48 protein-coding genes and 1 pseudogene (1 of these 49 only partly in view) are annotated in these 57,671 nt (G+C 51.1%); 22 read left to right on the forward strand and 27 right to left on the reverse strand.

Annotation, left to right across the window (positions count from 1 at the left end; genetic code table 11):
- Window positions 1-34 precede the first annotated feature (34 nt).
- The 3 genes from NDA02_RS10220 to patD form a co-directional block, all read right to left on the reverse strand.
- Window positions 35-877 (reverse strand): cobyrinic acid a,c-diamide synthase, encoded by an 843-nt coding sequence (locus NDA02_RS10220; protein WP_348254898.1) that lies wholly within the window; start codon window positions 875-877, stop codon window positions 35-37.
- 119 nt (window positions 878-996) lie between these two features.
- Window positions 997-1,617, reverse strand: a complete 621-nt coding sequence (gene pyrE, locus NDA02_RS10225; protein ID WP_190791156.1) for an orotate phosphoribosyltransferase — start codon at window positions 1,615-1,617, stop codon at window positions 997-999.
- Between the two features lie 202 nt (window positions 1,618-1,819).
- Window positions 1,820-2,185, reverse strand: a complete 366-nt coding sequence (gene patD, locus NDA02_RS10230; RefSeq protein ID WP_190791155.1) for a heterocyst frequency control protein PatD — start codon at window positions 2,183-2,185, stop codon at window positions 1,820-1,822.
- Between the two features lie 519 nt (window positions 2,186-2,704).
- Between patD and NDA02_RS10235 the strand changes: the two genes are divergently transcribed.
- Window positions 2,705-4,975, forward strand: a complete 2,271-nt coding sequence (locus NDA02_RS10235) for a bifunctional (p)ppGpp synthetase/guanosine-3',5'-bis(diphosphate) 3'-pyrophosphohydrolase (protein WP_348254899.1) — start codon at window positions 2,705-2,707, stop codon at window positions 4,973-4,975.
- Window positions 4,976-4,980: 5 nt separating this feature from the next.
- Here the strand turns inward: NDA02_RS10235 and NDA02_RS10240 are convergent, their stop codons facing one another.
- From NDA02_RS10240 to NDA02_RS10255, 4 genes are all read right to left on the reverse strand, one after another.
- Window positions 4,981-5,865, reverse strand: a complete 885-nt coding sequence (locus tag NDA02_RS10240; RefSeq protein WP_348254901.1) for an HpsJ family protein — start codon at window positions 5,863-5,865, stop codon at window positions 4,981-4,983.
- A 78-nt stretch (window positions 5,866-5,943) separates the two neighbouring features.
- Window positions 5,944-7,470: a family 10 glycosylhydrolase gene (locus NDA02_RS10245; RefSeq protein WP_348248903.1), complete on the reverse strand. Its 1,527-nt coding sequence runs from the start codon at window positions 7,468-7,470 to the stop codon at window positions 5,944-5,946.
- A 192-nt stretch (window positions 7,471-7,662) separates the two neighbouring features.
- Window positions 7,663-8,376: a calcium-binding protein gene (locus tag NDA02_RS10250; protein ID WP_190790021.1), complete on the reverse strand. Its 714-nt coding sequence runs from the start codon at window positions 8,374-8,376 to the stop codon at window positions 7,663-7,665.
- Between the two features lie 45 nt (window positions 8,377-8,421).
- Window positions 8,422-8,868, reverse strand: a complete 447-nt coding sequence (locus tag NDA02_RS10255) for a hypothetical protein (RefSeq protein ID WP_348248705.1) — start codon at window positions 8,866-8,868, stop codon at window positions 8,422-8,424.
- 1,187 nt (window positions 8,869-10,055) lie between these two features.
- Between NDA02_RS10255 and NDA02_RS10260 the strand changes: the two genes are divergently transcribed.
- Complete coding sequence (locus NDA02_RS10260; RefSeq protein ID WP_348254923.1) at window positions 10,056-10,703, forward strand: sugar transferase; 648 nt, start codon at window positions 10,056-10,058, stop codon at window positions 10,701-10,703.
- 28 nt (window positions 10,704-10,731) lie between these two features.
- Here NDA02_RS10260 and NDA02_RS10265 read toward each other — a convergent pair whose 3' ends face one another.
- Entirely contained in the window at window positions 10,732-13,566 is a 2,835-nt protein-coding gene (locus NDA02_RS10265) for a GAF domain-containing protein (protein ID WP_348254903.1), read from the reverse strand.
- Window positions 13,567-13,801: 235 nt separating this feature from the next.
- On the opposite strand from NDA02_RS10265, the gene NDA02_RS10270 reads away from it, so the two are divergent.
- On the forward strand, window positions 13,802-15,004 hold the full coding sequence (locus NDA02_RS10270) for a quinone-dependent dihydroorotate dehydrogenase (RefSeq protein WP_348254905.1): 1,203 nt from the start codon (window positions 13,802-13,804) through the stop codon (window positions 15,002-15,004).
- Window positions 15,005-15,330: 326 nt separating this feature from the next.
- Window positions 15,331-15,786: a DUF3531 family protein gene (locus tag NDA02_RS10275; RefSeq protein WP_190790025.1), complete on the forward strand. Its 456-nt coding sequence runs from the start codon at window positions 15,331-15,333 to the stop codon at window positions 15,784-15,786.
- A gap of 29 nt (window positions 15,787-15,815) precedes the next feature.
- Here the strand turns inward: NDA02_RS10275 and NDA02_RS10280 are convergent, their stop codons facing one another.
- On the reverse strand, window positions 15,816-16,181 hold the full coding sequence (locus tag NDA02_RS10280; RefSeq protein ID WP_190790026.1) for a single-stranded DNA-binding protein: 366 nt from the start codon (window positions 16,179-16,181) through the stop codon (window positions 15,816-15,818).
- 747 nt (window positions 16,182-16,928) lie between these two features.
- Between NDA02_RS10280 and NDA02_RS10285 the strand changes: the two genes are divergently transcribed.
- Genes NDA02_RS10285 through mreD form a run of 3 tightly spaced genes read left to right on the forward strand, consistent with a single transcriptional unit; the run spans window position 16,929 to window position 19,390 of the window.
- Window positions 16,929-17,972, forward strand: a complete 1,044-nt coding sequence (locus NDA02_RS10285; RefSeq protein ID WP_347277815.1) for a rod shape-determining protein — start codon at window positions 16,929-16,931, stop codon at window positions 17,970-17,972.
- Window positions 17,973-18,818, forward strand: coding sequence for a rod shape-determining protein MreC (gene mreC / locus NDA02_RS10290; protein ID WP_190790028.1), 846 nt, complete (start codon window positions 17,973-17,975; stop codon window positions 18,816-18,818).
- A complete protein-coding gene (gene mreD / locus NDA02_RS10295) occupies window positions 18,815-19,390 on the forward strand; it encodes a rod shape-determining protein MreD (RefSeq protein WP_190790029.1) in 576 nt (191 codons plus the stop codon). Before mreC ends, mreD begins: the two co-directional genes overlap by 4 nt.
- A 57-nt stretch (window positions 19,391-19,447) precedes the next feature.
- On the opposite strand, the gene NDA02_RS10300 is transcribed toward mreD, so the two are convergent.
- Window positions 19,448-21,646, reverse strand: a complete 2,199-nt coding sequence (locus tag NDA02_RS10300; protein ID WP_190790030.1) for a phosphoketolase — start codon at window positions 21,644-21,646, stop codon at window positions 19,448-19,450.
- Window positions 21,647-21,737: 91 nt separating this feature from the next.
- Between NDA02_RS10300 and NDA02_RS10305 the strand changes: the two genes are divergently transcribed.
- Together NDA02_RS10305 and NDA02_RS10310 are read left to right on the forward strand one after the other, a co-directional pair.
- The gene (locus tag NDA02_RS10305; protein ID WP_348248696.1) at window positions 21,738-22,082 is read left to right on the forward strand and encodes a hypothetical protein; all 345 of its coding nucleotides are present in this window, start codon (window positions 21,738-21,740) and stop codon (window positions 22,080-22,082) included.
- A 62-nt stretch (window positions 22,083-22,144) separates the two neighbouring features.
- Window positions 22,145-22,375 (forward strand): hypothetical protein, encoded by a 231-nt coding sequence (locus NDA02_RS10310; protein ID WP_190790032.1) that lies wholly within the window; start codon window positions 22,145-22,147, stop codon window positions 22,373-22,375.
- Window positions 22,376-23,249: 874 nt separating this feature from the next.
- Here the strand turns inward: NDA02_RS10310 and murI are convergent.
- The 3 genes from murI to NDA02_RS10325 form a co-directional block, all read right to left on the reverse strand.
- Window positions 23,250-24,125, reverse strand: coding sequence for a glutamate racemase (murI, locus tag NDA02_RS10315; protein WP_190790033.1), 876 nt, complete (start codon window positions 24,123-24,125; stop codon window positions 23,250-23,252).
- 238 nt (window positions 24,126-24,363) lie between these two features.
- A complete protein-coding gene (locus NDA02_RS10320) occupies window positions 24,364-25,788 on the reverse strand; it encodes a cation:proton antiporter (RefSeq protein WP_190790044.1) in 1,425 nt (474 codons plus the stop codon).
- 537 nt (window positions 25,789-26,325) lie between these two features.
- On the reverse strand, window positions 26,326-27,138 hold the full coding sequence (locus NDA02_RS10325; RefSeq protein WP_190790034.1) for a carbon-nitrogen hydrolase family protein: 813 nt from the start codon (window positions 27,136-27,138) through the stop codon (window positions 26,326-26,328).
- An 854-nt stretch (window positions 27,139-27,992) separates the two neighbouring features.
- Here NDA02_RS10325 and NDA02_RS10330 point away from each other — a divergent pair.
- Complete coding sequence (locus NDA02_RS10330) at window positions 27,993-28,538, forward strand: FHA domain-containing protein (protein ID WP_190790035.1); 546 nt, start codon at window positions 27,993-27,995, stop codon at window positions 28,536-28,538.
- 201 nt (window positions 28,539-28,739) lie between these two features.
- Here NDA02_RS10330 and rpsU read toward each other — a convergent pair whose 3' ends face one another.
- Window positions 28,740-28,919 carry a 30S ribosomal protein S21 gene (gene rpsU / locus NDA02_RS10335; RefSeq protein ID WP_190504446.1) on the reverse strand — a complete coding sequence of 60 codons (180 nt, stop codon included), beginning with the start codon at window positions 28,917-28,919 and terminating at the stop codon, window positions 28,740-28,742.
- 396 nt (window positions 28,920-29,315) lie between these two features.
- Between rpsU and murF the strand changes: the two genes are divergently transcribed.
- Window positions 29,316-30,722, forward strand: coding sequence for a UDP-N-acetylmuramoyl-tripeptide--D-alanyl-D-alanine ligase (gene murF / locus NDA02_RS10340; protein ID WP_190790036.1), 1,407 nt, complete (start codon window positions 29,316-29,318; stop codon window positions 30,720-30,722).
- Window positions 30,723-30,729: 7 nt separating this feature from the next.
- Here the strand turns inward: murF and NDA02_RS10345 are convergent, their stop codons facing one another.
- A complete protein-coding gene (locus tag NDA02_RS10345) occupies window positions 30,730-31,929 on the reverse strand; it encodes a M23 family metallopeptidase (RefSeq protein ID WP_242067128.1) in 1,200 nt (399 codons plus the stop codon).
- A 215-nt stretch (window positions 31,930-32,144) separates the two neighbouring features.
- Window positions 32,145-32,996: a biotin--[acetyl-CoA-carboxylase] ligase gene (locus tag NDA02_RS10350; RefSeq protein WP_190790038.1), complete on the reverse strand. Its 852-nt coding sequence runs from the start codon at window positions 32,994-32,996 to the stop codon at window positions 32,145-32,147.
- Between the two features lie 82 nt (window positions 32,997-33,078).
- On the opposite strand from NDA02_RS10350, the gene pgeF reads away from it, so the two are divergent.
- Window positions 33,079-33,909 (forward strand): peptidoglycan editing factor PgeF, encoded by an 831-nt coding sequence (gene pgeF, locus NDA02_RS10355; protein ID WP_190790039.1) that lies wholly within the window; start codon window positions 33,079-33,081, stop codon window positions 33,907-33,909.
- On the opposite strand, the pseudogene NDA02_RS10360 reads toward pgeF, so the two are convergent.
- Window positions 33,906-35,246, reverse strand: a pseudogene (locus NDA02_RS10360) (dihydroorotase). The gene pgeF and the pseudogene NDA02_RS10360 overlap by 4 nt on opposite strands.
- A 627-nt stretch (window positions 35,247-35,873) precedes the next feature.
- Here NDA02_RS10360 and lepB point away from each other — a divergent pair.
- From lepB to NDA02_RS10375, 3 genes are all read left to right on the forward strand, one after another.
- A complete protein-coding gene (gene lepB / locus NDA02_RS10365) occupies window positions 35,874-36,524 on the forward strand; it encodes a signal peptidase I (protein ID WP_348254925.1) in 651 nt (216 codons plus the stop codon).
- A gap of 123 nt (window positions 36,525-36,647) precedes the next feature.
- Window positions 36,648-37,106, forward strand: a complete 459-nt coding sequence (gene psbQ / locus NDA02_RS10370; protein WP_199296319.1) for a photosystem II protein PsbQ — start codon at window positions 36,648-36,650, stop codon at window positions 37,104-37,106.
- Window positions 37,107-37,355: 249 nt separating this feature from the next.
- Window positions 37,356-38,498: an FAD-dependent oxidoreductase gene (locus NDA02_RS10375; protein WP_190790041.1), complete on the forward strand. Its 1,143-nt coding sequence runs from the start codon at window positions 37,356-37,358 to the stop codon at window positions 38,496-38,498.
- Here the strand turns inward: NDA02_RS10375 and NDA02_RS10380 are convergent.
- Window positions 38,495-39,067: a peptidoglycan-binding protein gene (locus NDA02_RS10380; RefSeq protein WP_190790042.1), complete on the reverse strand. Its 573-nt coding sequence runs from the start codon at window positions 39,065-39,067 to the stop codon at window positions 38,495-38,497. The genes NDA02_RS10375 and NDA02_RS10380 overlap by 4 nt on opposite strands.
- 953 nt (window positions 39,068-40,020) lie before the next feature.
- Here NDA02_RS10380 and NDA02_RS10385 point away from each other — a divergent pair.
- From NDA02_RS10385 to NDA02_RS10415, 7 genes are all read left to right on the forward strand, one after another.
- Window positions 40,021-40,491 carry a peptidoglycan-binding protein gene (locus NDA02_RS10385; RefSeq protein ID WP_190791065.1) on the forward strand — a complete coding sequence of 157 codons (471 nt, stop codon included), beginning with the start codon at window positions 40,021-40,023 and terminating at the stop codon, window positions 40,489-40,491.
- A gap of 66 nt (window positions 40,492-40,557) precedes the next feature.
- Window positions 40,558-41,070 (forward strand): peptidoglycan-binding protein, encoded by a 513-nt coding sequence (locus tag NDA02_RS10390; RefSeq protein WP_190791064.1) that lies wholly within the window; start codon window positions 40,558-40,560, stop codon window positions 41,068-41,070.
- A gap of 172 nt (window positions 41,071-41,242) precedes the next feature.
- Window positions 41,243-41,911: a hypothetical protein gene (locus NDA02_RS10395; RefSeq protein WP_199296444.1), complete on the forward strand. Its 669-nt coding sequence runs from the start codon at window positions 41,243-41,245 to the stop codon at window positions 41,909-41,911.
- Between the two features lie 615 nt (window positions 41,912-42,526).
- Complete coding sequence (locus NDA02_RS10400) at window positions 42,527-45,898, forward strand: PAS domain S-box protein (RefSeq protein ID WP_348254909.1); 3,372 nt, start codon at window positions 42,527-42,529, stop codon at window positions 45,896-45,898.
- Window positions 45,885-46,904, forward strand: a complete 1,020-nt coding sequence (locus tag NDA02_RS10405; protein ID WP_242067215.1) for a diguanylate cyclase — start codon at window positions 45,885-45,887, stop codon at window positions 46,902-46,904. The genes NDA02_RS10400 and NDA02_RS10405 overlap by 14 nt, the downstream gene beginning before the upstream one ends.
- A gap of 240 nt (window positions 46,905-47,144) precedes the next feature.
- Window positions 47,145-47,951, forward strand: coding sequence for a phytanoyl-CoA dioxygenase family protein (locus NDA02_RS10410; RefSeq protein ID WP_190790934.1), 807 nt, complete (start codon window positions 47,145-47,147; stop codon window positions 47,949-47,951).
- Window positions 47,952-48,938, forward strand: a complete 987-nt coding sequence (locus NDA02_RS10415) for a glycoside hydrolase family 43 protein (RefSeq protein WP_190790935.1) — start codon at window positions 47,952-47,954, stop codon at window positions 48,936-48,938.
- 17 nt (window positions 48,939-48,955) lie between these two features.
- Here NDA02_RS10415 and NDA02_RS10420 read toward each other — a convergent pair whose 3' ends face one another.
- The 9 genes from NDA02_RS10420 to NDA02_RS10460 all read right to left on the reverse strand — a co-directional run.
- The gene (locus NDA02_RS10420; protein WP_348248666.1) at window positions 48,956-49,249 is read right to left on the reverse strand and encodes an MSMEG_0570 family nitrogen starvation response protein; all 294 of its coding nucleotides are present in this window, start codon (window positions 49,247-49,249) and stop codon (window positions 48,956-48,958) included.
- A gap of 90 nt (window positions 49,250-49,339) precedes the next feature.
- On the reverse strand, window positions 49,340-50,533 hold the full coding sequence (locus tag NDA02_RS10425) for an MSMEG_0565 family glycosyltransferase (protein WP_348254912.1): 1,194 nt from the start codon (window positions 50,531-50,533) through the stop codon (window positions 49,340-49,342).
- A 23-nt stretch (window positions 50,534-50,556) separates the two neighbouring features.
- Window positions 50,557-51,528, reverse strand: coding sequence for a sll0787 family AIR synthase-like protein (locus tag NDA02_RS10430; RefSeq protein ID WP_348254913.1), 972 nt, complete (start codon window positions 51,526-51,528; stop codon window positions 50,557-50,559).
- Window positions 51,528-52,073, reverse strand: coding sequence for an MSMEG_0567/Sll0786 family nitrogen starvation N-acetyltransferase (locus tag NDA02_RS10435; RefSeq protein WP_190790161.1), 546 nt, complete (start codon window positions 52,071-52,073; stop codon window positions 51,528-51,530). The genes NDA02_RS10430 and NDA02_RS10435 overlap by 1 nt, the downstream gene beginning before the upstream one ends.
- Window positions 52,074-52,137: 64 nt before the next feature.
- Window positions 52,138-53,250: an MSMEG_0568 family radical SAM protein gene (locus NDA02_RS10440; RefSeq protein ID WP_190790160.1), complete on the reverse strand. Its 1,113-nt coding sequence runs from the start codon at window positions 53,248-53,250 to the stop codon at window positions 52,138-52,140.
- 31 nt (window positions 53,251-53,281) lie between these two features.
- A complete protein-coding gene (locus NDA02_RS10445) occupies window positions 53,282-54,289 on the reverse strand; it encodes a Nit6803 family nitrilase (protein WP_190790159.1) in 1,008 nt (335 codons plus the stop codon).
- 69 nt (window positions 54,290-54,358) lie between these two features.
- Window positions 54,359-54,841: an MSMEG_0572/Sll0783 family nitrogen starvation response protein gene (locus tag NDA02_RS10450; protein WP_190790158.1), complete on the reverse strand. Its 483-nt coding sequence runs from the start codon at window positions 54,839-54,841 to the stop codon at window positions 54,359-54,361.
- Window positions 54,842-55,066: 225 nt separating this feature from the next.
- Window positions 55,067-56,344, reverse strand: a complete 1,278-nt coding sequence (locus NDA02_RS10455) for an MSMEG_0569 family flavin-dependent oxidoreductase (RefSeq protein WP_190790157.1) — start codon at window positions 56,342-56,344, stop codon at window positions 55,067-55,069.
- A gap of 238 nt (window positions 56,345-56,582) precedes the next feature.
- Window positions 56,583-57,671, reverse strand: the 3' portion of a protein-coding gene (locus NDA02_RS10460) for a LuxR C-terminal-related transcriptional regulator (protein WP_348254915.1). 360 nt of this gene lie beyond the right edge of the window; only the last 1,089 of its 1,449 coding nucleotides appear in the window; its start codon lies beyond the right edge, outside the window; its stop codon occupies window positions 56,583-56,585.

The raw sequence follows: 57,671 nt of genomic DNA on the forward strand, positions 1-57,671 counted from the left end.
CTAGGAAGTTTGGGTAACAGCCTCAACCCTCCTCCTACAGCAAAAGACTATCTCCTTCCGGCTCAAAAATCAGCTCATAGTCAAACGCAAGCGAATTGGGATGGCGAATTACCCCAAATCCAAATTGAGAAGTGCGATCGGCAGTAAAAGTCGCAATCACCAGTGCCAGCAGCTTCTTTTCAGGAATGTTGGGCTGCTGCACAAAGTAACTGCGTTTCGCAAAAAATACGCCCTCGTCCTTGGGGACAATAATGCCGTTAATCCGGTGGGCGTGCTGAATCGGCTTGATGAGATTCTGAATAAATTCTTCCTGGTTGCGCTGGAGGCGATAAAGCCGCTCATGCTGACACCAGCTCATTTGAAACATCATCTTCAGCAATTCAAATCCCAGGATGTAGTTAAAGACGTGATTGCCTTCCTCGCTACTGAGGACAAGCTTCAGCGCGGATTGAAGATATAGATCGGGCTGCCTGCGCGTATCCTGTGCTGAATGAACATAGAACTGACGAATGTAGGTGCGTAATACGGCTTCTGACAGGTCAGTCTCAATCCGAAAGTCGCGCAAGTATTGCTTGACGCGCTGCCTCATTTCCTGATCTTCTAACTTTTTAGACACCACGCCATCTGCGGTGTAGTCATCCAAAAATTCTGCCTGTGCTTCGGAAGATGCCGCGCAAATTAAATGACAGAGCGAAAGCACGTAGCGTCGCTGTTGCCAGGGCAAACTCTCCACCCAGTTTCGAGCCGGGGTCGGCAGCTTGCTGAGGATCGCATCATGAAAGCCATTGTTCAGGGTCAGTAAACCTGCCTGGTGAACAAACTTCGGCCCATCTGATTGCGGTAGATCGGGGGTGAATGGGGGGGGGAACGAGTTCATGAACACTCAGTGCGGGCAGGGTTGGTATGCCTGCTAGAATGCCCGATCGAATTTTGAAGTTCCCTCCGCAAATTCACTAGTTTTTGTGGCCTGAAATCTGCCCTGAGAATCAACCTGAATCAGGCTTGTCGCTTTGCCCAGTGCTGCTTGATGTCCTGAATGGAGAAGATGGTTTGAAAGTCGAGCTGCTGCTGCTGATAAAGTTCCGCGCCACCCTGATGCCGATCGACCAACGAAATTACCTGCGTGACCTGATAGCTCGCTTGCCGAAGCCGATCGACTGCTTTCAGTGCCGATTGTCCAGTTGTGACCACATCTTCTAACACCACAACCGGGCTTCCTTCTGGCAGGGGCAATCCTTCAATGTATGCCTGGGTCCCGTGTCCTTTAGCTTCCTTGCGAACAATGAGTGGCGCGATCGATCGTCCGGCATAGGCGGCTGCTACACTCGTTGCCGACACGATCGGATCAGCTCCCAGGGTCAGTCCGGCTACGGCGATCGTTTCCGGCGGCAGCATCGACAGCACGACCCGACCCACTGCCACGCCCCCCAGCGGATGCAGCGTCACCTGCTTGCCGTTGATGTAATACTCGCTGCGTTGCCCGGAAGACAGCACAAAGTCGCCTTCACGATAAGCAAAGTCACAGAACAAATCCAGCAAATATTGCTTGAGTTCGGGCAGGTCTGCTTGCGTGACCAGGGTAATGGCTTCGGAAGAGGCGATCGTCGATTCGCTCATTGATAGATTTAACGTGACTGGTTGAGAGATTGCTTATTTACTGTCCCACACATTTGCCTCGTACAGCATTGCTTAATCCCAGTCTGAACTCGCCCCCAATCTTTCACAGCTTAGAAATTCCCAAATCTCAAAGTTCCCTAGAGAATTGGCCTCCTGAGGGGGCACCAACGCTATCAAACTCATCCCTTCATGTCCGTTCCATTCAACCGTCCGTTCCAGTGGATTGTCCCAGCACGACCTCGCAGTATTGCCTCAAGAGTGTCAACCGATCGCCAATCTGCTTCTGTCGCTGGCTTGCGGTCGAAGGCTGTCGAGCCGCCTTCAGAAACAAAACATCCGTTGAGAGCAGGCGAAACTGCTTGGCAATCTCGGTTTGGATTGACTGAAGCTTAGTGGCGATCGGCGGGTTGAGGGCATCCAGATCCAGGGGCAAGATCTGTTGATGAAAGATTTGCTGTGCAGCTTCGACTTCGGCAGTGGTGAGTTCTCCCTCATTAGTTAGGTCGATCAAGCGATCGATTGATGCCTGTAAAGCGAGAAAAGGTTGACGGTATTGTTCAGTTAACATTCGGTTTTGTCGTTTCGGTGAGGATGCCCTTCTTTGGATAGAAGTAAAATGTGTCGCAGTATGCACCTTAATAGGTTAAAGTAGTGTTAAGCTTCCTGGTCGCTTCTTTATCAATTTCCTCTTATCCTTAAGAGTAAGAGATAGACTCCTTTCCCGTTTCCACCTGCCGTACTGGTTTAGCAATCTGTATCAGCGGCTTGTTGCAGTCCATGATCAAGTCTTTGATCAAGTCATTGCTTTAAGTCATTAGCTGTAGCCCCGATTACAGCGATTTGTAAACTTGGGGTGGGCAGTTTAATATTTTTCCTTAACAATCTTTTGACAGACCTCAAAACAAATTGTCGATCGCTGGTCGTTTCATTAGCGACTTGCCACGATCGGTCAGTTTCTCAGTTTGAGCAAGCACGTTGGAGCAATATTCTGCTTCAGCAACCCACCTTATTTCAAATTGGGTACGATGGCGTAAAATTACGCAATCATCCACCCTTAGCCCCTTTACCCGCACTCAGGGCTTAACCTATGAATGTAGCCATCGCCACGCTTCCCACTGATATTGCTTTACCCAACTGGCTTGAGGATTGTTTGACCGAGCATCAATCGCCCCTTGCCTGTGCTGAACCCACTCCCACGCCCAATGATATTTCGCTTGTTTGTCAGGCATTTGAGTTTGCCTACTGTCTACATCAGGGGCAAAAGCGGGCTTCGGGAGAACCTTACATTGCCCATCCGGTCGCCGTTGCGGGATTACTGCGTGATCTGGGGGGCAGTGCGCCGATGATAGCGGCAGGGTTTCTGCATGACATTATCGAGGATACGGATGTCACGGGCGAAGAGCTAGAGCGGCGATTTGGCGCAGAAGTGCGGCGGCTCGTGGAAGGCGTCACCAAGCTTTCTAAGTTTAATTTCTCCAGTAAGACGGAGCGGCAGGCAGAAAACTTCCGGCGGATGTTCCTGGCGATGGCTCAGGATATTCGCGTGATCGTGGTCAAGCTTGCCGATCGCCTGCACAACATGAGAACGCTAGAACACCTAACTGATGATAAGCGGAGGCGCATTGCCCTGGAAACACGAGAAATTTTTGCGCCGTTAGCGAACCGCTTGGGGATTGGACGGTTTAAGTGGGAATTGGAGGATCTGTCGTTTAAATATCTGGAGCCGGAGGCATACCAGCAGATCAAGCAATTGATTTCTGATAAACGAACTGATCGCGAAGCCCGACTGGAAAAAGTGGCAGAAACCCTGCGGGAGCGGCTTGATCAGCTTGGAATTCACTGCTATGACATCAGCGGTCGCCCAAAGCACCTGTACGGCATTTATCAAAAGATGCAGCGACAGCAAAAAAGCTTTGAGGAAATCTACGATATCGCGGCAGTGCGGGTAATCGTGGGAACCAACGATGAATGCTATCGTGCCTTGGCAGTAGTGCATGATGCCTTTTGTCCGATTCCCGGTCGCTTCAAGGACTATATTGGTTTGCCTAAGCCCAACCGCTACCAGTCGCTGCACACGGTGGTGATCGGCACAACGGGTAGACCGATCGAAGTTCAGATTCGCACGCTGGAAATGCATCACGTTGCCGAGTACGGAATTGCCGCCCACTGGAAATACAAGGAATCTGGCAATAGCCACACGCGCCTTTCAACTGACGACGAGAAATTCACCTGGCTGCGGCAGTTGCTCGACTGGCAAAACGATCTAAAAGATGCCCAGGAATACCTGGAAAGCGTCAAAGATAATTTGTTTGCGGACGATGTTTATGTGTTTACGCCGAGCGGAGACGTGGTCGCGCTGGGGCAGGGCGCAACGCCTGTGGATTTTGCCTACCGAATTCATACCGAAGTGGGCAATCACTGTGCGGGGGCAAAGGTGAACGAGCGAATGGTAACGCTGGATACTGTTCTGAAAAACGGCGACATCGTAGAGATCATCACCCAGAAAAACTCCCACCCCAGCCTCGACTGGCTCAACTTTGTCGTAACGCCGGGGGCACGTAACCGCATTCTTCAGTGGTATAAGCGATCGCACCGCGACGAAAACCTTCAGCGCGGACGTGAAATGCTGGAGAAAGAAATGGGCAAGCGCGGCTTTGAAGCTCTGCTCAAGTCCAGCCCGATGCAGGCGGCGGCAGAACGCTGTAATTATCAATCCGCAGAAGATTTGCTAGCGGCTCTAGGCTACGGAGAAGTCACGCTGAATCTGGTTCTGAACCGTTTGCGTGAGGCAATCAAAGCCACCCAGCCGATCGCCCCCGCTACCCCCACCGAAGAAGTCAAAACCCTGCTGCTGCCGTCCAATTCAACCAGTGCCCCTGCTCAGCCACGCGGCAAAGAATCGCCGATCGCTGGAGTCGAAGGATTGCTGCACTCGCTTGCTAAGTGCTGTAACCCCGTTCCGGGCGAACCCATTATCGGTGTAGTGACACTGGGCAGTCGCGGCATTTCGATTCACCGTCAGGGCTGTAGCAATACCGAATCGGTTCCGGGCGATCGCTTGATTCCGGTAAGCTGGAACCCGATAGACGATCACCATGCCCGTCCGCAAACTTATCCGGTCGAGATTGAGATTGACGTGATCGATCGCGTGGGTGTGCTGAAGGACATTCTTTCCCGCCTCAGCGACTACCGCATCAACGTTCGCAGTGCCCAGGTGAAAACGATTCCCGGGCAAACTGCGAAGATTAATCTGGGAATTGATATTGTGGATCACTCGCAGCTAGAGCGAACCTTCACCCAAATTCGCAAAATGAGCGATGTGATCAAACTGCGCCGAATTAGCGAGGTTGCTGAGTAGGCTGCTCAACTTCCTGGTTTAGGCTTGGGCTGCACTCGCGATCTTGCCTGCCGCTTCTTCTGATTCTTCTGAGGCGCGCCCATACCCGTCCAGGCAATGACCCCATAGCCGCTTGCCAGCGTCAGTGCAGTCAAAATCGTATGAATTCGCAGCTTGCGGGTTTCTGTTGTGATGCGATCGCGCTCCTGCTGCTGCTGGGTTTTGATTTGCTCAATTCCAGTCTGTTTTGCCTTGGCTAGCTCTTGCTCTAGCAATTGGGGCTTGTCCTGCACGCGCTCGGTAAGCTCGAGGAGCTGCTGGAGTTCGGTTTGCTGTCCTGGCAACAACTGGCTCCGCAAGGGGTTATCTGCGTTATCGGTATCCTCAAGCTGTGCCTGAAGTTCCTGCCGTCGAGCAGCGTCAGACAGCAAAAGATTAATCTGCTCTCGTCTTTCGCTCAGGCGATCGCTCAACTCCTGTTCTGCCTGTTCTGCCTGTTCGTTAAGCTGGCGGGTAGTGGCAGCACTGGCAATTCGACTGCTGTTGAAATAGAGGGGAGCCAGTAGCGCGAACAGCACACTATAGCAGCAGGAAAGAAAAACGACCCCAGAGAACCATCGCGGCTTGGCAGGCTTCCTTTTTTTGCCAGCAGGACGATCGGAAGGCATACCGCCCGCCGAAACATCAATCCACGCGCCGAGCAGCAGCAGGGCAAATCCTATAAGTGGAATTGTGCCGCGCAAAACCCAGTCTCGAATCAGCATTGTCAGCCACGCCTGATCGAGAAAACTGGGCGGCACGACCAGGATCAGGCAATCAACGATCGACCCAATTACCATTAGTCCTCCCGCCAGTTTCAAGATCAGCGCAGCATAGGCAGGAGGAGATAAAGGGGATAAAGCAGCTTTCATAGGGGGTTTGGTGGATGGATAAGCATCCTTTAACGTTCCCGGAAGCAGCTTAGAGTCACCAGGCGATTGGGGATTAGATTAGCGCAACTGGCAAAACTTTCGATCGCGATCGTACTGGGGTTCCTGCCAGGAAAAAGCAAAATGGCTGATTTCGTTAATTTGGGGTGTGGCAGCACGGATTGCCTGCATTTGCGCTTCTAAAGAAGGACGACCGTTAATCGACTGTCCCCAGGTTCCCGCCAGTGCAGGCTGAATTCTGGCTTCCGATGGGGCGGATGACAGCACCCGCTGAACTTGCTGCACGATACAGTCCACTGTGCCGCAGGTTGCGTAGGACATGGGGTGCCATTCGATCGAATTGGGAAAGCGATCCCAGGGTTGCAGGCGCGAGTCGTAGCCCTGTGTGCCCACCGTTTGATTGCCGTCCGGGAAGAAAACAGCTCCGGCGGGGATTTGCCGCTGCTGCACAGGCTGAATTGCCGCCGTCAAGAAGTCCAGCACACCCTGCATCGCATGGGCAACACTCAGCCGCCAAAGCTCAGACTGTAGACTGGCGATCGGTGTTGCCTGAGCCGAAGTGCGACCCTGCCAGAGGGGAATCGGTTCCTGGGGATAAAGGGAATTGACTGCATTCAAATCGCCTGTGGTAACAGAACCTTGCGCTAGAAAGCGACGAATCAATTCCTGCCCTTTTCGGTTCTGGGCACGTTGCAGAAGAGCAGTTTGGGCAGCGGGTCCATAAATCCACAAATCCTGAACGCGACTCGCCACCGAGGCAGCACCCGATCCTCTGGGGTAACGAACATAGTCAAACAGCACCCCATCGGGACGACGTTGCAGCACTGCTTGAAGCAAAGCGGCGTATTCTTGCTTTGCCTCTGGACTGTAGGGATCGATAAAGGCTTCGTTGGAGCTGGATGACCCGATCGCATTGGCAGCTCGCTGCATAATGCTCGTTTCACCACGCCCGTTGAGGGCAAGAACCTGCTGTGCCTGAGGACGCTGCGTGTATCGATAGCCGAAATTGAGTGTAAACATCCAGGCATACACTTTTAGCCCGCGCTGCCGCCCTTTGACGATCGCCTCTGCTAGCAAATCTCGATTTTCATAGCCGGGGGTGCGAATCACCGAATTCCAAACTGTACGATTCTGTGCCGCAGGCAGCAGCACCTGACCGTCATAAAACACCTCGACGTAAACCTTGTTGTAGCCGCGAGCGACAATGCGGTCGAGCACTTCCTCCAGAACGCCGTTCATCGCATCACAGGGATAGAGCCGCAGCCAGATTGCCTGAGTTTTGAGCCAGCTTTGACTGCGACAGCGAATGAGCTGCTCCGCGTGCTGCTGAATCCGATTCTGGTAGGCTTGCTCTGCGGCTTTGTCGCCCCGCAGTCCTGCTTGGTGAAGCTGCGTGGTTTCGCCAATCTCCGTCGGGGTGAGCTGACAGTAGGGATCGCTCTGCGCCTGAGCAGCGATTCCACCGAAGGACTGGAGTCCAATTCCGGTAAGGCAGGCGAGCAGGAACAAAGGCAATTGGCGCGAGGCGAAGCGGCTCCCTTTCCGATAGGGGAATCGTAATCGGGTGAAAGCAGGGAAATGGTGCATGGGACAGATACGTTCAACAAGGCGATATCAACAAACAGGCAAAGCTTAACTCAGATCTGCGACGCCTGCTGCTGCCTTGCCCTATTCTCTAAACAAACACAAATCCTCGTTCGAATCCGGTAATGTTGTCCCCCTGCACGATCGCGATAAGCCCAGGCTGGATTTGCCCTGCGGTTAGAAAAATTGCCCTTCCTAAAGCGATTGGGGTGGGGTCGAATAGTCTGCTGCCCTGCCTTTAAGCTGGATGACATCATTTTGGGCGAAGCTGAAGTCTCTAATCAGGGCATAGTCCGCGATTCCGTCACTGTTTGCCTGTCGATCGTTATAAAACACTTGGTTGGAATTGCCTAGAACGAAGCGATCGGCTCTCTGGTTGATCAAAGGACTGAAGTTGGGGCTTTGATCTCCGATCAGTTCATCGACTTCCTCCATTCCTGGAAAAGGACAATCGGGATTGCCTCCCGTCAGCATATCGCTGCTATAAAGCTGGTCGTTTCCGGCGTCGCCTTGAATGCGGTCGTCTCCCGTACCCCCCTGCACAACATCGTTGCCTGCTCCGGCAGTAATTTCATCGTTGCCTGCTTCGACACTGAAGTAAGGAGGCATAATTTCGCGAATGCCGATCCGATCATCACCTGTCCCACCCGAAAGCAAGTCGTCTCCGGGTCCGCCAAAGATTTGATCATTCCCAGCATTACCATACATGCGGCCATTGCCGATCGCCTCAAAGCTCATCCGCAATTGAAATAAATTGCCAACAAAATCATCGCCGTTGCCGCCTCGCAGTTCATCATTGCCCTCGCTGTCGAGCAGTTGATCGTTGCCGCTGCCGCCAAAATAAAAATCATCGCCTGCATCCAACCCAACTCGATAGGGGCTGTATTTGGTAGTACCAGCCCAGCACATCGTTACCCTGCCCGCCAAAGAGCCAATCTGTACCGTTGCCTCCGCTCAGACGATTGTTGCCATTTCCCCATCCATGAAATCGTCGCCTGCGTCCTGCCCAAGGATGCCGATGCTCGCTTCCATATAATCCCCAAGGACATCATTGCCATTTTCGCCCAGCAGAAAATCATGACCGTCGCCACCACTCAACCGATCGTTTCCCTCACCACCGATTAGAAAATTTTGGCTGGGATCACCATTCAGGTGATTATCTCCTTCACCGCTAATTAAAACATCTTTGCGCTCACTGCCCTCCCAAGAAGAACTACGCTCTGCGCGATTCTCTGCTTGATTAAAAACATCATTGTCTACGAGAAAGACTAGCCTGGGATCATAAATAAACTTAAACAACACGTCATTTTCTAGTAATTCGTAGGAGGCAATCCGATTGACAAGATTTGAATCGCGGTCAGAAATATTATTTAATTTTTTATCAATAATTTGGTTTTTCATTGGAGTATTTTGAGTAACTTAATAGCAAACAAAATAAGACAAAGTTAACATTTGCTTTAATCATAAAAGTTGTTTGATCCACGAAATAAAGCTGTAAAAATAAGTTATTAAAACTGGCCGAATTCAACTTGCCTGACTGCTCTGTGGGGCGATCGCTTTTTGCAGAAGTCCTACGTTAAGAACCCGCCACTTTTGCTGCCGCCAGAATTGACAGCACCCAGCAAGGAGATTAACTAGAAATATGACCAGAGACAATCTTATGCAGCAGCAGTCTTGCTTAGCGTTTACTGCGCTGGGGTTTAATGCAGAACTTTCCAGAAGACATCACTGAAGAGAATGACGAAGCAAAGTTTATTGATCCGCTAGCATTGCCGATTCTATCAGTGGCTCTCTAGGGAAGTTTCTCTGGAAAAATTTAGGAGCTGTTTCTACTTCAAAAGAGATAGTTTGAAAATTATTTTTGTATTCGAGTAAAGTCGGCATCAATCAATGTTGAGGCTGATGAGACGATTTATTCATTCATAGATTACGTTATTTCAGCTAATTTCACTAAAACAAACTAACTTTATTGATAGCTACGCTTGCTAAATTTATACTTAGTTAAATTTATACCTAACTTAATAAAAGCCCTATCTAAAGTAGCTCACAATAGAATTTCTGTAAAACTGTCTCTTGGCAGGTGATGCTTGCTACTGAAATCTTAGACAATGGGACAGCAATACTTGACTATTTCAGGCAAAAAGCCAAGATAAGGAGCCAAAGGAACTGGAATAAAAGAACTGGAACAACGAAGACATCGAAAACATCGGTTAAATGAGCTAAATCGGAGCTAGGCTGGGCAAATCGCTATGGGTAAAGCCGATCGCAGAGCAGAGGCAGGACTGGTTATGCCCAAGGTTAGATGACATTAGATGACAAAGTTACAAAGCGGCTGGCATTAAATCGAACACAGTTACCCTATTGCCTGCGTGTTACTCGATCGCCTCCGCTCTAAACCAGAACTTCAAATTCGAGTCCAATCTCCAAAGTTTCAGAGAACTTTCAGTGAAATCACTGGTTAGTCCCGTTCTTCTCCTTGTATAGTTCTCAGTATTATTAACTAGTTCGCAGTCGTTCACTGCAAGACGTACAAACGAACAGTCATGGTTTTATCTGACGCTTTCAAAGATCTTTCCCACAAGCAGTTAATGCTTGCTGATGCCTGCGATTTGCTGAATCCGCAAGGGGTTCATCCCTCCGTGGATAGCATTGCAAAGCGTTGTCTGGACATTCTGGGTGCGCTCGTGGGATTAGGAATTACCGGGGCTGTTCTCATCCCGCTGGTTGTGGCAATGCAAATTGATAGCCCTGGCCCAATCTTTTATAGCCAGGTGCGTTGTGGGCTACACGGTCGTCCGTTTCGGATCTGGAAATTCCGCTCAATGGTGGTGGGAGCCGATCGCCTGAAGCATCTGGTCAACAACGAAGCCAAAGGCAATATCTTTAAAAACCGCAATGATCCCCGCGTTACGCGAGTTGGGCGATTTATTCGGCGCACTAGTCTGGACGAATTTCCTCAGTTCTGGAACGTACTGAAGGGCGAGATGAGCCTCGTTGGAACTCGGCCCCCTACCGTTGACGAGGTAATGAAGTATGAACCACACCATTTTCAGCGATTGCTGGTGAAGCCGGGAATTACGGGCGAGTGGCAGGCAAACGGTCGCTCTCAGGTCGAAAACTTTGAAGAAATTGTGGAGATGGACATTGCCTATCAGCAAAAATGGTCTTTCTTCTATGATGTCAAGCTGATCTTCAAAACCATCCAGGCCGTCTTTAAGAAAGAAGGAGCGTATTGAGTAGACCGGCCTGGAGCGGGATGATGGCTTAGAAAAATGTGCTCATTCCGTCGCCCCGGTTAATCTGGGTTGTAGAAATGCCAGCGGCAACGGGAATCATCAGGCGGCTGAGAATTCGATCGTCTTCCAGGCGATACAGCTTACACTCGCCACCGAGCTGCTGCATTAAAGTCTGGCAAACGTAGAGGTGTAGTCCGGGTGGCTGATCGAGTGTCGAGGGAGCTAGCAAATCTGCCATTCTGCCTGCATCAAGTTCTTGGAGCAATCGCTGTTCGATCACGCCATGATCGGTAATCGACAGTTCGAGCCAGCGATCTTCCACCTGACGACACCAGATATCGAGCCGTCCACCCAGGGGCGATCGGTGACAGGCAGCACTTAGCATTTCATAAAGCACAAACTCGATTTTTGGGATATCGCCGCCGATGCTCAAACTCGCTTCGTTGTGAACCTGTGACCAGAGCTGACGCTGTTTAATAATCACATCAACTCGCTCTAGCGATCGTTTGAGTAGGCTTGCCAGCGGGATCGACTCATATTCTTGATGGAGCTGCCAGCGTTCATGTTTCAGAACGGGTGTGAGCGAGGTTAGCGTATTTCCAAGATGACGCAAGGTTTGCTGATATCGCATTGAGGCAGTAGCATCCTTCTGGTTGCCTAATTCGTTGAGCCGCCGCAGGGCAATATTTAAGATGCGATAAACCTCGTCTAGCCGCCGCATTTTGTACCAGTTAATCTGGGAAAGCCGCTGACGCTGATTCACCAGGGTTTGGGTCAGGATCAGGTAACGGCGACACCAGGCAAACTGAGTCATTAGGGTTCCCAGGGCGGCCAGCTGGCTTCCTGCCAAATTAGGAGAAGTTTTCTCTCTGCCAATCAAGACGATCGCTGTAGGTTCGTGATCAGGAGCCGTTCGCAGCGTCAGCACCAGCAGTTGACCGATTTCTGCGCCGTTGAGCCAATGGCGGGTTTCGGGCGTGACTTCTTCGATCGTCAGGGGCAGGAGCCCGTCGGTCTGGAGGGCAGTCTGAACCAGCATATCGGTATAGATGGGGATCGGCAGCTCGGTAGCAACTCTGAATCCCGGCTTAGCAACAACTGCGGTGGAGATCTGAGCGACAGTGCGTCCGGGCTGCCAGCTAATGAGTGCCGTGAGTGGAGCCTGGAGCAACTGAGCAATGTTCTGCATCGCAGACTGCTCTAGAACGTCCAGTTCGGTTGCCTGCTGCATAGTGGTCAAGCCCCACTGCACCACCTGAACGTTTTTCTGAAGCTGCTCGGTCTGATGCTGAAGCTGAAACTGATGTAGCAGTAGCCCGATTTGCTGACTGACGACGCGGAGCAATTCCCGATCGGCACGGCTCCAGCTTCGGGGCGCTTCATGAGCCACTACCAATAGCCCTTCGATTGGCTTTCCAATCGCACTACTACAGATCAGGAGCGATCGAACCTCCAAATCGAGAAACGGTTTTCGCCAGGTCATCAGCTTCAGGTCGTCTTCCAAATTTTCAATGCTGATCGCTTCGGTCGAGCGTTCTAGCATTTGCCAATCAACCGGATTTAGTGCGACCAGCGGAGCAACCAGCGGACGACGGTTTTTCGGCTGATGCTGAAAACAAATGTCAAACTGCTCCTGATCCCCGTTGTACAGCAAGACCAAAAACCGTTCGACGTTAAGCCGTTGGCATACCTGCTCAGCACAGCGTTTTAGACTGTTGCGCCAGTCATCTTCGCTGTACAGGGCGCGGGAAACTTCAGCCGTCAATATTTGATCCTGTTTCACCTGCTGGATCGCGACTTCCATTTCTTCAAGCGGAGCGGTCAGGGCAATGAGCTGCGCCGCCCCCCGCATAAAGCTCTTGTCTTCCTCGGACCAGATTCTTGCCTCTGTGCCTTCGATCGCCAGAAAACCGCGTAGTTCTCCCTGAAACAAGATTGGAGCCGCAATCAGCGATCGAGTCTGGAGCTGCTGCATCAGTCGTCCGGTTGTATCAGCTTTAAAGGAACTGTTTGCCTCGCCAATACATACGAGCTGGTCAGCAGTGAGCGTCTGGTAGAGGCTGCCGATGTCCTGCACCAAAATTTTAGTTTCGGCTTCGCCTGGAGAAATTGCCCGGTTGCCTGTGCGTCGCCAGAAATAGCGGTGTTCCCGCTCGTACCAGTAAATATTGGTTCGGTATGAAGCAGATCCACCCTTGAGAGAATCGGGCACGATAAAGCGATGGGTTTCAGCCACGATCGCCTCGAGTCGCTTGGCCAGGGTAGGCAGCGATCCCAGCTTTGAAAGCAGCAGCAAGAGCGGTTCATCGGGGCGCTTGGTTTGCTGCCGCTGTGCCTCGGTCTCAATTTGAAACAGGGCTTCTGCAAATCCGCCGAGCACCATGCTTAAGCGGGCTTTTTCTTCGATGTGCGGAGATGTGCCCCATAGCAGTGCCCCCAGCATCACTACACCAAAACACTGCCCCTGATGCCGAATTGGAAAAATTGCGGTTCCTTGAATCCCCATTCTTTGAGCAACGGTACGCCACCCGCCTGCCCTGGATTCTTCTCGCAGATCGGGAACGGCGATCGGTCGCTGCTGCATAATGACCTGTTCGAGCAAGTCGCCCGGATTCAGGCTCACCTTTTGCTTTAGCAGCGATGGCTCTCCTTTGGGTAGGCTGCCTCCCTTTCCGATTAGCAGCTGCTCCGCCCGGTCGTATAGCCCGATCCAGACTAGACCGTAATCAAACTCTGCCTGAAAGTAGTCCAACCCAATTTTGATCAAGCCATCGATCGTTTTTTCCTCGCGCAGTGCTTGCAGCGTTCGTCCCAGGGCAACGAGCTGTTTTTCATAGCTTGATGGCTCTTTCGGCAACCCCATTACTTCCTAACTCCGGTCGATGCAGGCGGCGCATAATTAACCTGGCTCAGTACAAATTCCACTAGGAAGTAGAATAATCAATGGGCAAATCCATTGAACACTTCCCGCAATCGCTAGAGTTCCCTAAAAATTGGCTTTGCAATCTGGCGATCGAATTCGGTGCAATGGTCAGGTTGACGAGTAATCTGGAGAAAGAGACACCTGTTTCCTTTCCCCACTCTCACAACATACACGCTTGAACGCTTCAGACTTTCATCCAGACCTTTATCAAGCCTTGCTGCGACCGCTCCTGTTTTCAGGAATGGTCGGCGATCCAGAGCAGCTTCACCATCGGGCAATTGATTTATTGCAGTGGCTTGATCGCGATCGCGGTTTTGTCCAGCCTCGACTGCGGCATTTTTTGCGCCAAACCTGCTGTTTTGAGAATGCAATGCTTCAACAAACGCTGTGGGGGCTAAATTTTGCCAATCCGATCGGTCTAGCAGCAGGCTTCGACAAAGACGGAGTTGCATCCGGTATCTGGTCAGAGCTGGGGTTTGGCTTTGCGGAACTGGGAACCGTCACCGGTCATCCTCAGCCAGGAAATTCGCAGCCGCGCCTGTTTCGGCTACCGCACGATCAAGCAATTCTCAACCGCATGGGCTTCAATAATCAGGGGGCGGCGGCTCTAGCAGAACGGCTGCAATCAAGACAGAGTGCGGCTCGGTGCTCCTCGATCCCGTTGGGGATCAACCTGGGTAAATCAAAAGTGACCCCACTGGAAGAAGCGGCGGCTGACTATGGGGCAAGTTTTCGCCTCCTGCAAAACCTGGGAGACTATTTCGTGATCAATGTCTCTTCGCCTAATACCCCCGGACTTCGATCGCTTCAGGCAACTGAGCAGCTCGAGCCCATTCTGTCTGCACTGCAAGCCGAAAACCAATCTCAAAAACCTTTGCTGATCAAGATCGCGCCCGATCTGGAATGGGAAGCGATCGAGTCTGTGCTGGCTCTGGCACAGCAGCATCAATTAGCGGGAATTATTGCCACCAATACCACCATCCGTCGAGATCAGCTTCAAACTGAACGCCTGAGCGCAACCGGAAAACTGCTAACCGATGAGGCAGGCGGCATTAGCGGTAAACCTGTGCGCGATCGATCGACCGAAATCATCCGATTTATCTATCGTCAAACCCAGGGCAGCCTGCCTATTATCGGGGTGGGTGGCGTGTTCAGTGCAGCGGATGCCTGGGAAAAAATTACGGCAGGGGCGAGTCTGGTGCAGGTTTACACAGGCTGGGTGTATGAGGGACCGTGGATGGTAAAGCGAATTTTGACAGGGCTGGCTGAAAAACTGCAAACTGAAGGCATTGCTTCACTGAAAGAGGCGATCGGCGTTGCGGCTGAGGGTCAATCTGTTCATTCTTCTGTTTCGTTCTCGATGTCAGAGAATGTTTAACCGTTATGATTCTCGGTCGAACCGCTCGCCTAGACCATGTTTTGCGATCGCAGATCAGTGAGATACAGAGTCCGCTACGCCCCCTAAATTCCCCAACGAAGAACTTTGAGTGAATCAGAAGTTTCCTGGGATTGAGGGGTTAGAAGCTGCAACAATTTTTAAGAGATGCCCAGTCCTCTCATTCTGGAGGGAGCCAAGCCTGCTCAGAGTTTAAAATTCCCCTAAGTTGGAACCCAGACAGGAAAACAGCGGGGGCAGTGCAGGATCTCTGCAACTTTATCAAGCCATTTTTAACTCGATATTTCTACCCTTCTACTTTTTTCGTTATGCAGGTTGAATTCCGCGAATGCAATTTCTTTGATCTCTGGCTCTGGCTGGAGTTTGAGTCCGTTCCTTCCCTAATGGAGCAGCAATACGTTGAGGAAGTGTTCAACTCCTGGTTTTTGCTGGGCAAGTTGGGCGGCTTCAATGCCGAAAACCTCCAGGTACAAGAGGCAGGCAGCGATATTAGCTATCTGACCTATGACCCAGAGGCTGCGGATACAAGCTTTATGGCACTTATGCACAACATGAGCGAAGTCGAGTACGAGGGAACCTGGGGACGTTGCTGGTTTGACCTCGGCACAAGCGATGCCCTTGCGCTCGACGTTTTGATCAATGCGCTGGGGCAGCTCAGCAAAGATTATGTCGTGATTAAGCGACTCCTCATTGGCGGTGAAAACGAGGATTGGCAAATTCCCGGCAATCGCAGACCCTCCTTTGTCGAGGATACTGACGCCTAGACAAATCAATCTAATCAATTCAAGGAAATTTAGAATTCGTCGTCGGAGTAGCTTCCTCCTTCTCCGGCTTCGTTCTCCCGCTTAGAGCCAAGCAGCTCTAGCCGATCGACGCGGACGATGGGCTTCGAGCGATCGGCTCCAGTGCTACGGTCTTGCCAGTAGTCAAACTTTAGTGAACCAGAAACACCAATCAGGCTGCCTTTGCGAACATAGTTGGCAGCCGTCTCAGCAGGCTTGCCCCAAATCTCAATCTCAAACCAATCTGGCTCATCGCTATTGCGGCTCAGTCGTTTGACTGCCAGCGTGAACCGACAAACAACGCTGCCCGACTCAAAGTACTTCACTTCGGGGTCGCGCCCTGCCCGTCCTACCAGCGTTACGGTGTTTAAGCTCATCTTGCCCTCTCTTTAACTCTTAGCAATATTCTCAGCAGTATTTCTAGCCGTTGTCGTGCGGGTCTTATGCTGGTCTCGTGCTGGTTTTGCCCATGTCGATCGCAATCGATCAGGTTTGAACCGAATCAAGTTTTAGACCAACTTCTGAGCAACGGATTCAACCTAGTCTAGCGACTACAGACTGTGCTGACTAAAAGCACTCACTGAAAGTGGTACTTGCTAGAACCAAATTTAGTATGAATATGAATCAAAACGGCACAGCTCAGGGCGGTATGACTTTGGCTTTTAGTATCTCTGTACTAATTGTACTCCCTTGGGGCGGGTATAGGCAAGATCAAAAACAGCTCCTGGGAACAGGGCTTGGCTAGTGCAGCGGTAGGAGGAACACAAGATTGAACTGCCTTTTTAGCAAGCTTTCACTGTAGGGGTAGGTAATACAGGCATCGCTCAAACAGTATTTATCTCAACAATAATAATTAGTGACGATCGTTCGCCCGCAAAAGCGATCTAAAATTAATTTCTCGCTCGCGTATCCTTAGAGTATTAGTCTAAAGAGTACTGATCTAACTCGCTTCCAGAACCATTTGCAGAATCTACCTTTTTGGGAACGAGCTAGAAATGCGATCGTCATCAAAGATGATTGACTAGACTCTGTAATCAAAACGTAATAGAATCCTCCATGTAATTTGGTCAGACCGTCAACCCAGACCAAAGCCTCTGCACTAAACTTGGGAGCTTAGAGAATTAGTGGGTTTCTTCAATCGCTTCTCATTCTCGCGTGATATGGGTATCGACCTCGGTACTGCCAACACGCTTGTCTATGTCTCTGGTAAGGGCATTGTTCTGCAAGAGCCTTCGGTAGTCGCGATCGACTCGGAGCAAAAGCTGCCGCTGGCAGTCGGTGAAGATGCCAAGAAAATGTTGGGACGTACGCCTGGAAACGTGATTGCCCTCCGCCCGCTACGCGATGGGGTAATCGCCGACTTTGACACGGCTGAGCTGATGCTCAAACACTTCATTCGTCGGGTTCACGAAGGTCGCACCTTGGTTTCGCCCCGCATTGTGATTGGCATTCCCAGCGGCGTGACAGGCGTTGAACGACGAGCAGTCATGGAAGCGGCTTCCCAGGCTGGCGCAAGAGACGTTTATCTGATTGATGAACCCGTGGCGGCGGCGATTGGGGCAGGACTGCCTGTGCAAGAACCGACCGGAAACATGATTATCGACATTGGCGGCGGTACGACCGAGGTTGCGGTGCTCAGCTTGCAGGGCACGGTGCTGAGCGAATCTGTTCGGGTGGCGGGAGATGAACTCAGCGACTCGATTACCCAGTACATGAAAAAGGTGCATAACCTGGTAATCGGGGAACGGACTGCCGAGGAAATTAAAATCATGATCGGTTCTGCCTACCCAATGGATGACGATGATGATTCTTTGATGGAAGTGCGCGGTCTGCATTTGCTGTCGGGCTTGCCCCGAACAGTGACGGTGAAGGGACCAGAAATCCGCGAATCAATGGCTGAGCCTTTGTCGGTCATCATTGAGGCAGTCAAGCGGACGCTGGAGCGCACCCCTCCCGAATTAGCAGCCGACATTATCGATCGCGGCATTATGTTGGCAGGCGGTGGAGCACTGCTGCGTGGACTCGATACCCTGATCAGCCACGAGACGGGAATTGTCGTTCACGTTGCGGCAGATCCCCTGAGCTGTGTGGTGTTAGGAACCGGGCGCGTTTTGGAAAACTTTAAGCAGCTAGAGCGCGTCTTTAGCGGTCGTTCACGCAATTTCTAAATGTACGCAATTCGTCGCTGGTGGGACAAAAACGGAGTCAGAGTAGGCATCCTGCTACTGGCGGTTGGGGGAGTTTGGGTAATTCGTCAAACCCAGGGTTCACTGCTATTTGAACTTTATCGCGGTCTGTCGTTACCGTTTGCTCCTCAGGCAGCTCCGGCGGATCCAATTGCAGATGCCCGCGCCAGGGAGCTACAGCAAAAAATTATTGAACTCCAGAGCCAAAATCAGCAGTTGCAAGAGCTGCTGGGCTATGTGCAAAAGCGCAATGGTGCGGGAATTGTTGCTCCGGTCATTGGGCGCAGTGCTGACCATTGGTGGCAGCAAATTATTGTTGGACGAGGCGGTCGTGACGGGGTAGCAGCGGGTGCCGTTGTTTCGGGCGAGGGTGGCGTGATTGGGCGCGTGGTGCAGGTGACCCCCAATACTAGCCGCGTCCTGCTAATTAGTGATCCAACGAGTCAGGTGGGGGTGGTAGTGAGCCGATCGCGCAGTATGGGCTATGTGCGCGGGCAGTCTGCCAACCGGGTCGTAATGGAATTTTTTGACAAAGTGCCCGATGTGCGTCCGGGCGATGTAGTGGCAACGTCTGCTTACAGCCAGCTTTTTCCGCCCGGATTGCCGCTGGGGGTAGTTGAATCAGTAAATCTCAACAAAAGCCCTGCTCCAGAAGCGGTTGTCGCGCTGTCTGCGCCTGTAAGCCATTTGGAATGGGTCACGCTGTCGCCCAATCCTAAGTCAGAGTCAAACAATGCACCGCCTGAGCTACAAAGCAGGGGGGAAAGCGATCGTGCATCCGTTAAGGCAGAATTGGCGAATGCTGAGGCGGGGGGGCAAGGCTTTTGACTCCTGATATTTTGCGATGGCATCCCTACGCACGTCAGGGGTTGAGTTGGGCTATCACGATAATTTCGGTGCTGATTTGTCTGCTGATTTTACCCACCCGTCTGCCCGGTATGGAACTGCTGTCGGTGGGTCCAAACTGGTTGCTGATCTGGGTTGTTGCCTGGAGCGTAAAGCGAACGGCTTTTCAAGGCGCACTGGCGGGGCTGCTGTTGGGAATGCTTCAAGATGCAATGACTGCTCCAGAACCAACCCATGCGTTGAGTCTGGCGATCGTCGGGTTTCTGACCGCCCGCCTGCAAAAGCAACGCTACGTTCAGGAAGAGTTTATTTCAATCGCCCTGATTGTCTTTGGTATGGCAGTCGTTGCTGAAACCGTTACCGCTCTGCAATTTACCTGGATAGGTATTACTCAGTCGGATCTTCCCCATCGATCGCTGTCCGAAATCTGGACTTATCATCAGCGAATTGCGCTTAGCTCTGCCATTCTCAGCAGTTTGTGGGCACCCGCAATTTACTATCCTTTGAATCGCTGGTGGGAATGGATGCAGAGATTTGAGCAGTCCTCAAGCTAACGTCCGGTAACCTTTAGGGTAGGCATTACTTACCTACCCACTTATTAACCTGCTCTTTTACTGCGCTAACTCGATCGCTCGCTTCGCTAATCCTTCTGGAGTGATGCCATTAAATGCCATCAGCTCGCTGGCAGTTGCAGTCGTTTCGCCGCGCTTCCAAACGATCGTGTCCCGTTTAGCAGTACTACGAAGCATCATAGGTTCCAGCATTCCACTGGCTCCGCCTGTCACACCCAGAAGAACATCGCCGCCAAAGAAGCGATCGAATCCAGTCTCGTCGAGAAACTGACCGTCCGGCTCCGAGCAGGTCTCCCAGGACACATCTGAGGGGCGATAAAGCCGACGTGGACTGACGACGGAAACGATTCGCACTCCGTAGCCCTGCTGTTCAAGCTGAATCGCCGCTTCAAAGACGGGCAGCAAAATCATGTCGCCAATCACGGCAAAGACGATCGTTTTAGATCCACTGCTTTCTTGGAGGACGATCGCGCCTTCCTGCAAGCCCTGACGAGTTTGCTCTAGCGTGGTGTAAATCGGCAGCGGCGACTTACTAGCGGTAATCACAATCCCTTTATTTTGCGTGGTCAAGCCCCAGTCGTAGCAAACCTGGATACTGTTGGCATCCGGCGGAAACAACGGGAAGACATTACCATTTCGCATCATTGCCGCAAAATAGGCCTCGATTTCGGGGCGTTGGTGTGTCCAGCCATTGCGTCCCTGCTCTAGTGCGCCTGCGGTAAAGAGGGTCATTGTGGACGGCGTGGGGCGGCGCAGTTCTGCCATTGCCTGAGTTACCGTTTGCCAGATTGGTAAGCCGTTGATTGCAAACGATTCGTAGGAACACCAGAGCGTTCGTGCGCCCATCAGTGCCAATGCTGCCGCCAATCCTGCACAGGCATCTTCGCTCAGAGGTTCGTAGACCTGACCGTCGGGCTGCTGATTATAGAGCGGGTCAGTCGTTGGGTGGATAATCTTCAACGCCTGGTTGATATTAGCAATTCCAGAAGCTTCGTTGCCGTCTGCGTTGGTGACAAGATACTGGCGATCGATCTCCCCGACCTTTGCCACAAGCCGACCCATTGTCGTTGTTGCCACTTTCTTTTCGCCGCCGACTTCGTATTCTTCAAGCGGCAGTTGCCCCAGAGTGGGCAGGGGCAGAACCGATTCTGTCACCGCCACTTGGCTAGCAGGTCCACCCGCCGATCGCTCACAGTTGGTTCTCACCAGTTCCCAGGCGGCAGCAGGCAGAGCACGGGCTTTGAGCCCAGCCACGATATCCGGGTTGTCGAGCGTGTGATGAGCATAAAGGTTGTGGGATTTTGCGCCTCGCGCATGAACACCTGCCCCTTTAAGCTGCTTGATGATAAACACGGTGAGCTTTCCGCCTAGAGCCGATCGCGCCGCTTCGTTCACCCCATACAAAACAGACTTGGCAAAAGCAAGCCGCTGCTCCCACGAGAAAGCCGTGCTGTCTATAAACGTGCCAGACTGGTTTTGGTCGTCAAAATCTTTTGCGTCTACAAGAACGACTTCTTCAAACCCATTTCCATGCCAGTAGGCGATCATGCCTTCGTTACTTTGTAGCGACACCATGCTGTGATGTTCCTGCGAATAGCCGTTCCACACCAGCACAGGCAGGAAGTTGGTTACGCTCGGATACGCGGTGTGGAAGTGCGCTATGCTGCTCATCGGATACGGCTCACCCATCCCGCCATCGCCCAGCGTAAAGGGAAACAGCGTCTTCCGGTGGAGCAGTGCGGCTGCCATGGCAAAGTGCTGTCCCTGTCCGAGGGGACCCGCTGGAGCTAGAATGCCTGGAATGTAGCCGGAAAGGTGTCCTAATAGCCCATGCTTTTCGCGGAACCGATCGCGCAACTGCTGCACCGTGCCAATGCCCATTGCCTCCAGCGATCGATCGAGGAACATCGCGCTGTAAAATCCGGGTGCATGATGCCCCACTTCCGTCAGGATATTCTTGTGTCCCAGCATCACCAGCGCGGCATAAGCTTCTGCCTGGCTGGCAAACCCGCCCGGATGTCCCGATGCCTTGCTGCCCGTAACTTGCAGCGTCAGATAGCGCAGAGCATCTGCATAGAGCAGCGTCTGATACACTGCTGCCGGATCAGTGGGATCAGCGATCGATAAACTGCCCTCGGCAATGACAGGCGTTTTACCATAGGTGTCAAACCCCGGCAGCGAATCGCCGAAGTATTGGATTCCGTCACAAAAAGCAGGCACTTGGGTTACAGCAGCCATGAATTCAAATACCTCTCAAACCAGGAAGCGAGACGTTTACAAAGATATCAGCTCGTCGTGATTCGCTCATTAAGGCTGAGCGACAAGATCAATGCTGCGGTTAAACAATGTGGCATTCAACTTTAAACCATTGCCGGAAAACGTGCCCAGCGATCGGCTAAGCCATTCGCCAAATCATAAGGGTTTTCCAAACGTGCGATCGTCCGGTGACCCGTGGACTCTGTTCTACAGTAGGGTGATATTAGGACTGGCGTTTTGGATTCAACGTCTTTGGGTCGTGCAGCCGATCGATCGCGCGATTCATCAAACAGGCCGCCATGATGCAGCAAGACATACTGCTCACAGTTGCTGTTTCTGCCGCAGGATTACGGTCACCCTTAAGATCCTATCGCCTGATGGAATAAGAAAAAATAGTAATTGGCTGGATGAGCGATAAGAATTCATTGGGGGGAACGATTAGTCTGCTCCACGATTTGCAGCATTCGGTTAAGTGAACGGGTGACTAAACGATCGACCAAAGGTATGGAAAATTATCAGTCCGATTGGCACTGCTTTACCGTAGCTCTGGCAGACCAGGTTCTGGAAAGCAATGTCGGTCAACTCTCCATTGGTCACTGGAAATGCTATGGGGCTTATCGATCGACCGTGACTGACGAAACCCTGAACATCACGATTACCGCACAAAACCCTGATATTGATGCCCATTTAATGTGGCTAAGTATCTTATAGGCTCTAGAGGCAATGGTCGCTCATCAAGCGCCACTCTTCGCGTTGCTGATTGAGTTACGAATTGATTTGTCTCTAGCCGCTTTTTCTGGACGATCGCGAGCTGCTTTTTCCCACAAACTCAGTCTACATTACGAGAAATGCTACCCGTAGATTTACGGCCAGATTTTCTCTATAAAACTTAATAAAAATGTGAAAGATCAGCCTTGAAACCAGGCTTTCAACTCAGAAATCCTATGTTAGTCTGATAGAGAAGAATTTCAAAATTCATTCAATAGTTCGGCCGAATCAACTGCTAAGGTTGGCTCTGTTTCGCTTCGCTGATGTACCCTCTGAAAGCTTGCCTGCTGATTTCTTTTAGAGATCAGGAAGGTCAGGGTTTTTGTTAGCTGAATTTAGTATTTGGGTTCTCCCAAAGATGGGCTATGCCCTCCGAGACTCGTGCTTAGAGAGTGCATTGAGCTAGATTCAGTGTCAGTTGAGCGCTGGGTTCCTATTGGTTTCAGTCTGCTTGTGCAAGTTGTATGAGCAGTATATTCTATCGGCTGTTTATCTCAGCGATCGCCTGTGAGTGGTAGCACTCCAGCTTATTTTTGCATTCTTAATTCTTACATTACCCGCCTTATGAATTACGATTCTATCCCCATCATTATTCCGGTTCTAGCGACAGGGTATCTACTCGCAGTCTATTTGCTGCTGCGGCTGGCACAGCGATCGCGTGCATAGGTCAATGCAGATCACTGTCTAGAGCTAGGGATGGGTGCAGGCGGGATATAGATTCAGCGTTCCCGCTAAGATCACTTTTATACCCCACCCTTTTTATCCCTGGCCCTGATGTCAGCTTGAACTCTTTCTGGCTGTGCTTTCTGGCTTTTACTTAATCTGCCATTTCAAGCGACATGAGCTGCTTTGCCAGGGATGCAATGTCAATGTGCTGCACGATCGGCATACAGCCCAACCACTGAACTGAGAGCGCAGCAAAGCTGTCGGCACAGCCGCTTACACAAAATTGAGTGGGCATTGCCGTGCGCGTACTTCGCAGACCCAGCATTTCAAGTTCTTTTGCCGCCGCTCTCACCAAATGAGCTGCCGGATCAATGAGCTGAATCGAGCGGGGCAGGATCGATTTCAACACGGGTGCAAGGTGCGGGTAATGGGTGCAGCCATACACCAGCGTATCGATCTGCTGCTCTACCAGGGGCGCGAGGTATGCCTTGGCAACCTGACGAGTATAGGGGTCATGAATCCGATTCTGCTCGATCAGCGGCACAAATTCGGGACAACCCTGCTGCCAGACTTCGACATCGGGATTAATTTCCTGAATAGCCCGTCGATAAGCATTACTTGCTGCGGTTGCCGGAGTTGAGATCACCCCAATCCGCCGCCCACGCTGAACAGCTGCTCTGGCTCCCGGCAAAATGACACCCAAAATCGGGATATTAAATTCAGCTTGCACTTGCTCCAGCACGAGAGCAGAACTGGTGTTGCAAGCCATAATCACCATCTTGACGCCTTGCTGCTGCATCCAGAGCATGATCTCCCGGACGAATTGCAGGATCTCAGCTTGAGTGCGAGTGCCATAGGGTAGCCGAGCCGTGTCGCCAAAATAAAGGATTGACTCGTTGGGCAACTGGCGATATAGCTCTCGTAAAACGGTTAAACCTCCTACGCCGCTATCGAAGACCCCTATCCGGGCACGTTGCCGATCGCTTGAGTGAGGAACAGGCTGGACGGAGGATTGCAGAGATGTCATAGGGTGGAATGGTATCGAGGAACCCTGAGCAAGCACTGGCTCAGTCTGATTAGTCTGAACGGAGTTTGTAATCGAAAGTTTCATCCAGGAGACTCGGAAACAAGAGGAGATTAAAGGTCATCAGCGTTAGCAGATCGGTGTGAGGAAGTTAAGACGGTTTATATAATAGACGCTATCCGTAGCAATGGAATAGAGACAAAACGTAACGTTATCCACCCATAGCGTTTTGAGCTGACCGCTAGCGAGGATCTTGAATTGACTCTTGGTTGGCTGCTTGTGCGATTGCCTTTTCACTCTCTGGAGCCGCAGATGGCATTTGAAAGGCGGATCGCAGCAGCGGCGGAGCTACAAAGGTCGTGAGAATCACCATTACAATAATGGCGGCATTGAGTGATTCTGAAAGAACACCCGTAGCAGATCCTACGCCAGCAAACACCAGTCCCACTTCCCCCCGTGGAATCATCCCAATGCCGATCGCCAGCCGATTAATTCCCGGTTGACCGAATACTGCCAGCCCCGTCACCAATTTGCCAATAATGGCAACCACAACTAGAAACGCGGCAATGATGAGCCCTTCTCGATTGCCCGGATCGAAGGGATTCAGCACACTAACATCGGTTCTTGCGCCCACCACAACAAAAAAGATTGGCACAAAGATATCGGCGATCGGAATTACTTGTTCGTTAATCTCGTGCTGTTTCTCGGTTTCTGCCAGAATCAGTCCGGCGGCAAAAGATCCTAAAATTGCTTCTAGCTGAATCGCTGCGCCCACATAAGCCAACACTAAGGCAAAGGCAAACGCAGGCAGAATCAGCTTGCCTCGCGTCTGGATCTTGTTGGTCAGCGCAACAAAGTAAGGGCTGAGCAAGCGTCCGAGAAAAATCGCGCCAACCAAAAAAACGCAGGCTCCTACGATGAGATAAATAACATTGCCAATCTGGATTTCACCCGTTTTTGCCAGACTTGCCACTACCGCCAGCACAATAATGCCCAGCACATCATCTAGCACGGCTGCACCAATAATAATCTGACCTTCTCTGGTACTAAGCTGCTGGATTTCGGCAAGCACTTTTGCAGTAATGCCAATACTGGTTGCTGTGAGCGCAGCCCCCGCAAAGACAGCAGGAACGGCAGGAACCCCAAAGAGTAGGCTCAACCCGGCAGTGCCGATCGCAAACGGAACCGCTACCCCAACGACGGCAACCGCGGCAGCCTGCGGACCGACTTTGATCAGTTCTTTAAGATTGGATTCTAGCCCAATCTCAAACAGCAAAATGATCACCCCCAACTCAGACAGCACCGAGATCACTTCGCTAATTCCAGAGGCGACAGCAGGCGTTTGGTCAGGGGTTAGCCCGGCTGTCGCTTGCAGAAAATCAAGCAGCAGCGAGTTCCAAGTTTGGTCGCCTGCCTGCGGAAAGACTAGCAAATTAAATGCTGAGATGCCAACGACCACGCCACCAACCAGCTCTCCGAGAACTGGAGGAAGATTGAGCCGGGCGCAAACTTCGCCAATTAGCTTAGATGCAAAATAAATCACAACCAGGCTCAGCAACACGCCTGCTAAAACCAGGGGTGAATTTTCTGCTTCCGCTGCCGTTGCCAGAACGGGAACCGAAAGCCTTGAAAGGTCAGAAATCGCCCAAGCCGCGTAATCAACCATGCCGTTGGCAGAACTCATCCAGTCTACTGTACATGGTTCTTCATATAATGCAAAACAGCGGAGGGATGGATATCAAGAAATATGAATAGCTGTATGAATAACTGTCATTTGTGAAGGGTCACCGGTTGTTTGGGACTAACTGGTTTGGAACTAATTGTTCGGGACTAATGATGAGCCAGATGATAGTCATCTGTGAAAGCTGCACTTCGCATCGCTATGAGCTGCAAAGGGTTGAACCAGCGATGAGCTAAGTAGGTCCGTGGGATTAAACGTCATCTTCGTGAAATGGATTGGCGCAGCGTAACGCATCATTATTGGAGCTTCATTAGAGCTTCTGGAAATTGATCCGTTACGGCTTTGCTAAACCTAATAGCATTGCTAAATGGAAATAGGATTCTCGAATAGGGAGTTCTGCGCTAGAGGCGGCTTGCAACCACCCTTACAGAATTCATCCGTCGAATCAGCAACGCCAAATATCCTCCGGTTAATTACGCCTACCTTCATGAGTAAGCTGATCACAGATGACAAATGACTTTTTTACACAAACACTCGATGATTGAGAGCAGGCATTTGTCGCCGCACCTGTTCTAGGCGAGTAGGCTCGATCACCGCCAGGGCAATTCCCGGCTGATCGCCCGCATCAGACAGAATGATGCCCCAAGGATCGATAATGACAGCGTGCCCGTGGGACTGCCGCATTGCATTGTGTTTGCCCGTTTGAGCAGGCGCGATTACATAGCAGGTGTTTTCGATTGCCCTTGCCTGAAGCAGTACTTGCCAGTGGTCTTTTCCGGTGTAAGCTGTGAATGCTGCCGGAACAAACAGCACCTCTGCTCCCATTTGTGAAAGATGGCGATACAGTTCGGGAAAGCGGACATCATAGCAAACTGACAGTCCTAGATGCCCCAGTTCCTTAGAAGGGTAAACGGGCGGCAGTCGCATTCCGGCAAGCACAGTATTGGATTCCTGATAGGTATTGCCGTCGGGCAGGTTGACATCAAACAGATGCACCTTCTCGTAGCGGGACAGCTCTTCGCCACTGCTACCTACCAGCAAAGCGGTATTGTAAACCTTCCCTGTTTCGCTGGGAACCGGAAAGCCACCTCCCAGGAGTGTGATTTGATAGCGTTGTGCCATCGTTTTCAGGAATTTTTCGCTGCGCTGGGCGATCGTCTCAGCCTGGTCAATCTTGACTTGCTCATCTCCCAAAAACGAGAAATTTTCAGGCAAACAAATCAGTTCTGCGCCTTGCCGCACTGCCAGATCGATTAAATCTTCTGCCTGTGCCAGATTTTTTTCGACGTCTGGCTGACTGTTCATTTGCACTGCCGCAGCAAGATAAGACTTCATAGGAAAAAACCACTCGTAACGATGACAGTTGGGTGGGGATCGCCCGGATATCCTCAGTTTAATGGGTTTAAGGAACCGATCGACGGCTGTTGTAATGATTTCAAACGTTGGATGGATGTGCGGATACTTCGGAGTATCGCTGCTGGTCTAAACTCCGGCGAATTGTTCTTCTAACATACCCGCTAGACTACCCATTGCTTCACAAAGAATTGACGGGGAATGCCGCTGGGCAAAACAATTCTGAAAGGTTTATTTCAAGGGATTTATAGCCTCTGTAATCCTAGTGAACCCTGCGTGAAGCCCCAGTAAATTCTTGTAGGGAGCAACTTGCGAAACTGATTCGATCAGATTTAATCTTGTCAATATCCAGTTAAGTCAGGGTTAAGGATGCATCTTAACTGGACTTGTCCTGACGGTGTTTGGTTTTATCGTGTTTATCCTGCTCGTAATTCTCCCAAGATTTGGTAGCTAACAAGGGTGTACTGTAAACCCGTCATTAAACCAGTCAGTCATTAAGCAAGTTCAGCCTTCGTTTGTTCGGGTGCAGGTCTACTTCTAGATTTTTTCTTCATTTGCAGTCTAAGTCTGCACCTCAGTCAGGTTGTTGTAATTCCACAGCTTGTAATTTCGCATTATTAAATGCTGCGTGAAATTAGGTTGCGTGAACGTCCCGCTTGCATCAGCCGGATAGTTCACTACGCTGCTTTGAACCCACGACAAGCTCTGTTTCTCTGTTATCCCTTGAGTAGAACAGGGTGAATCAGGAAGCAGACTGAAACCGGCTGCCATCAGGAATGTGCGATCTGCGCCAGGAGCAATGGCTCTAACCCACGGTTGTACAGATTTTGAGCATGATGTCAAACCTGCCCCCTTCTACGGCTTCTTCTTCTAGCCCGCTTCACTTTCTTCAGCAGCATCCGCTTTTGCTCGATGCACTCCTGATGAACTGTAACTATGATCTTGATGAGGTGACGCGGCTGATTCAGCCTGCTCTGGCTGCCTCTGATCGCTGTCAGCGAACGCCCTACTATATCCAGGCAGTTGCTGTTGGCAATACACACTTTCTGATGACGAATGCAGCAACCGTTCAAGCCACCGAAATCACCCCCCAGCCTTCAACCTGGCTTGTGGGTCGTAGTCCTGCCTGCGCGATTACGATCGTCAATCGGCTCGTTTCTCGCTGCCATGCGGTGATTGGGTATCAGACAACCTACGGGTTCTATATTGCTGATTTAAGCAGCAGCAACGGTACACGGGTTAATCATCGGCGACTGGTTCCCTCAGAACGCTGTTCGCTTCAGGACGGTGATTTGTTGCAGTTGGGAGGACTCAAGCTAGAGTTCTTCCTGGTTTCGCAGGTGAGGCAGCTCGCGGCGATCGATGAAACGACCTGCTATTGAGTCGTGCTGAAGCGATCGATCGCACAAACCACTTGTACATCCCGCAAGATACAAAACAAGGGCACAGCAGATGTGCCCTCATCCTGCTATTACTGTCTCACCGTCTACTGTTTCACCATCAATGATGATTAGTGATGAATGATTAATGATGCTTTGTCAAGCCAGTTTGGCAAACACGATAACATCTCAGAGCCGCAGACTTTAGCGGAAGCGACGCTTGCGACGAGCCATGACTGCTTTACGCTTGCGCTTTTCGAGCGGAGTCTCAAAATGACGATGGCTCTTGACATCTGCCAGAATGCCCGCCTTGGAAACCTGTCGCTTGAACCGACGCAGCGCTGATTCAATTCCTTCGTTTTCTCCTAAGACCACTTGGGTCATTGCTTGCTGCTCCTTTTCTAAGATGTGAATGAGGTCAATCAAGAGAATTAAGGTTGGGGCGATCGAGTCATGATCAAGTAGGACTGGAGCAATCAAGACTGACAGAATAAAACCTGTGAAATCAGTCCGTGCCAATCGAACGACGACTGCTGCGATCGCTGCTAGACATTTTAAAAAGTCTGAATAGCTTCGGCAACTAACAGCGTTAAGGCGTATCAGATGCCAGACCAGTTATTTTACCCTGGTTTGTTTGGAAAAGTATAGAGGGTGGGGGATGCAGAGGAAGGTGAGGAGTGAAGGGGGTAGGAAACTGCGACGGATAGGCTACTGGACAAATTGGATGGTGGGAACTATGATTGCTGCTACTTTATCGAAGCAGTGTTCAGTAGGCTTAGCATGGTTAAGCATTTGCCGTTGGGTGAGTTGGTCGCGCTGTTGAAGGCAGTTCCGATTCGGATAGAGGCAGTTGAGCATCAGCGTCCGATGCGGATCAGTACCGATAGCCGCAGCTTGCAGTCTGGCGATCTGTTTATCGCGTTGCGGGGTGATCGGTTTGACGGCAATGATTATTTAGGAGTGGCTCAGCAGCAGGGGGCGATCGCTGCTGTTACGGACTGTCCTCCAGCCGATGCTGATTTGCCACTACTGGTTGTGAGGGACGCGCTTCAGGCTTATCAGACGATCGCTCACTGGTGGCGAAATCAGTTTGCAGTTCCCGTAATTGCGGTAACGGGTTCAGTGGGCAAAACAACGACCAAAGAGCTAATCACGGCAGTTTTGGCAACTCAGGGTAAGGTGCTCAAAACACAGGCGAACTACAACAACGAAATTGGTGTCCCCAAGACGCTGCTCGAACTCACCCCCGCTCATGATTTTGCAGTAATTGAAATGGGAATGCGGGCAGCCGGAGAGATTGCCCTGCTGACGCAAATTGCCCGTCCTACAGTAGCAGTCATTACGAATGTGGGAACAGCGCACATCGGCAGGCTCGGCTCAGAACAGGCGATCGCCGACGCAAAATGTGAACTTCTTGCAGAAATGGCTGCGGACGGAGTTGCAATTTTGAACTTTGACAATCCGCGCTTGATGCAAACCGCCGGTTGCTTTGCAGTTCCCGCAGGTGCAAATCGGCTCTGGGCAGGAAAGACAATTTCCTATGGGCTGACGGGTGGCGATGTTTTTGGGCAAATGATTGACCCATCGACTTTACAAGTTAACGAAATGACATTGCCGCTCCCGCTTCCGGGACAGCACAACGCGATGAATTATCTGGCAGCTCTGGCAGTTGCAAAAGCGTTAAACCTTTCCTGGGAGCCACTTCAGCAGGGCACTACGGTAGAACTACCGCAGGGACGGGCACGTCGCCTTACTTTGCCGCCGGATATTGTGATTTTGGACGAGACCTATAATGCAGGGCTGGAGTCAATGATTGCTGCACTGCATCTGCTGGCGCAAACGCCCGGAAGCCGACGGATTGCTGTTCTGGGCACTATGAAGGAGCTGGGCGATCGATCGCCTGAATTTCACCATCAGGTTGGAACCGTAGTGCGGCAGCTTGAACTGGATCATCTGCTGATTCTGGCTGACCTCGCAGAAAGCGAAGCTCTGGCAGCCGGGGCATTTCCCGTACCAACAGAGCAGTTTGATGGCGATGAAGCAGTAATCGATCGCCTCAAAGCCCTGATTCAGCCGGGCGATCGAATCCTGTTTAAGGCATCTCGTGCGGTAGGACTCGATCGCGTCGTAGAAGGATTGCGCCAGGCAGTTTTGTCAACGAATTGGGCTGAAGCTCAAACTGCCTGATTCTTTGCTAGTTGGCTGATGATCGAGCGCGTCCGTTTGCCTGAGCTAACTGAAGCGATTTCACAAACTGAGCTAAGGAATACTCCACAGCAGAACTTGCATCCATTGCTCTCCAGCCATCGGGAGTTCGCTTCAGATATTCAAAGTGCAGGTGCGGTCCGGTAGACATTCCGGTGCTGCCCACGCGCCCAATTACCTGTCCTTGCTGCACAGTTTCTCCGGGTTTGACAAACATCTCGGAAAGGTGAGCATAGAGCGTTTGCGTGTCTTCGGCGTGCTGAAGGACAATTGCTAAACCATAGCCGCCCATTTCGTCTGCTGCTTCAACCCGACCCGAAAACGCAGCCAGCACAGGGGTTCCCATGGGTGCGCCGAGGTCTGTGCCTGTGTGGAGGCGGCTCTGTCCGGTAACGGGGTGAACTCGCCAGCCAAACGCAGAGGTAATCACCGCCGGGATCGAGAGGGGAAAACGTAGATTGACATTGCCCAGCCGAAGCTGCATGGTAGGACGCACGTTCAGATTGTAGTATTCCCGTCCTGAAGGCGTAGTGCGACCGCCTGCACTGTAATCTAGACTGACCGAATTCCAGCCGCCGCTGACTGACCCACTCGAACTTGAAGCATACGAACTTGAAGCATAGCGGACATCTGAACTTGCAATCGGAGCCGGAGGACAAATACTTCCAGGAGCCGCCTGACCGGGTTGCAGCAATGCCTGGCAGCCGGTCGATCGCTCAGACAAAATTACATCTGGCTGGTCGGCGCGAGTTGCCCCCAGACTGTAAGCGGTCGTATCGATATAGTCTGCCTGCGGGTTAAAAGCGGCGGCAGCAGTGTCTGCCAGGTTGGGCGTTACCAGGACTGGAACCTGATAATCAGCAGAAGCAGAGCCGATTGAATCAATCGCTTCTCCGTCAGAAATTAGTGGTTCGACGGGCTCAGGAGCGGTCTGGGTAAGCCCACTTGAAACTTCAGGAGCCGCAACGGGGGCAGCAGGTTCAGGAGCCATCTCAACAGGCACAACCTCAGGAGCTGCATAAACCTCTGGTGCAGGAGCAGGCGGAGCTTCAATCGGTGCAGCAAGATCTGCCGCAGTTTGAGCAACGGCAAGGTTAGGACTAAGTAACCCTATACTGCTCAGACAAATTGCTCCGCTGAGCCAGAGCGAACGCTGATAAAAACGGCTGGTGTGGTGATTTTTTGTCATTCCAGATATCCCTTGCTGCAAACGGCGTTGAAACTGTCCTGCTGAGTGAAGGAAAATCGTGCAGCACTCCCGACACATCATAATCCAGATGTTTCAGAATGTCGCCTGTGTGCCCAATCTACTCATGAGACACATTCACGTAAAACTCATTCACTGATGTGAAAGCGATCGTCGCTCTTTCGATAGAAATTGTTCCCAAACTTCCCTTCCCTTCGCTACTCTCCTACCGGAACCTCATAGCCCAACGTAATGTCCCCTGGCTTTAAACAAACCTCGATCGTTCGATTGTTGCCCAGTTGCCCCCCAGGAGAATCGCTTTTGGGCTGAAGTAATACCCGCAGTTCTCCGGCTGGTGTGATTCCGAGCACTTGACCCGGCATGTTTTGATAATTGACCGATCGCCCGACGTTAATGAGCAGCGATTCGTAGGCAGGCAGAAAAGCGTTGATGTCGCGCTGTTGCCAATAGGTGAGACTGGCAGGGATGCTTTGTAACACGATCGCTGCCAGGGTCTCCATTCGGTCGATCGGCGGGATAGGCGGGACATTCTGTTTCTGAAATACCGTTTGCAGCGAGATTCCAGGATGCGGCACTGGATTTTTCCAGTTGATGCCGATGCCAATTACTGCCTGATGAATTCGTCCCTGCTGAGTTCGGCTTTCAGTCAGGATGCCGCCGAGCTTGCGTCCTTCGATGACCAGATCGTTGAGCCACTTAAGCTGTACCGGAATTTGTCGTTGTCGTAGCCCGATCGCAATTCCCCAGGCACTGGTCAGGGTCAGCAGAGCTGCATTTGCCGCAGGCAGATCCAGGTTCATTCCCAGAGAGAGATACAAGCCTCCGGGGTTAGACTGCCACTGATGTCCGCGCTGTCCACGTCCGGCAGTTTGGGATTGGGCGATCACGGCGACAGACTGCGAAGGGGTTTGTTGCAGGAGGTTCCAGGCGATCGTATTTGTGGAGTCAACGGTGTCGAACAGGTGCAGTGCGAAATTGGGTAGATCTCCGGGTATGGGCAGGTTGATTTGATGCAGTTCTGCCTCTAGCAAGGCGCGATCGAGGGTCATGGTCCTCCATTAATTTTTGTGATTTTGGCGTAAGCTAGCCTCAAGGCGTTTCGCTGTCCAGCTCCTTTTCCCCGGAATTCCTATGCATACCTGGCACTGGCAAACCTGGCAAGACCTACCTTATTTGACCTGTAGCCTGCTGAGGGACTGGTCGCACGGTTTCTTTACACAGCAGTTTTGGGTTCATGCCCCCGAAGATTTAGCAGAAGTTTTACAGCCGACCGCCCAGGTTTACCGGGTTAAGCAAGTTCATAGCAATACTGTGCTGACAGCGGCAGAGATCGATCGCACCTTTTCAGACGATGCGCCCTTAGAAACCGTTGCCGAATCTGATTCTGCCATGTTTCCCGAAGCGGATGGCATTGTCAGTGATGACGCCGATCAGGCGGTTTGGGTCTGTACGGCAGACTGTACTCCGGTGTTAATTGCCGATGCTGAGACTGGACAGGTTGCCGCGATTCATGCCGGATGGCGCGGGACTGCCACCCAAATTGTGCCCAGAGCGATCGAGCGACTTCAGCAGCAGGGCAGCCAGCTTCAAAATCTCAAAATTGCTCTCGGTCCTGCCATTGCCGGAGAAGTCTATCAAGTTTCGCTTCCGGTCGCCGCTCAGATTGGCAGCACGATCGTCTCTCCTGAAAGTTCTGCAGGTGAATCACCCGAGGCTGAGGTCGAAAGCCTGCTCAATGCGTTGAGCCAAATTCCCGATTCTCCTTTGCTGCCTGACCCCCAACCCGGACGAGCCAGAATTGACGTGCGGCGGACGATCGCACTTCAGCTTGAGCAGCTCGGAATTGCCTCTGATCAGGTGTCGATCGCCCCTTACTGCACGTATCAAACTCCCGAATATTTCTTTTCTTATCGGCGAGAACGGCTGAAGAGAGTTCAGTGGTCGGGGATTGTTTCGGCTTAGGGTGCGTCAAAGGTAAGTGCTTCTCCTCGGACATCTAGATTGAATTTGCCGCGATCGTACGCAATCTTGCCGCCTACGATCGTCATGACGGGAAATCCGGTGAGCTTCCAGCCTTCAAACGGGCTCCAGCCGCACTTGGTTTGCAGTTCCTCGCGAAGGACGGGGCGATAGGTATCTAGATCGACCAGTACCAGATCGGCATCGTATCCGGGCTGAATCAGTCCTTTGTTGGGAATTTTGTATGCCCTGGCGACAGCCGTAGACATCCAGTTTGTCGCCTGGGGCACGTGCAGGCGTCCCTGCATTGCCTGGGGCAGCATCAGCGGCAGAGAAGTTTCGACTCCGGGCATTTCTGAGGGCGTGTTAGGGTAGCCCTGCGCCTTTTCTTCGAGTGTGTAGGGGGCGTGGTCGGTGGTAATAAAGTCGAGAATGCCGTCTTTAAGTGCCTGCCAAAGGACTTCGTTATCGTGGGGCGATCGAATGGGCGGATTCATTTGAACAAGCGTGCCAATTTCCCCATAGGCAGCCGTATTCAGCAGCCAGTTGCTAGGGCGTGACTTCTGCCGTGACCCAGGCAGGCTTATCCTGGCGCAGCAGTTCGGCTTCTTCGGCAGTGGAGAAATGCAAAATGCGAAGCCGTCGCTGATATTTTTTGGAAAGAGAGAGGGCAAGCTGCGTGGCGGAAAGGGCTGCCTGATTGTCTTGAATTTGCGAGTGAATTGCCGGATCGGTGATGCCTGCAAACTGTTCGCGTCGCTGTCGAATTCGTGCCTGATCTTCGGCATGAACCGCAATGAGGCGATCGCCATAAGCAAAAATCCGCTCTAGTGCCGCTTCTTGATCAACCAACAGCGCGCCGTGCATCGATCCCATAAAGATTTATGATGCCGCAGGCAGGGTTTGCCTCTAGCAGGTTGGGCGATGCTTCCCCCGTCGCACCGATAAAAAAGCCGTAGTTGACCAGCGATTTTTCTGCTGCTCGCTTCAGCTTATCGTCTAGAGCCGCCTGAGTCGTAGTTAGTGGCTTTGTATGGGGCATCTCCAGAAACGAGGTAACTACTCCCCTTTAGCACAGGCACGGCTGGCAGTAGACAGGTCTTCTTTGTATTCCAGCCCTGGTTCCCGGAAATGTGCCTGCGGATCAATCACGCCTGGCAATAGCGTTAGCCCCGATGCTTCAACGATCTGCACCGCTTCCCCCCGATCATCAGGGGAGATTTCACCGCCAACTTGGGCGATCGTCTTGCCGCGAAGTGGACATCTCCGGTGGTAAACGTGCCGTCTGGCAGAAGAATCCGGGCTTGGCGAATGAGCAGGGAACTAGGTTGCGAAGTCATAGGTCAATTCAGGGTGAACAATTTCAGGGTGTCATCAGGTTTTGGAAGGCGATCGTGCAGGATGGCGCAGAATGAGTCAGGCTATCCTCCAAGCGAACCTCCAAATAAACCAGCCAGATAAACCAAAAAGCCAAAGCAACTATTCTCACCGATTAGAATGGAAAACATGAAATAACCTTGCATTTTATTAAATTCTCCACTAAGCAGATGCAGGTCTTGGCAGCTTGTGAGCAGAAACCCCTGATACGTCAGTCGTTCACGTAGCTTATAGAGACAATTTGTAGAAGAGGGCTATCAGGTGCATCCCGTCCGGTTGATCCTTTTACAACTTTCATGGACTATGATACTTTTCGTCCGCTTTATGCCATAACTAGGGTTTAGTCTTAACGAAAGTTCAGTCTTAGGCTCCAAGCTTGATTTTCTGCTTGAAACCTCTGCTTTAATATTGTGTTTTTAATATTGTGCTGAATTTCAGGCTGCATTGAACTGCTTTCTGCTCTGCATCGGATCACTTTTATCTCAGCATCCATGTCTCATCCTGATCCTAATCTTCCGCCTCATCTTCATTCCACCTCGCCTGATGATTCGGGTATTAGCCCCGCTTCAGATGCTTCGGAGCCGCTCAAAATGTCGTACAAGTCGAATCGCGCCGTACCGCCTCAAACTGAAAATGCCTGGGTGGAAGCCGCTAAAACGATCGGTCTTAGCTTAGTGTTGGCGTTAGGAATTCGGCATTTTGTCGCAGAGGCACGCTACATTCCCTCCGAATCAATGATTCCGACGCTGGAAGTTAACGATCGCCTGATCGTAGAGAAGATTAGCTACCGCTTTAATCCGCCTGGACGGGAAGACATTATCGTCTTTTGGCCCAACGATCGGCTACGGCAGCAAAACCCGGAACTTAAAGATGCCTTTATTAAGCGTGTGATTGGTTTGCCGGGAGAAAAGGTTGAAGTTAAGAACGGCACGGTTTTTATCAACGACCAGCCCCTCAAAGAAGAATATATTGCCGCAAAACCGGATTATCAGTGGGGTCCAGAAGTGGTGCCGCCAGATTCGTATTTGGTGCTGGGTGATAACCGCAACAACAGCTTTGATAGCCATTTCTGGGGCTATGTACCGCGTGCGAATATTATTGGTCGGGCAGTCTTTCGCTTCTGGCCCCCCAATCGGCTTGGCGATATTGACTCCGCACCGTATTATCAACCGGGGCAGGATCAGCCCTCTCCAAATCAACCTTCCCAAGATCAGCCCTCGGAACAGCCTGTTACCCCCTAGATCTTTCAAGCAAGGATCAAGGCAATGAAGCTTTTTAGCAATCCGGTCGGGAGGCTACTGTCTCGCTGAACCGATCCGCTATAGGATGGATCTGGTTTTAATCTTATTGAATAGAGCGAATCGGTGAGACAAATTCTTATGTTCCGCTATCGGTCATTAATTGCCCTTATTCTGGTTGCGATTACCAGCCTGCTCGTGAGCTGTGGCAACCCAACGCCAACGGCAAAAGCTCCGACTTATACTTCTGATCAAATTGCCCAGATTCAGCAGTACGCCACTCGGCTGCAAACCTTCCGCGATCGAATGCTAGAGCTGCCGCCCCTGGTTCAGCAAAAGCGATGGAACGATGTCGAATCGCTAATTCACGGTCCTCTGGGCGAAATCCGAGCTACGATGCTCCGTTTATCGCGCAATCTGCTGCCTTCTGAGCAGAAACAAGCAGAAGCAGCCGCCAAGGAAACGTTTGAACATCTAATTTTGATTGACGAAGCGGCTCAGGCACAGGACGGGATTAAAGCCTTGCGAAACTACAATGAGCTGTTGAAAGATTTTGACGCTTTTGTAGAGCGGATTCCTTCTTAGGAAGAGACGAGGCGATAGGGAGATGGGGAGCTAAGAGAATAAGATGTCGGGAGTGCAGCAGTGAAAGCAGGAAGAAGAGGCAAGGGTGAGGCGTGAGAACGTGAGCAGCTTTGAAATAAATTTGGAATCAGTAATTCGAGCGTTGCTTAAACTAAAAACTTCCTCAAACCTCCTTTGCCCTTTTGCCCCTGATCTCTTCACCCTTCCCTCATCTCCCTATCCCCTGATCTCCTCATTCTCCGGTAAAAAATGCACATCGCGATCGTTGGCTGTGGCGTGATCGGGGCGATGACTGCCTACGAACTCAGCGGCAATTCAGAATTCAGAATTACGGTGATCGATCGCCAGTTCCCGGTTCAAGGGGCGACGCAAGCTGCGCTGGGTGTGCTGATGGGGGCAATCAGTCAAAAAGTGAAAGGGCGTGCCTGGAATTTGCGGGAGGCCAGCCTGAAGCGATACGAAACGCTGGTTCCTGAATTAGAGGCAGCGACGGGTACAATAATTCCATTCAACCGTAAGGGCATTGTCAAGCTGTGTTTAGCCGATGAGGAGCAGCCTGACTGGGATAGCCTGATTGAAACGCGCCTATCGCAGGGGTGGCGGCTGGAGCGATGGGATTTAACCAAACTGCGGCAGCACTGTCCTCAGGTGACCAGCCCGCGTGTCGTGGGAGCAATTTATTCGCCGGACGATCGCCAGCTCGACCCCAAGACACTTACCCTGATGCTGATTGAAGCAGCTCAGCGGCGCGGCGTTCAGTTTTATTTTGAGACTCAGATTACAGGGTTTGCCTCGGATCAAACTTCATCGGGACTGTGTGCTTGCCACGCGATCGACACTCAGCAGGGCAGATTTGCAGTGGATGCGATCGTCGTCACGGCAGGATTAGGGTCAACGCCTGTTTTGCAGTCTCTCCAGCAGGTTCGATCGCCAGAAGTCGCGGGAGAGAAAGTGGTTGAAGTGCGCCCGGTGCTGGGGCAGGCGGTGCGAATGCGTTTGGCAGAGCCATTGGGAAATCCAAACTTTCAGCCCGTTGTTACCGGAAACGATATCCATTTGGTTCCGTTGGGCGATCGAGAATATTGGGTGGGTGCGACGGTTGAATTTTCCGCAGGTGCGAGTGAAATTTTGCCCGATGCCGATCGCCTGCAAAGGGTGCTAAGCGGGGCGATCGAGTTTTGTCCTGCCCTGGCAGCGGGCGTAACGGTGGAGCAGTGGTCGGGCTTGCGTCCGCGTCCCCATCAGCGTCCTGCTCCGGTGATTGAGCCAATGCCCGGCTACCAGAATGTGATTGTGGCAACCGGGCACTATCGCAATGGAGTTTTGCTGGCTCCGGCAACGGCTCAGAGTGTGCGATCGATGGTTGAAACAATTCGAGCTGTTGCCTCTTAAGGACGATACTCGACCCGTGCAGACAAACGCCGATTGCGAAGCTGATCGACCACCGCTTCAGCTCTTTCTCGATCCTCGTAGCCGCCTGCATTGATGAACGAACCTCTCCTGGAGCTTTGAACAGTTGCTGCTGCCTGCACCTGTCGAGCCGTTGCCAAATTGCTAGGGTCATCACCCGGAATCACTGCCACAAAAGGACCAACGGGCAAGCCGGAAGTGGGCGGCTGAACCGGGATAAAGGGTGGCTGAATGGGAACGAACCCGGAACAGGTTCCCGAAGCAAGGGCATTGTTCGTTTGAGGTCCGGCAATGCCATCCACAATCAGACCGCAACTGCGCTGAAACTGAGTCACGGCACTCACGGTTTCCGGTCCATAAACTCCGTCGACGCTAACGAAAAAGCCTTCTGACCTCAGTGCCTGCTGCAAAGTAAATACTCTTGCACCTTGCTCACCGGGAAACAGGGTGTTGTTAGGTAGCAGGGTTTGGGCGATCGATTGGGAAGAAGCTCCAACTACCGCAGTGAGTACCGCGATCGACAGCAATCCCTGACGTAGAAAGCTTGACATTCGCCGGGGGAGCCTCTTAAATTGCTTCAGTTTAGAAGATACGTTTGGGTCTTGATCAAAGGGAATCGAATGAGTCGTGAATTGCGGTTTCATGGGTTCCTCACTCACTGTTGATACGTGTTGTTGATAAGTAGGGTTGATACGGTCGTTAAGAAGGTGGGTTGAAATAGATTGAGACTCAAGCGAGTCTGGCAAAGGTTCGATCTGATCCATCGAGCCTTGCCTTTTTTCAATCATTTTTCCAGTTGGTTGAACAGAATCCCTATTTCTCAAGTGAAGTAGCGATCGTTTCAACCCTGGCTTAGAGCTTGCTGGAATCCGATCGGAAAAGGACAATTGCGAACCAGAAAAAACGGAAGTCAAGTGCGATTCGGATACCTTCAAGCATTGTTATATATTCTTTATCTTTACTCGAAATTTCGGTTACGACTAGCTGCTAAAGTGGAAGTTTGTGATAGTAAAAAACTTGCTTCTTCTAGATATGGTGTTTAAGTAGCCCTAAATACTGGGTAATTTACTCTACAAGTAGCGTTATTTATTTTTCTAAAAATTTCCTAATTTTGTCCTGACGATCGAGAGCGAAATTTCTAATCTTGCGATCGATTTGGTAGTGAGGCGAAATTGTCAGATTAAACTCTCTAAAAGTCCTATTGCTGAGTCGCCGCGATTGTTGCTGCTTTGCCTAATACCCATTTTGCCTGTCTGGGGGTCAAATCTCCTGGGCGTGAAATCAGAGCGGTTTGCACAAGTTAGAGACTCTTTTCAGAAGAAAGCCTTTTGCGAATCTCCTCAAACAAAGCAATCTATCCCCTACCATCCTTTGGCCCTTAAATAAGCACCCGCAAGGGTACTCTTGATTTCCCGGAATCTGTTTGTTTTACCTTGTTGCATTGTTGTGGAACAGCGACCGATTCAAACGTAATCCACTTCAACAATCACAAAGGTCATTCAAAATGAATACGATTTCCACTCAATATCCAACGCTGCAAATGGGTGCTCAAGGTGCGGCTGTAAAAACCCTTCAGCAGTTGCTTAATCAGCGAGTCAGCCGTGATTATATGGTTTCTGTAGACGGCATTTTTGGAGCGAAAACTGAGTCAGCCGTTAAAGCTTTTCAATATAGCAAGCTGCTTCGCAAGGATGGAATTGTTGGACCAAAAACCTGGCAAGCTCTGCAAACCAATATGCCTCCTGCAATGCCTGTAATTCGCCGGAGCAGCAAAGGTGAAGCGGTTGCGATCGCCCAAGTGCTGCTGAAGGAAGCCGGAATCTATAAAGGTGTAGTTGACAGCAACTTTGGACCTCAAACCGAAGTGGCAGTCCGGGCATTTCAAACGGCTCAGAGCCTCATCGTTGATGGCGTGATCGGCAACAAAACCTGGGCAGCCTTCAGTGGTCTTGCTGCTTATCTTGCCTTTGACTAATGCCAATTCATGCCTCATTTTTTATCTGAATCAACACCACCCAATTTGAATTAAAGGAATCTCATCATGACAACACTTCGCAGCACCGTTCTCCTTAAAAAAGGCTCTCAAGGCTCTGGTGTAAAACAGCTTCAGGCAATGCTGAATGTTTGGCTTGAAAGCAGCGAAATTTTTCCAGGGGCACTCCTAGTCGAAGACGGCATCTTTGGTTTGGCGACAGAAGGGATTATTAAATTTTTTCAGTGCCGTCATTTTCTGGAAATGGATGGCATTGTGGGCACTCAGATGATGGCATGCTTAAATCAGGGTGTATCCGGCTTGCCACTCCTGAAGCAGGGCAGCACGGGGGCGATCGTTCGCCGACTGCAACAGGTTCTGACGCTCTATGGCATCAACCTCGGTTCTGTAGATGGCATTTATGGCACAAAAACGCGGGCAGCCGTGACCCACTTCCAGAATGACCACCATATTTTTGACGTAAACGGTCATGCAACGGGTGAAGTCAACCTCAACACCTGGCGAAAATTGGCAGAAGAGCCTGTTGGCATGGCGTGCGGTCCACTTCGATCGTTTTCGTAATGTAAATTTCGTGTTGGGAATTGTGGCGTAATTTGATGGAATTTTCGTTCTTCCATCGGTCACCTGGGTTTATTGATCAAGTCTGCCTTTCAGGTTTACGGAACGTTCTGCTAATTTTTTTAGTCAGTACAAACCTAATTTATTCCCTCTTGCAAAAATCAGCATAAAAACAATGAGTTCTAGCATCAATACCCGCATCGGTTACATTGCCACCGTTCGTACTCAGGGAGATACGCTGCGCGTTCGATCGACTCCTAACGGTGAAATTGTGGATTATCTTTCCAATGGTTCTCTGACCTATACCACAGGAGAAGCGATCGCCGCCGCAGGACGCACCTGGGTTTCCTTGGGGGCAAAGCAGTGGGTTGCGTCTGATTTTCTGGTTCCCGCTCCTAATGCAAACGGCAAGGCAAAAGTAATCGCCATGCGGACATCAACGACCATGAGCGGCGGCTTAAGAATTTATCAGACTCATCTAGTTGACGGCAAAAATCAAATTATCAAAACGGTGCGTGCGGTTTCTGGTCGCGCCAATAAGCAAACTCCCTCTGATACGGCTGGCTCTCAAGCTCCGTTGCCCTTTGGTGTTTACACCTTTGATAAACCGGGAAGCGTTGAGTTTGCGCCCGGCGAGTTTGGTGGGGTGTGGTCTGCAGTGACTCCGACCTTTCAGACTCAGCGATCGGGCTTAGGAATTCATTATGATCCTTCGGCACTGAAGCAGGATGCTAACACGGGAACCGCAGGCTGTTTTGCAACGCCTACAATTGAAGAACGAGAAACCATGTCTCAATTTATTCGGACTTACAAACCCACTCATTTTGTTGTGTTTGAGGGGTAATAGGGCAATCTAAAACTTTGACCCAGGGCTTTCATCTCTCACGCATGACTTTTGCTCAGGACTCTCACTCAAGGCTTTTGCTGCGGTAATTTCTCTGCGGTTAAACTCTCTATTTAGCTTTGCGATCGCACTCTTTATACCAGGCTGCGATCGTTTTGCTTTTTGCTGACTTTGCGCGTCGATCGTTACTGTTTTTGACAGCGATCGATCGGCTCAGTATGGATAGCAAAAACTTCGCTAATAACTCACAACTAACGACTAATGGCTCCTAACCAATAACCGATGAATCAATCACTCGTGGCGATCGCATCCGGCATTCATATCATTCGGCCTCTGGATATTGGTGTTTCCCACTCAATACCTGCAATTTTTAAGACTTGTAATTTTTTAAGACTTGTATTTTAAAACTTGTAATAGATAGAGATGCTCCAGGAATCTGAATGGCAGGAGGATCAGGTTTGGGAATATTCAGGGCAGAACGCTGAGCTGAATTATCAGTTTTTGTCCAGCCCACAATTCTGCGGTTGCTCATTCATGCTAAATACGGTCAAAGCGATTTCTAACTCTAGGTTATTCCTTCCTCATAAAAATTCTTGTTTCTGGAAAACAGGACTGATGGAACTGCACGTTGCTGCCGATGTCCTGATTGTCCTGGCTTACTTCCTGATCTCGATCGCCCTTTTTTACTTTGTTCGGCAGCGAAAAGATTTGCCTTTCAAACAGATATTCCTTCTGTTTGGGGCGTTTATTATCTTGTCTGGCACGACTCACTTTCTGGGAGTATGGACGCTGTGGCATCCGGCTTACTGGCTTTCTGGTTGCGTTAAGGCAATCGCGGCATTAGTTTCGGTACTGACTGCGATCGAACTTGTTTTCTTGATGCCGAAAGTGCTTGCCTTGCCCAGCCCCGCTAAACTTCAGCAGTTAAACGTAGAGCTACAGATTTCTCAGGCTCGATTTGCAGGCATTCTTGAGATTGCCAGCGATGCCATTATTTCGATCGATGCGAATCAGCGAATTACGCTGTTTAATCGAGCAGCCGAAAAGCTGTTTGGCTACACAGCAGCCGAAGCGTTAGGGCAACCACTGGATCTGCTGCTTCCCGATCGATTTGTAGCTTCGCACCATCAGCACATTAGCAGCTTTGAGAAACAAAATGGCACGACCCGATGCATAGGCGAACGCAGCGATATTTTGGGTCGTCGCAAAGATGGCAGTGAGTTTCCAGCAGAGGCTTCAATCTCTCAGTTAGAAGTGGCAGGAGAACAGGTTTTTACGGCATTTTTGCGCGACATTACCGCTGCCAAGCACCTCGAAGCGAGTCGCCTCCAATCCGAAGCAGAGTTACGAGAGAGTGAAGAACGCTGGAGATATGCGATCGAAGGCAATGGGGATGGACTTTGGGATTGGAACGCGCAAACCGATAAAGTCTTCTTTTCACGTCAATGGAAAATCATGCTGGGTTTCGCTGAGAACGAAATCGGCAACGATTTGAGTGAGTGGAACAGGCGATTGCACCCCGATGATAAGGCACAGGTATATGCTGCCTTTGAGAAGTATTTTTCGGGTGAAGTGCCGCAATACAGCAGCGAATATCGCGTTTTGTGCAAAGACGGTTCCTATAAATGGATTCTCGCTCGCGGCATGGTGATGAGCCGAGATCAGGCAGGAAAGCCGCTGCGAGTGATGGGAACCTACACCGATATTGGTGAACGAAAGCGAATTGAAGTTGCGCTCAAAGAAAGCGAACAATTTTTGCAGGACATTATTAATTCTGCGGCTGAAGCGATCTGGGTGGTTGAGCAATTAGAGGATGGAGGATATCAGCTCATTAGTATGAATCCATCGATCGAGACAGCCACGGGTATCCCGTCGCATCAATGGATAGGCAAACGAATCGATGAACTGTGGGACAGCAAAATAGCCGCCCAAATCTACTCTCGCTACCGTAAATGTATTCAGCAGAACGCAACCATTACCTATGAAGAAGAACTGCCCTTTGCGGATCGTCCTCGCTGGTTTTTGACTACCCTAACGCCCCTGCACAACCGAGGTTCAGGCCTACGGCTACTAGGAACCAGCATGGATATTAGCGATCGCAAACTGGCAGAAGTGGAACAAAAAGCACAGCAAGCTTTCCTGCGACAAGTCATTGATGCCGTTCCCAATAACATCTTTGTTAAAAACCGGGGAGGACGCATTTTAATTGTGAATCAGGCATCCGCAGATATCCACGGAACCACCGTTGAAGCGATGCTGGGCAAACGAGAAACCGACTTCAATCCCAATTTTTCAGTAGAACAGCTCAAAGAAATCCTGGCGGTGAATCATCAGGTGATGCAAACTCGGCAACCCTACACTTATCTTTCGCAGTCGATCGTGAATGCGAGGGGTGAAGCTTGCTGGCATCAAACGGTCATTAATCCTTTGGTAAATGTACACGGACGGGTGATAGGAATTGTGGGAGCTACCACAGATGTCACTGCCCGTAAACTCACTGAGCAAGCTCTGCAACAGGCAAAAGAAGCCGCAGAAGCCGCAAACAAAGCCAAGAGTGTCTTTCTGGCAAACATGAGCCACGAGCTGCGGACTCCACTCAATGTGATTTTGGGTTTTGCTCAGGTGATGTCTTTTGATGAGCGTCTCACCGCAGAACAACGCGAAAACCTGGGGCTAATTCGGCGGAGCGGCGATCATTTACTCAGTTTGATTAATGATGTTCTAGATTTGTCAAAAATTGAAGCTGGACACATCACGCTTAACGAAGACAGCGTTGACTTAATTGATTTACTGCAATCCCTCAAGGAAATGCTTCGCCAGCGGGCAGAAACGAAAGGATTGGGGCTGTACCTTGAACTCGCTTCAAACTTGCCTCGATATGGGACGATCGACGCAAACAAGCTGCGGCAAGTGCTGATCAATCTCTTGGGAAATGCGATCAAGTTCACAACGCAGGGTCATGTGACCTTACGAGTCACCGTTAAGGAGCGCAGAAATGACTCCCATCTGTCGATTGCTTCGCAGTTCCCCAACGAGGTAATTGTGCTTCAGTTTGAAGTCGTTGATATAGGCATTGGCATTGCTGATGATGATCTAGAGCAAATTTTCAGTGCTTTTGTGCAGACGCAAGCCGGAAGGACTTCGCCCGATGGAACAGGATTAGGATTGACCATCAGCCGCAAGTTTGTACAAATTATGGGCGGAGAGATCACCGTGCAAAGCACTGTGGGACAGGGCAGCACGTTTGTCTTTTCGCTTCCTGTTACTGTAGCGCGATCGGCTGATGTGCCAGTAGCGGCTTTCACAGGTCGCGTGAGCCGATTAGCTCCCAATCAACCTGTGTACCGTATCCTTGTGGTTGATGACCAACCAGAAAACCGAATATTGCTAGTCAGGATACTTACTCAGATTGGGTTAGAAGTTCGAGAAGCTTCTAATGGACAAGAAGCTGTGGCTCAGTGGCAGCAATGGCATCCCCACTTAATCTATATGGACGTCCGAATGCCGCTACTCAACGGCTACGAAGCAACTCAGCAAATCCGCGCTACCCCAGGCGGTGAAGTTCCAGTGATTATTGCGCTGACGGCTCAGGCATCCAGAGGCGATCGCACCTTAGCTTTAGCTGCGGGTTGTAATGATTATTTGACAAAGCCATTTCAGGAAGAGGCGCTATTTCGCAAAATGGCAGAATATTTGGGAGTGAAATATGTTTATGCAAACAGTGAAGTAGCCGCATCGGGTGAGGAATTGCTCAATCCTTCTATCAATTTGCAGGCGTCTGACCTGCTAGCGATGCCACCTATATGGATTACAGCCCTTCGTCAAGCAGCCCGCCTCTGCGACGACAGCGCAATAGAGCAGCTCATTCAACAAATTCCGGCGGAACAGGAATTTCTAATTCAGGGATTGCGTCAGCTGGCGCAAAACTACAGCTTTAAACAAATTGTTGTTTTAACTTCGCCAGAAACTTCAAATGACCATGCTTAGAGTACGCACATCGGAAGAAAGCAATACGACTCAAGTCAGGACTCACCCTGCCACGCTCCTGATTGTGGATGACCATCTTGATAATGTGCGTTCTCTTGCCCTGTTACTGAGTGAATCAGGATATTCTGTCAGGAAAGCTACGAGTGGCGAAATGGCACTGGAAACGATCGGGGTTGCTCCTCCTGATTTAGTGCTTTTAGATATCCGTATGTCGGAAATGAACGGCTACGAAGTGTGTGAACGACTCAAAGCCAATTCCGCAACCGACAGCATTCCAGTCATTTTCTTGAGCGCTTCAAACGATACAGAGGATAAAGTTCGTGCCTTTGCCGTAGGTGGGGCCGACTATGTGACTAAACCGTTTCAAGCCGAAGAAGTATTAGCGCGAGTTCAGCATCAAATTACGATCCTGCGGCAACGGCAGTTGCTCGTTGAGCAAAATCATCAACTGCGACAAACTGAAGCTGCCCTCCAGCAGGTCAACCTGGAACTGAAACGCATTGCCAACATCGACAGTCTCACCCAGATTGCCAATCGCCGCTGCTTTGATGAAATGCTTGACCAAGAGTGGAAACGGCTCAGACGCGAACAGCAGCCTCTGGCACTGGTTCTTTGCGATATTGATCATTTCAAACTTTATAACGATCGCTATGGGCATCTCGCAGGGGATGCCTGTCTACAGCAGGTCGCAAAGGTAATTTCTGATTGTATTAAGCGTCCTGCGGATATCGCTGCTCGCTACGGCGGCGAAGAGTTTGCCGTGATCTTGCCTAATACGAGTGAAGAGGGAGCGGTCAAAGTTGTGAATGCTATTCAAGATAGCCTGCAACGTTTACAGATTCCTCATGCGGCTTCGGCGATCGCTCACTATGTAACGCTGAGTGCCGGGGTTGTATGCTCGACTCCGTCGCGCAATTTATCAACCCAAAAGCTCATTGCAGAAGCGGATGCTGCACTGTATCAGGCAAAACAAAGGCGCAATACCTGGTCACTATCCGTTATCTGAACCTTTTTTGTCGGCTCAGTTTTTTTAATCAGAGAAATTGAGTTTTTTGAAAAATTTGGTAATATTGCGGCGGCCTGCCTCTACCGTTGGGCAGAATAGGAATTGTAGAGAGGGCTACATTTTGCTCTGTTAGAAGACTAGAGTTAGAGAGCTGAAGTTAGCCCAACCATTCTCCTCAAAAACGCTTCCGATTCCTTTATTTCTTCTAATATCTCTTCCAGAGTAAGGCGGGCAATTAAGATGGTTCAAAGTATTAATCCTGTAAGCTTGAGCGCGATCGAGATCGATCGACTGGCAGAAGACCTGAATCGAGACGGAGTTTGCGTTATTCGCGGATTGTTCGATCGAAGCTTGATTGAAACCTGGGCAGCGGCGTTTGATGCGCTATTTCAAGAGCGGCAGCAGCGAGTGGACGGGTTAGCTCCCCGAGGAAAATCGCGCTGGTACACGACATTGCCTTGGGTGGCTCCCTTTGCTGACCCTAAGGTATTCGCCAATCCGACGATTTTGGGTGTACTCAACCGCGTGTTTTTTCAGGAATACAGGCTGGTTCAGCTTGCGGCAGACATTCCCTTTCAAGGAGCAGAGTATCAGGACATTCACCGCGATTTTAATCCGCTGTTTACTGATCAAATCGTCACGCCCCTTTATGCCCTGGCAGTCAATTTTCCCCTGGTGGAAGTGACGGCAGAAAATGGTCCGTTTGAGATGGCGCGGGGTACGCACCGGATGTCGCGGGAAGAGGGACTGGTCAAGGTGCGGGCGGGCGAAATTCCAATGGAGCAATTTTATATGCAGCCCGGTGATGTGATGATTCGATCGCCCTTGGCTCTGCACCGGGGCACACCCAACATCACGCCGCAGCCGCGTCCGCTGATTGTCATGGGCTATGTGATGCACTGGCTTCACACCCACAAGGTAGATTTAACGCTGCAAACGGATTACTACAATAGTCTTTCACCTGAGCTTCGGCAGTTGCTCCGCTGTCAAACGGTCGAAAAGCTGCCCGCTCAGGCAACCGAGACTTATGTGAAATTCGAGTATTAAATGGCAGCGCAAACTTACACAAATCCCGTTTATCCTGATTATTTTGCTGATCCGTTTGTTTGGCAGCATCAGGGGGTCTACTACGCAATCGGCACGGGTCCGGCAGAAGCGGCAGGGCAGGTGGAGGACCGTCATCAACGACGCGTTTTTCCCCTGCTGCGATCGCATGACTTGATTCGCTGGGAGTTTGCCGGAAATGCGTTGCAGCGTCCAGACCCAGCACTGGGGGATAATTTCTGGGCCCCGGAAGTTGCATACTGCGATGGCACGTTTTACCTGTATTACTCAGTGGGGCATGAGGACAAACGCCATCAGTTGCGCGTAGCGACCAGTTCTAACCCGCTGGGTCCATATCAGGATGCAGGTCAGCCGCTAGTTGATCCAGAAGCCTGTGCATTTGCGATCGATCCCAGCCCGTTTCAGGACGATGATGGGCAATGGTATTTGTTCTACGCTCAAGATTTTCTGGATACAGAAGATGGTGTTCGGGCGGGAACTGCTCTGGTTGTCGATCGCCTGATCAGCATGACTCAATTGGCTGGGGAAGCAAAGGTAGTGCTGCGTGCCCGTCAGGACTGGCAGCGATTTTTAGCCGATCGCCCGATGTATGGCGGCATTTATGATTGGCACACGCTGGAAGGCCCGTGCGTTCGTAAATACGGCGGTCAATACTACTGCTTTTACAGCGGTGGACGGTGGGAAACAGACAGCTACGGAGTCGATTATGGCGTTGCCGAGCAGGTGATGGGGCCCTACTCGGATGTGGGCAATGCGGCAGGACCGCGAGTGCTGCGATCGGTTCCGGGGTCGGTGCTGGGTCCAGGTCATAACTCGATCGCCGTCAGCCCAGACGGTCAGGCAGAATACATTGTCTACCATGCCTGGGATACGAAGATGGAAGCGCGTCGGATGTGTATTGATCTGCTGCACTGGACGCCGGACGGTCCGCGCTGTCAAGGTCCGACCTGGACTCCCCAAAGCCTTTAAACCGATTGCCCTCCTTCTTACTCCAGAAACCGAATCACCCGCACCTGGAGATCTGGCTGTTCGGTCTGCTGATAATGAGCCGCCTGCTGCTCGATCTGCTGAAGTTGTCGCAGTGCTAGACTGCAGGGCATTCCATATTTTGCCTGCACCCGATCGCTGGCAATTTTTAGAGCGGTGCGCGATCGTTCGACAAACTCCTCCAGGCGGTAAGATTGGGCAGGAATAAAGTAGTCTTTGACGATCAGCGAAGGCGAGTAGCAAACTTCATGAGTGCCATCGGGCCACTGGACTTCAAAGCGAATTTCAGGCATGGGAGTTTCCTTATCAGGTTTCAACGTTCCGCAGCATTGGGGAATTTAGGGGGCAGTGTAAAATCTCTGTTGCTGCTCAAACATTTTCAATCAATTAAAACTAGCAGAACGCATGATTGAACTCAGTAACGCTTGATAATGATCTAAGTGCATCATCGCAGATGTTTTCCAGAAATAGGTCTCAACCACCGATCGGCTATTTTGCCTCAGAGCCTGAGAAACATCGGGCTGAATACTTTTAAGCATTGCTTGAGCGATCGAGGCTGGATGATCAGGAGCGGCGAAAAGAGTTTGCTGAGAATTGAGAAATTCAGTGAAGGGGGCATGATCGGAAACGATCGTCGGTAAGCCGCTTGCTAACGCTTCGAGAACGACAAGTCCCCAACCTTCTTTGACAGACGGAAAGACAAACGCATCAGCACAGCGATAAAGGCAGGGAAGATGCTCGTCTGCAATTACACCCGGCAGTAGAATCGATCGATCGAGTTCAAGCTCCAGTTCGTGAACCAGTGCGAAAAACTCGTCTCGGTAGGACTGGTAATCAAATAACGTTGCGCCGCCTGCAATCACAAGCTGTGCTTTGGGAAGCGATTTCTGAACCCGGGCAAAGGCTTTAACGAGTTGCAGCGTATTCTTGCGTGGTTCAATGCCGCCGACTGTCAGGAATACCGGATGTCCGGTGATTTGAAGCTGTTGCTTAAGCTGAAGATCCTGAGCCGAGGATACCGGGGTGAATCGATCGCAGTTTACGCCGTTGATCACTCTGGGCGCGTGAATTCCATACTGCTGGAGAAGCTGCTGCTGCCAGTAATCGCTCACGCAAAAACACAAATCCGGTTCACGAATCGATCGTTCCTGGCAATGCTGAAGATAAGGACTGTTGTAATCTTCGATATGGTGAACGGTACGCACAAACGAATGCACAAACCCACGTTGACGTAACGCTGCTAAGGCATTTGCGCTAATGCAATCCTGAGCATGAAAAATGTCGTAATTCTCAGACTGAAGATGATGCTCCAGGAAATCAACAAACTCCTGAATCCGCTGCTGAATCAGGCGATCGATCTCCGGCGGGGCGGTTCCTGCTGGAACAGGCTGATAGCGGCAAGCCAGCGATCGAGGCGATGCAGTTCCTCCTACAAAGTAATCAAAACCCCGCCCGTCTTTATCCAGCGCATACACGCAAAGCTGATGCCCTTGCTGATGCAGTGCTTCTGCCAGTTCGAGCGTGTGAATCACGCTGCCTCTGGGCTTAGTGGAATAGGTGAACAGGGCAATTCGCATTGTGGATCGGGCAGGAACGTGGATCAAGCAGGAACAGCAGGGGTGAAACCTGTAAGCGGCTGCTTCTGCAAATTCCAGAAACAGATGGAATCTTGCTGCAATCGAAGCACCAGCTCGGACGTGCAGTTCACTTCGCCAATCGGTTCACAGATGAGCTGACGATCGCGAAACATTGCCTGAACCGTTGCGACATGATCAGAATCAATGCTCAACAGAAAGCCGTAGCTGGGAAACGCCGTTAGCCATTGATCGAGCGAGACACCTGCTGGGCAGGGAATGGCGTCCAGGTTCAGAACTGCCCCACAAGCGGAAGTTTCGAGCAGCATGAGGGTTGTGCCAATCACGCCGCCCATACTAATGTCCTTTCCGGCACGGCAAAGCCTTTTCTCTGCCAGATCGGGCAACAGAGCCAGATCTTCCTGCAAGCGCACTGGATCAGCCTTGGTCGCGGCATTCCAGAAGGCAAATTCAGGGTGCATCTGCCCGTCGAAATTGACTGCCATTAAAAGCTGCTGACCGGGCTGAGCATCAAAGCTTGTCATCAGACGTTCTGCCCGTCCTAAAATCGAGACAGAAAGCGCATTATAAGGACTATGGCAGTTGGTGTGTCCGCCCACGATCGGCACATCATATGCTTGAGCAGCTGCCTGCATTCCTGCCCAGATTTGCTGCGATTGTTCAACCGACTGGCTCCAGAGCGCATCGACCAAGGCGATCGGCCGACCCCCCATCGCATAGATATCGCTCACGTTGACCATCACCGCAGACCAGCCTGCAAACCAGGGGTCCTGCTCGACAAAAAATGGCATCATTCCCTCGCTTGCCAGCAGCAAATAAGCTTCCCCATCGGGAATCGCGGCGCAGTCATCGCCCAGCAGCACCTCTGCATCAAGCCAGTTAGGGGTTTGACGCAGAAAGTGGGCGGCAGTCTGAATATCTTGCTTGTGCAAAACGCCGATCGATTCTTGCAGCTTGGTAACGAGGGTAGACAGCATCAGGACGCTTCTCTTGCTTGAAAGGGGAGGACGGGACGGGGTTCGATTGCCGAGGAAAACTGCGAAGCAACCGTAGGAGGATAATAATTCAAATCCGCCTGCATCAGGTGATGGGGACGATCGCAAATTGTAATTTCTTCCAAGGATTCCCAGTGAAGCCGCTGGAAAAACCGCACGTTTTGAAGCTGAACCGTCGCCAGAAATCGCTCGCAACCCCAGGTGTTGGCTGTTGTGACTGCCTTGTGAATTAATCCTTTGCCGATCTGCCAGCCTTTGCGATAGTTGCAGTGTGTTCCCAGTCGTCCGCCGTACCAGAAGCCAGGTTGGGTTTCATAGATTCGCACCACCCCGACGATCGGATTCCGTTCATTTTCCAAGCCTTCCTGCAAATGCACAGCCACGATCGGATAGGCAGTCTGATCGATTTCATCCAGGTCGCTGTCCTGAAAAAGCCGCTGTTCGTCTACAAAAATCGAATGGCGCAGGGCAAAATAGGCTGCAATTTCATCAGGCGTTGTTGCAAGCTTGAACTGATATCGATTCATATTTGCTGAACCTGAGTGATGCGTGATTTCGGGAAAACTTCAAACTCTTTAAGAGAAGGTACGTCTAAACCTCATACGTCGAAAGCGCAGAACAAGCCCCACACTTCGCACACCCCGCCTTCATCTCTGCCGAGCGCAGCCCGGATTGCTTCAGCATTGCGCCGACTCGCTCGTAAAGCGTCTGCATAAATTCACTTTGAGGAGCCGGATGATTTGCCAGAGGCGTTCCCGTAATTGGTACAAAAGGCACAACAAAGGGATAAACGCCGATCTGAATCAATCGATCGCACATCTCCAAAAGTGTCTCTAAGCTATCTCCCAAACCTGCTAGTAAATAAGTGCTAACCTGTCCCCAGCCAAATACCTGAACCGCTGTCCCAAACGCATCAAAATAATGGGCTAAAGGCACAGATGCTTTTCCCGGCATAATTCGCGATCGAATCTCTGGATCAGCGGCTTCCAGGTGCATTCCTAAATTTTCAACGCCTGCATTTTTGAGGCGATCGAACCAGGCAAAATCGTCGGGCGGCTCGCACTGGGCCTGGATCGGTAAGTTTACCCTGGCTTTGATGGCTCTGGCGCATTCAGTCAGGTAGGCTGCGCCGCGATCGGGCGTATTGGGCGTTCCAGTGGTCATTACCATTTGCTTGATACCGTCTAGCCGCACGGCTGCTTCTGCGACCTCTGCAAGCTGCGCTGGCGTTTTGCGAGCGATCGTTCTGCCTGCTTCGAGCGATTGCCCGATCGCACAAAATTGACAGGACGTTGCAGCATCGCTGTAGCGCATACAAGTTTGTAGCACGGTAGTTGCTAGCACATCTCGACTGTGAAGCAGCGCAATCTTCCAGTAGGGAATGCCCTCTGCCGTGGTCAGACCATAGAACTGGGGCTGTTGCGGAAATTGAATCGGAGCGATCGGTTCTCCCTGACGTTCTAACAGCATTTCGGCTACTTTGCCGTTTTCCGTCAGGGCAATTGTGCCATCCACTCTCACGCTGTAGGGTGACTGTGCTGCCGGACTGTTGAAGATCGGAACCATTACCGTTGTGCCATCCACCGTCACAGCTTTATGATCCGACGGGCCTGCCCCACCCTGACGACCCGATGCACCCACATCCGAATCGACTAGCTTCAGACCATAGGACTGAAGTTCAGTAATCAGCGTTTGCTTATTCATAGTGAGAATGATGAGTGAATGATCGGGCAAATCAGGTGTCGATTGCTAAAGGCGTTTCGGATGATGCCCAAGAAGACGGGAAAACTGATTGAGAAGATGAATCAGAAGATACTGCGTTTAACATTGTCCTTGCCTCAGGATTCATCTGCAATTGCAGCAAATCAGGACGGGCATAGTGACCGACCGAATCCATCATGCGCTTGCGCTTGGTGATCAGCGAGAAGTCGAGATCGGCAACGATCATGCCCTCGCCTTCGGTAATGGGCGGACAGAGATGATTGCCTTCGGGACCAATAATGGCAGTATTACAGCCGCCGCTCAGCACCCGCTGAAGCTTTTCATCAGTGGTAATTTGTCCGACCTGTTCCGGCGAGAGCCAACCTGTTGAATTAATCACAAAACAGCCTGACTCCAGCGCATGATGGCGAATCGTAACCTCAATCTGATCAGTAAAAATCTGCCCTACCAGGGAACCAGGAAACTGGGCGCAGTGAATCTGCTCATGCTGTGTCATCAGCGCGAAGCGAGCCAGGGGATTGTAATGCTCCCAACAGGCAAGCGCGCCAATCCGCCCTACCGCAGAATCGATCGCCTTCAGCCCTGATCCATCTCCCTGCCCCCAAACCATGCGCTCGTGATAAGTCGGCGTGATCTTGCGTCGCTTAAGCAGCAGGGTTCCATCTGCATCGAAAATGAGCTGTGTGTTATAGAGGGAGCCATGATCGCGCTCATTCACACCTAGCACCACAACCATGCCATAGGAACGCGCCGCACGGCTTACGGCATCGGTGACAGGTCCGGGAACGGTTACAGCTTCTTCGTAGAGCCGCATGTGTTCCTTGCCCATTAGAACCGGGGGCTGCACAAACGAGAAGTAGGGATAGTAGGGAATGAACGTTTCTGGGAAAACGACAATCTGTGCCCCTTCTTTTGCAGCCTGGGCGATCGACTGCAACACTTTCTCAGTTGTACCATCCCGGTTAAACAGCACCGGACTGATCTGGACTGCTGCGGCGCGAACCGTGCGTGAGTAATCCATAGAATCACAAATTGCGGATGCAAACGGTGGGGAAATTTAGCCCAGTTTGTCCTGAATCCGAACTGGAGATTAAACCGTCCAGGTATCGAGGATAAAAGCGTTGTCTTTGCGGTGCATCAAAATGATGTCTAATACATCAAGCGGATTAATCGGGCGAATGCCGGGAATCAGTGAGGGTTCGCCGTGTCCGTACAGGGCTTGCAGCGCAAAACGGCAGGCATAGACTTTACCCCCTTCTGCCATGAACTTGCTGAGCTGATCGTTGAAATTTTGGTGTCCGGGGAAAGCAGAATCGCCCAACTTCGGGAAGCCGCGCTGCACACCGAGGGTCACGCCCGGACCATAAAGCAGCACCGATGTTTCAAAGCCTTTTCGCAGCAGACGAGTTGCTTGCAGCAGATTCACGAACCCGATCGATCCTTCAAAGGCGACAGTGTGAAATGTTACCAGTGCTTTCTCACCCGGTTCTGCTTTGACATCAGGAAATACTTTCTCTTCATAATCGACAAAGAAATCACCAACTTGATGGGCGGGGGCTGTTACTTCAGGCATACCATTTTCCTTTGTGGATTGGTTTGTGAATTGGATCGACGTGTTGTCAGATTACGAGGTTGCTCACACAATATTTTGTATCTTTAATTACAGAGCGTCAAGATTTGGCGATAGGGTCAGGTGCGCGATCGAGGGTGGGGGAAGAATGCTGCGATCGGGGGTTAGAACCTGTTTAAATCGATAGGTCATTGAGATTGTGCGATTAAAACGAACTCTGTCTCCCCTCTACGAACCCAACAAAAACTCATTCACCACGCTCCAATCCTGCGCCACGACCACTCGTTTACGAGCCACCATATAGTCCGCTAAATACGTCGCATCTCGCGCAATTCCTGAAAATCGCCCAGAGCCCCAGGTATAAAGCCAGGGCAGCCCCAGAAAATACAGTCCCCAAACGCCAGTCACGCCGCGATCGTGTCCCGGATAGCCCTTTCCATCAAACACAGGCACTTCGATCCAGCTAAAGTCCGACTGATATCCTGTACACCAGATTATCGTGCGGATATTTTCTTGCTCGTAGTCGATCGCCAATGAATTCTCGATGGGTTCCCAAACCGGATGATAGGGAGGCTCGATCGGCGCATCGATTTGATTCTTTTCGATAAACGTATCAATTGTTTTTTTGATGCTTTCGGCGACGGCATCTGCCTGATCCAGATTGTGTTTCAGGTCGTTTTGAAACTGGAGCTGGGTTCCTTCAGCTGCTTTCAATTTACCGTGCAGTTTCATGCCTTCTCGCGCAAACTGGCGCAGGTCAATCTCGCGTCCGCCGTCTCTGCCTGTCACATAATGATTGGCTTTTGCCCGCACTTTCTCTTTTTGCGGATGCTGATCGATCGGCAAATCGTAATAACCCATTTGATCAAGCCAATCTACTACATCTTTGCCGCGATATCGACGAGGCGATCGAGGCGCACCGCCCACGCACAAATGCACCTGTCTCCCTGCAAGATGCAGATCCTCTGCAATTTGACAGCCCGATTGTCCAGTGCCCACCACCAGCACCGCTCCATCCGGCAAAGATTCGGAATTTCTGTACTCAGAAGAATGGATCTGATGCAGCGCAGGCAGACATTCGGCAAGACGCGGAATGCGAGGTACATGGTAGCCGCCGATCGCTACAACGACCTGATCTGCCGTAAAGTCTCCGATCGAAGTTGTGACTTCAAACTGTTGCGCTTCATTTCTGCAAAGTTTTAGCACTTCTACGCCTTCTTTGAGAGGTGGTTCAAATGAGGCGGCATAGCGTTCGATGTAGCACACAATTTCTTCTTTTTGCATGAAGCCCTGCGGGTCATTGCCGGGATAGGGAAAACCGGGAAGCTGGCACTGCCAGTTCGGAGTGACCAGGCAAAAACTGTCCCATCGCTTTTCGCGCCATGCGTAGCCAATCTGGTTTTTCTCAAAAACGATGTGGTCAATGCCGCGTTCTTTCAGGCAATAGCTCATCGACAGACCCGCCTGTCCGCCGCCGACAATAATAGCTGAGTAGTGATTGCTCATAGCTGCTGAGGTGAAATGGGTGATGGGGAAATGAATACAGCGTTTACAGTCTATTGATAAACAAAGGGATGGGAGGGCGAAGTTCCACACCGGGAAACCTCTGCATCCCATTTAAGTCCTTGAAGAAGTTGCTGTAGATAAACTTACTGTCAGCCTAGATTTTTTATCTATGAAGTCTTTGTATTCTCAGATACGAAATTCCCAAGTCTATTGATATTGGTAGGTGCAGCTCGACAAACTAAATCCAGCCCTGCTCGATCGCTTTATAAACTGCCTGATAACGAGTCTTGGCTTTGAGCTTGGTAAGAACGTTGTTGAGATGAAATTTGACGGTGCTTTCGCTAATAACAAGCTGATCGGCAATATCTCGATCGCGGTGCCCCTGAGTCAGGAGCCGTAGGATTTCCAGTTCTCGATCGGACAAGGCAACTGCTGGAATCCCCCAAGTCTGTCCCTGCATAACGGCTTCAACCGCCTGCCGAAACTGCTCTGGCTGAAGAGAAAAATCAACCCTTGCCCGGATGTCGGGGGGATGCGATCGCGATCCGCGGACCCAAATTACTTTTCGAGTGGGGGAAATTGCCTGAATCTCATCGGTGAGGAGTGGCGCGTCCTGATCATCGCACAGTGTTAAACCTGCGGTGGTTGCCAGATGGGTGAATGCCAGTTGCAGCACAGGCGACGTACACAGCACTTGCAGTTTCAGCTCCGAGCGCGCCTGAGCATAAGGAATATTTAACGTAATTTGGGTGGCACGCTGATCGGAGGTAGGCTGGGTTTGCAGAATACCGCCCAACCCGGTAACGAGGGGATGAATTTCGGCAAGGGCGATCGAAATCGAGATCTCAGGATCGGTGCCAGGGTCGGCGGGCACAGTAGGAATAGGAACAGGAATAGGAACGGTTGCTTCGCAGTTTCCTGAAGGGGTAATCGCTTCCAGGGCAACGGTGGTGTCACTGTAGATCAAACGAGCATAGGTACAGCCCAGATGGCTCAAAACCTCAGCCGTTTTTAACACTAGATAACTTCTGGAAGTGGATAGGGGCTGCTCGGTTCCCAGCAGCGTTAATCGGGAGTTTTTGAGGATTTCGGCTAGCTGATCAGACAGGGCAAGCGGACGCATCGGCTGAGCTGCTAACTGCCAGCGTTGCTTCTCCTTCTGGTACTGAATTGCAGTATCTAAGGCTATCGTCACGATCGTGCAGAGGGTTTGCAGCACTTCCAGAAATTCGGGTTCGAGTGGGTGATGACTGAACATTGCCAGCACCCCGATCACTCGATTGCCGATCGCGAGCGGATATCCAGCAAAGCCGCGAATTTGATTAGC

Source organism: Leptolyngbya sp. ST-U4 (genome assembly GCF_039962215.1).
GTDB lineage: Bacteria > Cyanobacteriota > Cyanobacteriia > Elainellales > Elainellaceae > Leptolyngbya_A.

What these genes read in the sequence shown, in the direction of transcription:
- NDA02_RS10400 (WP_348254909.1), top strand. Translation starts at nt 42,527, where the DNA reads ATGGAACTGCACGTTGCTGCCGATGTCCTGATTGTCCTGGCTTACTTC.
- NDA02_RS10395 (WP_199296444.1), top strand. Translation starts at nt 41,243, where the DNA reads ATGAGTTCTAGCATCAATACCCGCATCGGTTACATTGCCACCGTTCGT.
- NDA02_RS10300 (WP_190790030.1), bottom strand. Translation starts at nt 21,646, where the DNA reads ATGGCTGCTGTAACCCAAGTGCCTGCTTTTTGTGACGGAATCCAATAC.
- murF (WP_190790036.1), top strand. Translation starts at nt 29,316, where the DNA reads ATGGTTAAGCATTTGCCGTTGGGTGAGTTGGTCGCGCTGTTGAAGGCA.
- NDA02_RS10345 (WP_242067128.1), bottom strand. Translation starts at nt 31,929, where the DNA reads ATGACAAAAAATCACCACACCAGCCGTTTTTATCAGCGTTCGCTCTGG.
- mreC (WP_190790028.1), top strand. Translation starts at nt 17,973, where the DNA reads ATGTACGCAATTCGTCGCTGGTGGGACAAAAACGGAGTCAGAGTAGGC.
- NDA02_RS10240 (WP_348254901.1), bottom strand. Translation starts at nt 5,865, where the DNA reads ATGAAAGCTGCTTTATCCCCTTTATCTCCTCCTGCCTATGCTGCGCTG.
- NDA02_RS10425 (WP_348254912.1), bottom strand. Translation starts at nt 50,533, where the DNA reads ATGCGAATTGCCCTGTTCACCTATTCCACTAAGCCCAGAGGCAGCGTG.
- NDA02_RS10410 (WP_190790934.1), top strand. Translation starts at nt 47,145, where the DNA reads ATGGTTCAAAGTATTAATCCTGTAAGCTTGAGCGCGATCGAGATCGAT.
- NDA02_RS10330 (WP_190790035.1), top strand. Translation starts at nt 27,993, where the DNA reads ATGTCAAACCTGCCCCCTTCTACGGCTTCTTCTTCTAGCCCGCTTCAC.
- NDA02_RS10220 (WP_348254898.1), bottom strand. Translation starts at nt 877, where the DNA reads ATGAACTCGTTCCCCCCCCCATTCACCCCCGATCTACCGCAATCAGAT.
- NDA02_RS10350 (WP_190790038.1), bottom strand. Translation starts at nt 32,996, where the DNA reads ATGACCCTCGATCGCGCCTTGCTAGAGGCAGAACTGCATCAAATCAAC.
- NDA02_RS10250 (WP_190790021.1), bottom strand. Translation starts at nt 8,376, where the DNA reads ATGTGCTGGGCTGGTACTACCAAATACAGCCCCTATCGAGTTGGGTTG.
- NDA02_RS10305 (WP_348248696.1), top strand. Translation starts at nt 21,738, where the DNA reads ATGCTGCGGTTAAACAATGTGGCATTCAACTTTAAACCATTGCCGGAA.
- NDA02_RS10245 (WP_348248903.1), bottom strand. Translation starts at nt 7,470, where the DNA reads ATGCACCATTTCCCTGCTTTCACCCGATTACGATTCCCCTATCGGAAA.
- NDA02_RS10445 (WP_190790159.1), bottom strand. Translation starts at nt 54,289, where the DNA reads ATGGATTACTCACGCACGGTTCGCGCCGCAGCAGTCCAGATCAGTCCG.
- NDA02_RS10455 (WP_190790157.1), bottom strand. Translation starts at nt 56,344, where the DNA reads ATGAGCAATCACTACTCAGCTATTATTGTCGGCGGCGGACAGGCGGGT.
- NDA02_RS10435 (WP_190790161.1), bottom strand. Translation starts at nt 52,073, where the DNA reads ATGAATCGATATCAGTTCAAGCTTGCAACAACGCCTGATGAAATTGCA.
- rpsU (WP_190504446.1), bottom strand. Translation starts at nt 28,919, where the DNA reads ATGACCCAAGTGGTCTTAGGAGAAAACGAAGGAATTGAATCAGCGCTG.
- NDA02_RS10375 (WP_190790041.1), top strand. Translation starts at nt 37,356, where the DNA reads ATGCACATCGCGATCGTTGGCTGTGGCGTGATCGGGGCGATGACTGCC.
- pyrE (WP_190791156.1), bottom strand. Translation starts at nt 1,617, where the DNA reads ATGAGCGAATCGACGATCGCCTCTTCCGAAGCCATTACCCTGGTCACG.
- NDA02_RS10415 (WP_190790935.1), top strand. Translation starts at nt 47,952, where the DNA reads ATGGCAGCGCAAACTTACACAAATCCCGTTTATCCTGATTATTTTGCT.
- pgeF (WP_190790039.1), top strand. Translation starts at nt 33,079, where the DNA reads ATGCATACCTGGCACTGGCAAACCTGGCAAGACCTACCTTATTTGACC.
- patD (WP_190791155.1), bottom strand. Translation starts at nt 2,185, where the DNA reads ATGTTAACTGAACAATACCGTCAACCTTTTCTCGCTTTACAGGCATCA.
- NDA02_RS10390 (WP_190791064.1), top strand. Translation starts at nt 40,558, where the DNA reads ATGACAACACTTCGCAGCACCGTTCTCCTTAAAAAAGGCTCTCAAGGC.
- lepB (WP_348254925.1), top strand. Translation starts at nt 35,874, where the DNA reads ATGTCGTACAAGTCGAATCGCGCCGTACCGCCTCAAACTGAAAATGCC.
- NDA02_RS10430 (WP_348254913.1), bottom strand. Translation starts at nt 51,528, where the DNA reads ATGCTGTCTACCCTCGTTACCAAGCTGCAAGAATCGATCGGCGTTTTG.
- NDA02_RS10420 (WP_348248666.1), bottom strand. Translation starts at nt 49,249, where the DNA reads ATGCCTGAAATTCGCTTTGAAGTCCAGTGGCCCGATGGCACTCATGAA.
- NDA02_RS10255 (WP_348248705.1), bottom strand. Translation starts at nt 8,868, where the DNA reads ATGAAAAACCAAATTATTGATAAAAAATTAAATAATATTTCTGACCGC.
- NDA02_RS10275 (WP_190790025.1), top strand. Translation starts at nt 15,331, where the DNA reads ATGCAGGTTGAATTCCGCGAATGCAATTTCTTTGATCTCTGGCTCTGG.
- murI (WP_190790033.1), bottom strand. Translation starts at nt 24,125, where the DNA reads ATGACATCTCTGCAATCCTCCGTCCAGCCTGTTCCTCACTCAAGCGAT.
- NDA02_RS10260 (WP_348254923.1), top strand. Translation starts at nt 10,056, where the DNA reads ATGCTTGCTGATGCCTGCGATTTGCTGAATCCGCAAGGGGTTCATCCC.
- NDA02_RS10320 (WP_190790044.1), bottom strand. Translation starts at nt 25,788, where the DNA reads ATGGTTGATTACGCGGCTTGGGCGATTTCTGACCTTTCAAGGCTTTCG.
- NDA02_RS10380 (WP_190790042.1), bottom strand. Translation starts at nt 39,067, where the DNA reads ATGTCAAGCTTTCTACGTCAGGGATTGCTGTCGATCGCGGTACTCACT.
- NDA02_RS10385 (WP_190791065.1), top strand. Translation starts at nt 40,021, where the DNA reads ATGAATACGATTTCCACTCAATATCCAACGCTGCAAATGGGTGCTCAA.
- NDA02_RS10405 (WP_242067215.1), top strand. Translation starts at nt 45,885, where the DNA reads ATGACCATGCTTAGAGTACGCACATCGGAAGAAAGCAATACGACTCAA.
- NDA02_RS10440 (WP_190790160.1), bottom strand. Translation starts at nt 53,250, where the DNA reads ATGAATAAGCAAACGCTGATTACTGAACTTCAGTCCTATGGTCTGAAG.
- NDA02_RS10325 (WP_190790034.1), bottom strand. Translation starts at nt 27,138, where the DNA reads ATGAAGTCTTATCTTGCTGCGGCAGTGCAAATGAACAGTCAGCCAGAC.
- NDA02_RS10450 (WP_190790158.1), bottom strand. Translation starts at nt 54,841, where the DNA reads ATGCCTGAAGTAACAGCCCCCGCCCATCAAGTTGGTGATTTCTTTGTC.
- NDA02_RS10235 (WP_348254899.1), top strand. Translation starts at nt 2,705, where the DNA reads ATGAATGTAGCCATCGCCACGCTTCCCACTGATATTGCTTTACCCAAC.
- NDA02_RS10265 (WP_348254903.1), bottom strand. Translation starts at nt 13,566, where the DNA reads ATGGGGTTGCCGAAAGAGCCATCAAGCTATGAAAAACAGCTCGTTGCC.
- NDA02_RS10280 (WP_190790026.1), bottom strand. Translation starts at nt 16,181, where the DNA reads ATGAGCTTAAACACCGTAACGCTGGTAGGACGGGCAGGGCGCGACCCC.